Here is a 57671-nt window from a genome sequence, read left to right as displayed (position 1 = left end):
GCGACGCCGGTACCGGCAGCGAGCCGCCAGCCCGCGACGCGCCAGGCGATCAGGGACGCGGCGGCCGTGACGCCGGCCCAGCCCGCGGCGAGCAGGACCAGGTAGACGGCGCGTACGGAGACGACGACCGCGTTGCTGATGTGGCCGAAGAAGTAGAGGAACAGGGGGTGGCTGTCCCGGTTGTCGATGATCCAGGCGCTGGTCCTGGTGAGGGGGTCGGTGAGGTCGACGGTCAGGGCGTCCGGCCAGCTGCCGCTCGCCCAGCGGGCGTTGGCCAGCGGCACGAGGATCGCGGCGGCGAGCGCCAGCAGGGCGAGCTTGGCGGCGGCCCGGTTTCTCAGGATCGCGGGGAGGCCACGGGGAGTCGGTGCGGTGATCGTTGCCATCAGACCGTCTCCTTGGCAGTCCCGGCCACCACCTCGAGCAGCGCCTCCGAGTCCACCACCCCGACGCACCGGCCCTCGTCGACCACGCGCGCCGGGGCGCCCGCCCGTGCCACCGCCTCGATCGCCTCGGACACCGTCGCGTCCGGCGCGACCGCCGGGCCGCTGCCCTGCTCGCTCGCCGACGCGGTCCTCATCGCCGTACGGACCGTCATGACCTGTTCGCGCGGGACGTCGCGGACGAACTCGCGGACGTAGTCGTCGGCCGGGGAGCCGACGATCTCCTCCGGGGTGCCCAGCTGGACCACGGCGCCGTCACGCATGAGCGCGATGCGGTCGCCCAGCTTGAGCGCCTCGTTGAGGTCGTGGGTGATGAAGACCATCGTGCGGCCCTCCTCGCGGTGCAGGCGGACGACCTCCTCCTGCATGTCCCGCCGGATCAGCGGGTCGAGCGCGCTGAACGGCTCGTCGAAGAGCAGGACCTCGGGGTCCACCGCCAGCGCCCGCGCGAGGCCGACGCGCTGACGCTGACCGCCGGACAGCTGGCCGGGCCTGCGGTGCTCCATGCCCTCCAGGCCGACCTTGGCGACGACCTGGGCGGCCCGCTCGCGGCGCTCCGCCTTGCCGACGCCCTGGATCTCCAGTCCGTACGCCACGTTGTCCAGGACCGTGCGGTGCGGCAGCAGGCCGAAGTGCTGGAAGACCATCGCGGCGCGGTGGCGGCGCAGTTCGCGCAGCCGGGTCTTGTCCATGGCGCGGACGTCCTCGCCGTCGATGGCGATCGTGCCGGAGGTGGGCTCGATCAGCCGGGTCAGACAGCGGACCAGCGTGGACTTGCCGGAGCCGGACAGGCCCATGACGACGAAGACCTCGCCCTTGCGGACGTCGAAGGAGACGTCCCGCACCGCCGCCGTGCAGCCGGTGCGCGTGCGCAGCTCGGCGGGGGCGAGCGCGGCGAGCTCCGGGTCGGCGGGGACCCGGTGCGCCTTCGGACCGAAGACCTTCCACAGGCCCTCGACGGAGAAGACCGGCGCCGCGGTCGGCGGCTTGCGGGTCTCGGGCGTCGTGTTCTGGGGCATCGTGTTCTCGGTCGTCGTGTTCTTCGGCGTCGTCTCAGGAGTCGTACTCATCACGCCTCACCTCCCATCAGGTCCGCCGCCTTCTCCCCGACCATGAGCACCCCGATCATCGGGTTCACTGCGGTCATCGTCGGGAACACGGAGGCGTCGGCGATTCGGATTCCATCCAGTCCGCGGATCCGCAACTGCGGGTCCACCACGGCCAGTTCGTCGTCGGCGGCGCCCATACGGCAGGTGCCCGCCGGGTGGTACACGGTGTGCGCGACCTTGCGGGCGTACTCGCTGAGCTCCTCGTCGCCCGTGACGTCCGGGCCGGGGCACACCTCGCGCTTGAGCCAGCCGGCGAGCGGCTCGGTCTTGGCGATCTCGCGGGCGATCCTGATCCCGTCGACCAGGGTCCGCCCGTCGTAGTCGTCCTCGTCCGTGAAGTAGCGGAAGTCGAGGGCGGGCTTCACCGACGGGTCGGCGCTGGTCAGATACAGCCGGCCGCGGCTCCTGGGCTTGGGGATGTTCGGGGTCATGGACACCCCGAACTCCGGCCGCTCATAGCCCAGTCGCTCCGGGTTGTCCGTGAACGGGATCTGGTAGAAGTGGAACATCAGGTCGGGGCCCTGGTGTTCGGGATCGCGCCGCACGAACAGCCCGGCATCCGAATCCATCGCGGAGTTGTCGGGGATCGGGCCGTGGGTCTCCCAGACGATCACCGACTCGGGGTGGTCGAGCAGGTTCTCGCCGACGCCCGGCAGGTCGAGCGCCACGGGTATGCCGAGCGCCTCCAGGTCCGCCTTCGGTCCGATGCCGGAGTGCAGCAGCAGGCGGGGCGAGTCGACGGCGCCCGCGCAGAGGACGACCTCGCGCCGGGCCCGTATCAGCAGTTCCTCGCCGCCCTTGGTGCGCACGTGCACGCCCTCGGCGCGGGTGCCGTCGAGCTCCAGCTGGTACGCCCAGGTCTCCAGCAGGATGGTGAGGTTGTCGCGCTCGTCCATCACCGGGTGCAGATACGCCACGGACGCCGACGAACGCTTGTTGTCCTCGGGGTGGTAGGCGAGGTCGAAGAAGCCGACGCCCTCATTGAAGGGCTGCTTGTTGAAGCCTTCGACGCGCGGGACGCCGAGCGCGCCCTGGGCCGCGTCGACGAAGTCGCGGGCGATGGCGTTCCGGTCCTTCTCGTCGACCGGGACGATGTTGTTCTCCAGCCGGGCGTAATACGCCTCCATCGGCACCGCGCCCCAGCCCTTGGCGCCGGCCTCCTCCCACTCGTCCCAGTCGGACGGCAGCGGCTTGAAGGCGATGAGGGTGTTGTGCGAGGAGCAGCCGCCGAGCACGCGGGCGCGGCTGTGCCGGATGTGCGAGTTGCCGCGGGGCTGCTCGGTGGTGGGGTAGTCGTAGTCCAGCTCGCCGCCGAGCAGGCCCATCCACCGGCGCAGGGTGAGGACGTCGTCGCGGCCGACGTCGCTGGGGCCGCCCTCGATGACGGCGACGGTGACGTCGGGGTTCTCGGTGAGACGGGAGGCGATGACGGACCCTGCGGTGCCGCCGCCGATGACGACGTAGTCGTACTCGTGGGTCTTCTCGGGCATGGGGTGGTACTCCAAGGGGGGTTGATCAGGGCTGACTCGAGTGGGGGTCGGGGGGTGTCAGCCCGCGAACCAGCGCACCGGCTTGGGCGCGAGGTTCTGGTAGACGTGCTTGGTCTCGCGGTACTCGGCGAGTCCGGCGGGGCCGAGTTCGCGGCCCACTCCGCTCTTACCGAAGCCGCCCCACTCCGCCTGCGGCAGGTAGGGGTGGAAGTCGTTGATCCAGACGGTGCCGTGGCGCAGGCGGCCCGCGACGCGCCGGGCCCGGCCCGCGTCGGCGGTCCAGACGGCGCCGGCGAGTCCGTACTCGGTGTCGTTGGCGAGGGCGACGGCCTCGTCCTCCGTGCGGAAGGTCTCGACGGTGAGGACCGGCCCGAAGACCTCCTCCCGTACGACCTTCATCTCGCGGTGGCAGTGGTCGAGCACGGTCGGCTCGTAGAAGTAGCCGTTCACCGGCCGCTCCGGGGACGGCTCGGGCCGCTTGCCGCCGGAGCGCAGCACCGCGCCCTCCTTGAGCGCGGAGTCGACGTACGCCTCGACCTTGGCGCGCTGCTGCTCGGAGACGAGCGGTCCGCACTCGACGCCGTCGGCGGTGCCGCGGCCGAGGCGGATCTTCTGGGCCCGGCGGGCGAGTTCGGCCACGAAGCGGTCCCGGACGGATTCCTCGACGATGAGGCGGGCGCCCGCCGAGCAGACCTGGCCGCTGTGGATGAAGGCGGCGTTGAGGGCCTGGTCGACGGCGGTGTCGAAGGCCTCGTCGGTGGCGCAGGCGTCGGCGAAGACGACGTTGGGGTTCTTGCCGCCGAGTTCGAGGGCGACCTTCTTGACGGTGGGCGCGGCGGCCTGGGCCACCTTGGTGCCGCTGACCAGGCCGCCGGTGAAGGAGACGAGGTCGACGTCGGGGTGCTCGGCGAGACGGGCGCCGACGGAGTGGCCGGGCCCGGTGACGATGTTGGCGACCCCGGCGGGCAGCCCGGCCTCGACCAGCAGCTCGATGAGCGCGATGGTCGTCATCGGCGTGATCTCGCTGGGCTTGACGACGAAGGTGTTCCCGGCGGCGAGCGCGGGCGCGATCTTCCAACTGGCCTGGAGGAGGGGGTAGTTCCAGGGCGTGATCAGCGCGCAGACGCCGACCGGCTCGTGGACGACGACGCTGTGGATGTCGGACGAGCCCGCGTCGACGACCCGGCCCGGTGCCTCACCGGCGACGAGGTCGGCGAAGTAGCGGAAGGCGTCGGCGACGCAGTCGATGTCGACGCGGCCCTCCTCGACCGTCTTGCCGGCGTCGCGGCTCTCCAGCAGGCCGAGCTTCTCGCGGTCGCGCACGAGCAGGTCGGCGACGCGGCGCAGCAGGGCGGCACGCTCGGCGACGGGCGTACGCGGCCACTCCCCCTGGCCTCCGTCGAAGGCGCGGTGGGCGGCCGCTACCGCCAGATCGGTGTCCTTCTCGTCACCCTCCGCGACCACGGCGAACGGCGTCGCGTCCGCGGGGTCGAGGATGTCGCGCGTCGCGCCGGAGCCGGCCGCACGCCACTCCCCTCCCACGTGGATGGTGCTGCGCGCCGTGAGTTCGGTGGTTTCCGCCATGATCGGTGTTGCCTTCCGTTCCTGTTCAGAGCCCCTGTGTCACACACGTGTCACCCATGGGACCGAGTGCGCCTGCCCCCCGCCTCCGGATGCATGCGCGAACCGTGACGGAAAGTGCGCTGTGTCACTGCACATGAGAACAAAGGGGACAAAACGATAGGCGGCGACCCGCAAAAGCGACAGGGGACCATGGACGGTGGCAAGACCTTTGACTAAAGTCAAAGAAATATGGAGCCAGTATCGACGGAGCACGTGACGGCCTTCCGCCGCTTCAACCGTTACTTCACGCGCCGCATCGGCGTACTGGACGACCACTACCTCGGCCAGGACCGCCCGCTCGGCGAGGCCCGGCTGCTCTTCGAGATCTCCGAGTTCCCGGCCGGCGCGTCCCTGCGGGAGCTCAGGAGCCGGCTCGGCCTGGACGCCGGGTATCTGAGCCGGATGGCGAAGGCGCTGGAGGCCCAGGGCATGGTCCGGCTGAGTGCGCACCCGCGGGACAACCGGCTGCGGATGATCGAGTTGACCCCGGCCGGGCGGGTGGAGGTGAAGGAGCAGAACCGTCGGGCGGGCGCGGTCGTCGCAGGGCTGCTGGAAGGCCTCAGCGAACCTCAGCGCACCGAACTGACCGAGGCGATGGCCACCGCACAGCGCCTCCTGCGCCTCGCGGGCATCACCGTCGACCTGGTCGACGGCGCCGCACCGGACGCCCGGGCCTGCCTCGACGCATACGCGGCCGACATCGACGAGCGGTTCCCCGAGGGGTACGACAAGACCTGGCTCGTCCGGCCGGAGGAGGTGTCCGGCGACGCCGGCGCGTTCTTCGTCGCGCACGAGGAGGGCCGCCCCGTGGGCTGCGGGGCGCTACGCCGCCTGGAACCCGGCGTCGGCGAGATCCGCCACGTCTGGGTGCACCCCGACGCCCGCCGCCTCGGCCTCGCCCGCCGTCTGCTCACCGCGCTCGAACAGGAGGCTTCCGCACGGCACTTGACCGTCGTACGCCTCGACACCCACGCCGTGCTCACCGAGGCGCAGGCGATGTACCGGGCGTGCGGCTACACCGAGATCCCCGCCTACAACGACGACGTCTACGGCGGCCACTGGTTCGAGAAACGCCTGGACGCCGGCGCCACGGTCAGCGGAACCGCCACCGCCACCGACTGACCACTCGGCGACCACGCCCCGCACCGCGAAGGAGCCCGCGGGGTGACGGGACCTCAGGTGCACGAACTGCCCGCCGGGCAGAAGGAGTCGAGCGCCATGTCGAGCGGCGCGCGGACCAGGTCCGGGTCCAGGTCCTCCGGGCCGCTGGAGCGGATCGCGAAGAGCGTGCCGTCGGCGGCGCGGAAGCGGTGGTCGATGACCTGGCGGGGGCCGTTGTCCGCGTCGTCGTAGCGGTACGAGAGCTCGGACCAGGTGGCGCCGGTGCCGTCCGAGGTCCGGTCGAGGACCTGGTAGCCGGGCTGGTGCGCGAAGCCGTAGCCGGGGTCGTTCTCGGCGAGGTCGAGGGACTCGGCCGGGGTGTCCTCCGCGAGGGCGAAGATCTGCAGGCTGCGGCCGTCGGCCGGGGAGTCATAGTGGACCACCGGGGCCTTCTCCCCCTGCTTCTGGGTGCGGAGCCAGCCGTCGGGGACGTGGAGCGTGTAGCCGACGGGGTCCTGGGCGCGGCGGTATCCCGTGGACGGGGAGGGCGTCGCGGAGGGGGAAGGTGTCACGGAGGGAGAGGTGAGGGTGGATGCCGACGGGGTGGTGACGGCGACGCTCGGTACCTGGGCCGCCCCGGTGGCGGTCGAGTCGTCGCGGATGAGGTACCAGACGCCGGTGCCGACGCCCGCGCCGAAGACGGCCGCGGCGACGAGGACCAGCAGGAGGCGGCGGGCGCGAGGTGGGGCCGGTGAGGGCGGGGTGGGGGTGAGAACGGGAACGGGGGCCGATGTGTACGGGGGCGTCGAGAAGGTCTGTGTCTGGGCCGAGGCCCACGACGGCGGGGTGACCGGCTCCTGCGCGGGCTCCTCCGCGGTCCAGGCGGCCTGCCCTCTCTCCTCGCTCGGCCCGTGTTTGCCGTCCCATCCGCTCATGGCAAGTCCCCCGAATCACCTGATGGTTACCACTTCCGACGCTAGCGGCGAAAACGGCCGCAGGCCCCGTCCCGGAAGGAACCGGAACGGGGCCTGCGCAGGTTTGTGACAGAACCGTGGAGAACGCCTTATGACGGCGGCTCAGATGAGGCCGAGGGAACGGACCGCCTCGCGCTCCTCCTCGAGCTCCTTGACGGAGGCGTCGATACGGGCGCGGGAGAACTCGTTGATCTCCAGGCCCTGGACGATCTTGTACTTGCCGTCCTTGGTGGTGACGGGGAAGGAGGAGATGAGGCCCTCCGGCACGCCGTACGAACCGTCGGACGGGATACCCATGGAGACCCAGTCACCGTCGGCGGTGCCGTTGACCCAGCTGTACACGTGGTCGATGGCGGCGTTGGCGGCGGAGGCCGCGGAGGAGGCGCCGCGGGCCTCGATGATCGCCGCGCCGCGCTTGGCCACGGTCGGGATGAAGTCCTCGGCGAGCCACTTCTCGTCGTTGACGACCTCGGCGGCGTTCTTGCCAGCGATGGTGGCGTGGAAGATGTCCGGGTACTGGGTGGCGGAGTGGTTGCCCCAGATGGTGAGCCGCTTGATGTCGGAGACGGTCGAGCCCGTCTTCTTCGCGAGCTGGGTCAGCGCGCGGTTGTGGTCCAGGCGGGTCATCGCGGTGAACCGCTCGGCCGGTACGTCGGGCGCGGCGGCCTGCGCGATGAGGGCGTTGGTGTTGGCCGGGTTGCCGACGACGAGGACCTTGATGTCGTCCGCGGCGTGGGCGTTGATGGCCTGGCCCTGCGGCTTGAAGATGCCGCCGTTGGCCTCGAGGAGGTCACCGCGCTCCATGCCCTTGGTGCGGGGGCGGGCGCCGACGAGGAGGGCGACGTTGGCGCCGTCGAAGGCGACGTTCGGGTCGTCGGTGATGTCGATGCCCTGGAGGAGCGGGAACGCGCAGTCGTCGAGCTCCATGGCGGTGCCCTCGGCGGCCTTGAGGGCCGGGGTGATCTCGAGCAGACGCAGCTTGACCGGAACATCCGCGCCGAGCAGCTGGCCGGAGGCGATGCGGAAGAGCAGGGCGTAGCCGATCTGGCCGGCCGCGCCGGTGACGGTGACGTTCACGGGAGTGCGGGTCATGGCGTTCTCCGTATGACAGCTGGCGGTGGGGCGTCCCTGCCCCGGGGTGCGGGACGAAGAGATGATCGATCTCTTGGCGTCAAGAGATCCACCCGTCAGGCTATCGCGCATCCGGGATCTCGCACGGCCGGGTCCGTGTGGCCCGTCCCACAGAAAGACGATCACTGGCGCAAAAGGGGCGGCCGCCCGGTCCGGGAGAGGGGGACTTGGGCGGCCGCCGGGTGGGGGTACCGATTGCCGGACTCCCGTGGGGGTACGGTGCGCGTGCCCACTTTGCCGACGCCCATTCCTGCCCCGCCGAATTCTTTTTCCGCCCCCGCCGCCCCTACCCGTCCCATCCTGAAGGGGCTCCGCCCCCTGGACCCCCGTCGGCCCTGAAGGGGCCTCGTCCTCAAACGCCGGACGGGCTCAAAGGGACGGTCCGGAGTCGTCCCGAAGGGGCGCGGGGAACTGCGCGACCAGCCCCCGGCGGCCGTTGGTCGCGCACTCGGCGTAAGCCCCCGCGGCGCGTGCGAAGCATCGGCGGGGTCCGGGGCGGAGCCCCAGGGTCTTTTCGCGCTCAGCCTCTTGAGAGACCGAGTCGGCTGGGCGGGCGGGCAAACCCCACCCCCCGCCCCTACGGAGTACACCCCTCCTGCCCCGCCGCGAGCGTCGCGCAAGCCGTCGCCTCGCCCGCGTCCTTCACGGCCACCATCGGCGTGTACGCGATCGTGTCCCCGGCAACAGTGATCGTCCCGGTCTGCTTCGTCTTGCCGACCGTCACCACCACCTCGTCCCCCTGCGCGGCCTGCGTGATCCGCCCCCACGCCGCACCACACTTCGCGCTGTAGCGCACCTCGACCACGGCCGTGCCGACGGTCGCGGTCTTGGCGGTGGTCACCAGGTCCCCGCTGCAGCCCATGCTCTCCGCGTCCTTGCCGGTGCAGGAGTCACCGCTGCACTTCACCCCGGCCGGCAGATCGGCGTCGGTCGTCGCGGAGGGCGAGGGCGACTTGGCCGCGTCCTCACCCTTCTTCCCGCTGCCGCCGTCGGTGAGGTAGAACACCGCCGCGATCACGACCAGCACACCGACGAGACCCGCGAGGAACATCGTCAGCCGCCGCTTGCCATTGCCGCCGGAGGAGGACCCGCGTCGCGGACGGGGCCCCTGCGGAGGCTCGCCGTACGGATTGGGCGCCCCGGGCGACCACCCCGACGCCGCGCCGGACGCTCCGGACGCTCCCGACCCCTCGGATGCCCCGGACGTCGCGGACGCACCGGACGCTGCCGAGGGCGCCGCCCCCGCCGTACGACCACCAGACGGCGCCGGACCCCGATACCCCGCGACGCCCCACGAGTTGCCCCCGGAACTCCCCGAGGAACCGCCCTCCCGGACGTCACCCCCCGCGGAACCCCGCACCGCGGAGTCCCGCACCACGGAGTCCTGTACCGAGGAATCCCGAACCGCCGAGTCCCGCACCTCCGGCGCCGTAGGCTGCACCGGCACCGCAGGCGGCACCGTCGGGGCCACGCCCGCCGGCCCGGCAACGCCCGGCGTGGGCGCCGCCGTCGCGCTGCCGCTCCTGCGTGCGGTCCGGCCCGCCTTCCCGCTCCCCTTGGCGCTCGCAGGCGGCGCCCCGAACTCGCTCAGCGCGGCTCGCGCCTGGGAGATCCGGATGGCCTCCATGGTCATGTCGTGGCGCATCTCCGAACGGCTCCACGCCCGTTCGGCGAGCTCCCACATCGTGGTCAGGTGGATCGGATTGGTCCCGGTGACCTCCGCGAGCGCCACGATCGCGCCCTTGGGCGCGAGCAGCCGCCCGTTCAGATACCGCTCCCAGGACGTCTTGCTGTATCCCGTACGGTCGGCCAGCGCCGCGATGCTCAGACCGCTGCGGTCCACGAGCCGCCGCAACTGGCTCGCGAACTCCCTGACCTGCGGATCGAGTTCATCCGGCAAGGCCCTCCAACGAGGCATTGCTTCCCCCCTCTTCCCCCCGGTTCGTGCTGGTGTTTCTCGCGTTCCCCCGCGCGTGGTGCCCTCTGCCGAGTCCCCGTTCTGGCTACCCACAGGGATGCGCCCAGTAAGGATCTCAGTTCCCGGGGTGGGGGCGCACGGGAGCGTCGGGACCGTGGGCATGCACCGTTGCACGCCCATCGGGTCGCGTCCAGTGTTCCACCGGCTCCCCTCGCCGGCCGACACAACCCTGGCAGTAAGCCCTTACAGCACACACGGGACGCCCCGGACCGTCCCGATCGACCACGCTAGCCCGCCTGTTGGACGACTTCCTCGCAAATCCGCGAACTTGTCAACACATCGACACACAGAAAGCACATAAGCGATCTCCTGCGTCACAGGCGATCTATTCGGGCAAGTCCGGCACGCTCGTCTCACCGGTCTCACCCGGCTCACCCCAGCGCGACAGTCCCGATCACTCCCGTCAGCACCAGCACCACGACCAGCACGACCGCGACCACCAGCAAACGGCGCGACGGCGCCTCCGGCGCCTCCGGCGGCGCGTCCCACCAGGGAAGGGTGGGATCGTCCTCGTACGCCTCGTGCTCCTCGGGTACCTCGTGAGATCCCTGGCTCTCGCCGGTACCGTCCGAGTTCACCGCCGCCTGCGCCGACGCCGCCGGCTTCGGCCACGCCTGCACGGCCAGTTCCCACCGCACCCCGAAGCGCTCCGCCTCCTCCTTCCCGACCCCGGCGACCCGGCACAGCGCGACGACCGCCTGCCGGGGCGGGGGCTGGGTGGCGTTGAGGTAACGCTGCCAGGAGGACTTGCTGTACGCCGTGCGCGCGCCCAGCGCGACCAGGCTCAGGCCCGTGCGGTCCTTGAGCTGCCGCAACTGCTCCACGAAGTGCCGCACCTCCGGCGGCAGATCGTCGGGCAGCGGCTGCCAGGCACCCATCGCTCACCTCCGAACCAGATCCGATCAGGTGACGACACGGGACCGCTCATCGGTTCCCGACGGAGGTTCGGGGCGGAGATCCCCGACCGGCGCGGCGGACCGACGTAGCGGAACGGTCACCTCCGTGCCACAGCGCGCTGACAGGCGTTGAACAGCTCCTTCACCGTGCACGAGGGTTGACGCAGACGGCGGTCCGTCCTTCCTCGGGGGAGAGGGCGGGCCGCCGTCTGCGATCAGGGCGTCAGCTGTCCACGGTGAAGTGCAGCGCGTCCTTCAGGAACGGGATCTTCAGCAGCGGATCCGGCTGCGCCATCAGCGCCAGCAGCACGATCACGAGGCCCAGCACGCCGTACGTCACTATGTCCGTGAAGCGCGACCGTACGGCGAGCATGCCGACGCTGGGCAGGAGCCACCGCAGCGCCGCGCCGGCCAGCAGGGCGCCGCCGATCACCAGCGTGCCGGCGCGGAAGACGTCGAGCGCGGTGATCAGCAGGCCGATGCCGACCAGGCCGAGGACGAGGAGGACGGGCCACTGCCGGGCGGGCGCGGGCGCGTCACCGGCTGCGGCCCGGCCGCCGCCCTCGGGGCGGGCGGTGTCCCGTGTGAACAGCGGGAAGCGGCGGGTGGTGCGCCGGGGCACGCCCTCCGCGTCCGGCGCGCTCACCGGGTCCCGGACCTCGATCTCCTCCGCCTCGGCAGTGTTCTCCGCCCTGCCGGCGGCCTTCTCAGCCGACACTGCGCTCCGCCGCCTCGACCACGTTGACCAGCAGCTGCGCCCGGGTCATCGGGCCCACGCCACCGGGGTTCGGGGAGATCCAGCCGGCCACCTCGGCGACGCCGGGGTGGACATCGCCCACGATCTTGCCCTCGGCGTTGCGCGAGACACCGACGTCGAGGACGGCCGCGCCCGGCTTCACGTCCTCGGGGCGGATCAGATGGGCGGAGCCCGCGGCCGCGATGATGATGTCCGCGCGCCGCAGGTGCGCCGCCAGGTCACGCGTCCCGGTGTGGCACTGGGTCACGGTCGCGTTCTCGCTGCGCCGGGTCAGCAGCAGCGGCATCGGGCGGCCGATGGTGACACCGCGGCCGACGACCACGACCTCGGCGCCCTTGATCTCGACGCCGTACTGGCGCAGGAGGGTGAGGACGCCGTTCGGGGTGCAGGGCAGCGGGGCGGGCTCGTTCAGCACGAGGCGTCCCAGGTTCATGGGGTGCAGCCCGTCGGCGTCCTTGTCCGGGTCCATGAGCTCCAGGATCCGGTTCTCGTCGATGCCCTTGGGCAGCGGGAGCTGGACGATGTAACCGGTGCAGGCGGGGTCCTCGTTCAGTTCGCGGACGACCGCCTCGATCTCCTCCTGGGTCGCCGTGGCCGGCAGTTCGCGCTGGATGGAGGCGATGCCGACCTGGGCGCAGTCGCGGTGCTTGCCGGCGACGTACTTCTGGCTGCCGGGGTCGTCCCCGACGAGGATCGTGCCGAGGCCGGGCGTGACGCCCTTCTCCTTCAGCGCCGCCACGCGGGCGGTCAGATCGGACTTGATCGCGGCTGCGGTGGCCTTGCCATCGAGAATCTGGGCGGTCATGGCTCCCATCCTCCCGGATGACGCCCTCCGGGTTCCAATCCGGGTCTCCTGCGGTCTCGACCGCGCATCCTGTGGCCTTGGCCGCCGTATCTCCCCCCGTATCCCCTCATGATCAGCGATGTTGCACTTGCACAACACATAGGGAATGCGGCTGGACAAGTAAGAGCAGACTAAAGAACGATGTGACCGCAGTGCCGCGGGCAGTACCGGGGGGACAAACCGCATCGAAGACCTTCCTCCGAACCGTGCCGCGCGTCCCCGCACTCGGACAACGGAGGAAAGACCGCCATGAGTTTCGGCGACCCGAACAACCCTTACGGCCCGCCGCCCCAGGGCCAGCCCGGCTACCCGCCCCAGCAGCCGCCGGCCCAGCCCGGCTACGGCTACCCGCAGGGCGCCGCTCCCCAGCAGCCGCCCGCGTACGGCTATCCGCAGGGTCAGCCTGCCTACCCCGGCTACCCGGGCGGGAACATGATGCCGATGGAGATGCCCGGCCTGATGAAGACCGCGCGCGTCTTCCTCTTCATCCTCGCCGGCTTCGACATCCTGTTCGGCATCATCACCGGTGTCGCCATCGGCGCCCTGCAGGACGTCTCCAACGGCGTCGGCTCGGGTGACGACACCGACGCCCTGGCCGGTCTCGGATTCCTGGTCGCGGCCCTCCTGGTCGGCTTGGGCGCGCTGTCCATCTTCCTGGGCGTGAAGTTCAAGAACGGCGGCAGCGGCATCCGCATCACGACGATCGTGTACGCGTCGCTGATGATCCTCGGCAGCATCTACAACATCGTGGCCGGAGGATCGGGCTCCGCCACCTTCGGCGGGCTGATCTCCCTCGCCATCGCCGGCATCATCCTCGCCTCGATGGTCAACAGCCAGGCCTCCGCCTGGTTCAACCGCCCGCGCTACTGAGGAAGCCCCGCAGAGGGGGCTCACTTCACGCCAATAACAGCCGAGGGCCGTGTCTCACCCGTACGAGGGGGACACGGCCCCGCTGCGTCGCCCTACCCTGACGTGGGTAGCCGTCAGGCACGGGGAGACGCACCTTGTACAGCATCATCGTGGTACCTCCGCCGACCACGGAGGACGAGACCCGGCCCACCCAGATCCGGCTGGCGCCCGGCGAGCGGCTCGGCTTCGGGCGTTCCGTTTCCGACAACGACCTCGCGATCGCGCACGACGGGGTGTCCCGCAGAGCGGGTGAGATCACCGCGCAGGGCGCCTTCTGGATACTGAGCAACCTCAGCCGGGAACAGACGTACGTCGTGGAGAACCCGGAAGGCGCGGGCGAGCACATCAAGGTCGGGCCGGGGCGGCTGGACGCGCCGATCCCCTTCGAGTTCTCGCGGATCGTGCTGCCGGCGGCCGGTGACCTGCTGCCGATCGAGGTGTGGGCACCGCGCCACGACTACCTCACCGCCGACGGGGGTCTGGACGGTGCCACCACCGCGCCCGCCTTCTCCGTGGACCGTACGAAGCGCTACTTCGCGGTCCTGGCCGCCCTGTGCGAGCCCCGCCTGCGCGGTGAGCCGCACGCCCCGCTGCCCACGGTCGACCAGGTCGTGGACCGCCTGCGCCCCACCTGGCCCGCCGCCTCGCGCACGTCCGTCCAGTGGAACATCGACTACCTCGCCGTGAAGCTGCGCCTGAAACCCGGTCCGGAGACGGCCGACACGGGGCCCCGGCTCAACGGCAAGAAGGAGTCCCTGGTCTCGCTGGCCCTGCGCTTCGACCTGGTCCGGGAGGACGACCTCGTCGTGCTGAGCGAGCCGTCTGCTTCCGCCCCGGCGTCCGGCCGGGTGGCCCGGTGACCGAGCCGTACGCCGTGCCCGTGCCGAAGGGCTACCGGGTGGGCGTGTGGGAGGTGCGGGAGCCGATCGCCACGGGAGCCTTCGGGAGTGTGTACGAGGGGAGGCGCACGGACGGCTCGGACCTGCCCCGTACGGCCGCCCTGAAGTTCCTGCCCACCGGCACCGGCACCCCCCGCCAACTCACCCACCTGCGCGAACTCGTCGACCGCGAGGTCGAGTTGCACCGCCGACTGAAGCAGCCGCGGCTGATCCGGATGTACGACACCCTCACCGTCGACGACCCGGCCCGCCCCGCCCTCGACGGCGCCACCGTCCTCGTACTGGAGAAGGCGGAGGGCTCCCTGTCCGCCCTGCTCGCCGCCGAGCCCCGGCCCGCCGCCGGCCCCGCCCTGCTCGCGCAGATCTGTGCGGGGCTGGCGCAGCTGCACCACGCCGGCTGGGTGCACGGGGATCTGAAACCGGCCAATGTGCTGCTGATGCGGGACGGTTCGGCCCGGCTCGCCGACTTCAACATGGCGGCGGAGCTGGAGGGCACGCACGCGTACACGCCCGCCTTCTCGACGCCCGACTACACGCCGCCGGAGCTGCTCTGGTCGGAGATCGGTGAGCGGGGCCGCCGTATCCGCCCGTCGGCGGACGTGTGGGCCTTCGGTGTGCTGGCACATCTCCTCCTGACCGGCTCCTTCCCGCTGCCCGGCGCCACCCCGACGGCCCGCCGCGACGCGGCCGCCGCCTACGCCCGCGGCACCGACGACCTGCGGCTGTCGCCCGAACTCCCGGACGCCTGGCGGGAGATCGTGCGGGACTGTCTGACCCGTACGCACGCCGACCGGATCGGCACCCAGGAGCTGCTGCGCCGCGTGGAGGCCGCGGCCGGCACCGCCCGCTCGCCGCGCCTGCCGCGGGCCCTCCGCCCCCGCCGCCGCTCCCGCCGTACGACGACGCTGGCCGCCGCGACCGCCGTGGTGGCGGTGGCCGCGCTCGGCTACGGCGTCAGCGCCTGGGTGGACAACGGCGCGGACGGAGGCGCGGGCGCGCCCCGGTCCGGCGGGACCACGAAGGTCACGGCCGCCACGTACGGCGCCGCCGAACTCCGTACCGACAAGGGCATCCCGGTGGCCTACCGCCGGCTGATCGTCGACGCCGCCCACGACTGCGTACAGCCGGAGGTCACCCCGGCGTTGATCGCGGCCCTGCTGAAGGCGGAGAGCAACTTCGACCCCGACCTCTCCGACCCGTCCGTGGGCGAGGAGGGCGAGTACGGCATCGCGCGCTGGACGCCGAGCCTGCTGCGCTGGTGGATCCGCGCGGACGGCGTCCCGGCGGAGGAGACCCCCAAGCCTCCCCTCACGCCGGCCGAGTCCATCCCGGCCGTGGGCCGCTACCTCTGCTACATGGAACCGCGCCTCCATCAGACCGGCCTGTCCGGCGACCGTCGGGTGCTGCTGGCGGCCGCGTACCGGACGTCGACCAAGGTGGTGAACGACGCGGGCGGGGTTCCCCCGAAGTACCGCGACTACGCCGCCCGCGTCGCCCACTACCTCAAGGAGTACACGCCGCCCGGCAAGAAGTGACCCTGAGAGGTCTGAGGTTCCGCGCGTGTGCCGTCGGCGCCACCGTGGTCGTGTCCACCAACGGGGGTGGCAAGACCGGAAGGACACCGACCATGAAGCGCATGCTCGCCTCGCTGGGCGCGGCGGCGGTACTCGCCACGGGGGCGATCGCCCTGACGCCGGCGGCGGCCTCCGCGGCACCGAACGGCTGCTGGGGCAGCGGGCCGAACAACTCCCGCTACTGCCACAACTACCAGGGCGGCAACGTGATGTTCAACGGCAACGTCGCGGGCTGGCTGAACGCGGGCGACAACTGGTTCGTCTGCCAGAAGAAGTTCCCGGGCCAGGAGAACCCGCCGGTCGGCGACGCCCGCAACGACTGGTGGCTCTGGACCCAGGCCGACACGAACGTCAGCAACGGCGGTTGGGGCTGGTTCCCGGCCAACAAGGTGTCCGGGGGCGTGAACTACGGGGCGATCCCGGGTCTGCGCACCTGCTGACCCGCGCCGGGAACCCGGGCGCGGCCTCCGGCTCCCTCGGGGGAGGGTCGGAGGCCGCACCCACGTTCCCCCCGGGACGGTAGCCTCTTGCGCAACTGGCGTGACACGAGCGCACGTTGTGAGAAGGCAGCACACCGGGGGACCCATGTCAGACCAACAGCCGACGCCGCCGGACGTTCCGGCGTCCGGGGACGCCGCACTGCGGCAGGCAGGGGCGAGCGCGCTGCGGTCCACGGACCCGACGCGGATCGGCCCCTACGTACCCCTCGGCCTGCTCGGCAGCGGTGGTATGGGCCACGTCTACCTCGCGCGCCCCGCCGACAGCACCCCCGGCCTCGCCGCCGTCAAGGTGATCCGCCCGGAGTACGCCGAGGACCCCCGGTTCCGGCGGCGTTTCGAGCGGGAGGCCGCCGTGCACGCACAGGTGCACACGCCGCGCACGCCGGACCTGCTCGGCACCGGGTTCGACGACTCGCTGCTGTGGATGGCGACGCAGTACCTGCCCGGTCTCAACCTCGCCGACGCCGTCCGCGAGTGCGGCACGCTCGGGGCGGCCGGGGTGTGGCGGCTGGTGGCGGAGCTCGGGCAGGCCCTGTCGGCGCTGGCCGCCGCCGGTGTCGTGCACCGGGATCTCAAGCCGTCCAACGTGATCCTGTCCCTGCAGGGCGCGTACGTCATCGACTTCGGCATCGCGCAGCTCGCCGACAGCAGCGCGATCACCTCGACGGGCAGCCGCGTCGGCACGCCCGCCTTCATGGCGCCCGAGTATCTGCGCGAGGGCACCTGCGACACCGCGTCCGACGTCTTCTCGCTCGCCGGGAGCCTGATCTACGCGGCCACCGGGCACGCCCCCTTCGGGGACGGCACGGGCGTCGACGTGATGCACCGGGTCGCGTTCGAGGAGCCCAAGCCGGAGGTCATGGCCGGGCTCTCCGCCGTGGACCCCGCGTTGGCCGCCCTGCTGTCCGCCTGCCTCGCCAAGGACCCCGCCGGGCGCCCCACCCCGCGGCAGCTCCTCGACGCCGCCACGGCCTCCGGTCACAGCCGCGCGGCCTCCTGGCACGAGCCGCTGGACGCCCGGCTGCTCGCCCGACGGCAGGCGTGCGACGTACTGGAACAGGTCTCCGTCCAGGAGACGGTCCAGCTGCGTGCTCCGGCGGAGCCCGCGGCGTCCCCCGCCCCCGGCCCCGGCCCCGGCCCCGGCCCCGCCTTCGGGTCTCCTACGCCGCCGATGCCTCCGGCGCGGTACGACACCCCCGCACAGACCCCGGTTCCCGAGGGCGGCGGCAGCCGGAGGAAGCGGAAGACGTACTTGGCCGTGGCCGCGGGCCTCGCCGTGTGCGCCGTGGCCGCGGGCGCCTTCTTCCTCACCCGCCCGTCCTTCGACGAGACGGCCTCGGCGGCACCGACGGCAGCCGGCGGCGCCACGGCCGGCGACGCACGGGCCTCTGCCGTCCCCAGTTCTTCCGCGTCGCCCTCCAGCGCCAAGGAGAAGGAGAAGAAGGGGAAGGACAAGTCCACGCCGGGAACGGAGAAGGCCGAGGCGTCGGAGAGCCCGGACGCCTCCGCAGTCGGTGCGGGCGGAACGCAGGCCGCACCCGGCGACGAAACGTCCGACTCGTCCGACGGCAACGAACCCGGTGGCGGCGGTGGCGGCAGCGCCCCAGTCGCCACACCCACCAAGACGGCCACCACCCCCGCCACTCCGCCGTGGATCTCGCAGTGCACGTACTACTCCGGCAGCGAGCTCACCGACTACGGCGACAAGGGCCAACGCGTCGTCCAGGTGCAGTGCATGCTCACCCGGCGCGGCTACAGCGTCGGCGGCGCGGGCGTGGACGGCGAGTTCGGCCGGGACACCGAGACCGCGGTCAAGCAGTTCCAGAGCGCCAAGGGGCTTGAGGTGGACGGTCAGGTGGGTCCCAACACCTGGGCGGCGCTGCGCAGTTCGACGTAGCGCCGCCAGGGTGTCGCTGCCGTCAGTGGAAGAAGTGCCGCGTGCCCGTGAAGTACATGGTCACGCCCGCCTTCTTCGCGGCCTCGACCACCAGCTCGTCGCGGACCGAGCCGCCGGGCTGGACCACGGCCTTGACGCCGGCCTCGGTGAGGATCTCCAGGCCGTCCGGGAAGGGGAAGAAGGCGTCCGAGGCGGCGTACGAGCCCTGGGCGCGCTCGGCACCGGCGCGCTCCACCGCGAGCTTCGCGGAGTCGACGCGGTTGACCTGACCCATGCCTACGCCGACCGAGGCACCGTCCTTGGCGAGGAGGATGGCGTTGGACTTGACGGCCCGGCAGGCCTTCCAGGCGAAGGCGAGCTCGGCGAGCTCCGCGGCGCCGAGTGCCTCACCCGTGGCGAGGGTCCAGTTGGCGGGGTCGTCGCCGTCGGCCTGGAGGCGGTCGGTGACCTGGAGGAGGACGCCGCCGTCGACGGGCTTGACCTCGACGGGGTTGCCCGGGCCCTCGGGGCAGCGCAGCACGCGGATGTTCTTCTTCTTGGTGAGGGCCTCCAGCGCGCCGTCCTCGTAGTCGGGCGCGACGATGACCTCGGTGAAGATCTCGGCGACCTGCTCGGCCATCTCCTTGCTGACCGGCCGGTTGACGGCGATCACGCCGCCGAACGCCGACAGCGGGTCACAGGCGTGCGCCTTGCGGTGCGCCTCGGCGACGTCCGTGCCGATCGCGATGCCGCAGGGGTTGGCGTGCTTGATGATCGCGACACAGGGCTCGGCGTGGTCGTACGCGGCACGGCGGGCGGCGTCCGTGTCCGTGTAGTTGTTGTACGACATCTCCTTGCCGTGCAGCTGCTCGGCCTTGGCGAGGCCGCCGCCGCTGCCGTCGGTGTAGAGGGCGGCGGGCTGGTGCGGGTTCTCGCCGTACCGGAGGGTGTTCTCGCGCTCCCAGGTGGCGCCGAGGAAGTCGGGGAACTGCGACTCGTCGACGGGGGCGTAGGAGGAGGCGAACCAGCTCGCGACGGCCACGTCGTACGCCGCCGTGTGCTGGAAGGCCTCGGCCGCGAGCCGCTTGCGGGTGGCGAGGTCGAAGCCGCCGCTCTGCACGGCCGCCAGCACGTCGGCGTAACGGGCGGGGCTGGTGACGACCGCGACGGACGGGTGGTTCTTGGCGGCGGCGCGCACCATCGACGGACCGCCGATGTCGATCTGCTCGACGCACTCGTCGGGGGAGGCGCCGGACGCGACGGTCTCCCGGAACGGGTAGAGGTTGACGACGACGAGGTCGAACGGCTCGACACCCAGTTCCTGCAGCTGCCGCTGGTGGTCCTCCAGGCGCAGGTCGGCGAGGATGCCCGCGTGCACGCGCGGGTGCAGCGTCTTGACGCGGCCGTCCAGGCACTCGGGGAAGCCGGTGAGCTCCTCGACCTTGGTGACGGGGACGCCGGCGGCGGCGATACGGCCCGCGGTGGAGCCGGTGGAGACAAGCTCCACGCCCGCCTCGTGCAGCCCGCGCGCGAGGTCTTCGAGGCCGGTCTTGTCGTAGACGCTGACGAGCGCGCGACGGATGGCCCGCTTGTTGCTCTCGGCGGTGGCGGTCACTGGATAACTACCTTTCGTCCCTCAATGCGATAGCCGTTGCGGGCGAGCCGCCCCACGACCTCGACGAGCAGCCTTCGCTCGACTTCCTTGATGCGCTCGTGCAGAGCGCTCTCGTCGTCCTCGTCCCGGACCTCGACCACGCCCTGAGCGATGATCGGTCCGGTGTCGACGCCGTCGTCGACGAAGTGGACGGTGCAGCCCGTGACCTTGGCGCCGTACGCGAGAGCGTCACGGACGCCATGGGCGCCGGGAAAACTGGGGAGCAGGGCGGGGTGCGTATTGACGAGCCGCCCGCCGAACCGTGCCAGGAACTCCTTGCCCACGATCTTCATGAACCCGGCGGAGACGACGAGGTCGGGTTCGTACGAGGCCACGGCCTCGGCGAGGGCGGCGTCCCACTCCTCCCGGCTGCCGTAGTCCTTGACCTTCCGCACGAAGGTCGGCAGCCCGGCGCGCTCGGCCCGCGCCAGCCCCTCGATGTTCTCCCGGTCGGCGCCGACGGCGACGATCTCGGCGCCGTACGCCTCGGTGCCGACGGCGGCGATCTCGTCGAGGAGCGCCTGCAGATTCGTGCCGGATCCGGAGACCAGCACGACGAGGCGCCTGGGACGCTCGGCCACGGGCTTGGCGGCCACGGTGGGGCCCTTTCTCGGGGGTGCGTTCTTCGTGCGGCCGGCGGGTACGGACGTCGACGGTCTGCACCTTGCCCGCAGACGGCCTGTACGTTCATACGAATGCATCGCGCCCCGGGATACGGGGAAGTCTACGAAGCAGCCGACCGTCAGCAACGATACCGGCACACCGGGCGGCCCCCATGGGACGGGGGCACGGCCGGAAGGTAGCGTCTGCGGGGAGCGGGCTCGGGAACGCGGTCGGTGTGCGGTGCGTTCACGAAGTGACAGCTCCACGCGGGACAGCCAGGGCCGACTGTCGTAGCCGGCCGGTCCCACAGCCGTGTCAGCCGTATCCAGCCGTATCCACAAGGGGAAGACGCTCACTTGATGCCGGACCGCAGTCTGCGACTCCACATGCTCCCCCCGCAGCCCGTGCAGGGGAGGGAGCACAGCGGCATGCTGCTGCGCGAGCGCCCCGCCTCACCGCCCGACGCACCCTCGGGCGGTCAGAACGGCGACGAGCGGGGCGGCCAGGCTCGGGACAACGACGGGCGTGGCGGCCAGGCGCAGGACGGCGGCCTGGGGCGTGGCGGTCGGCCGCGGGAGGACAACCCCTTCGCACCGCCGCCGGAGGGCACGCCGGACCGCCCGTGGCAGCCGCGTCGCCCCGCCGGCGAGGACGGCTCGCAGGGATCGGGCGAGGGCGGCGGCCACTCGCCCTGGGGCAACCAGTGGAGCGACCGCCAGCCGGGCCGCTCCCCCGGCGGCTTCGGCGACCGCCCCCGCGGCGGCCAGGACGGCCCCGGCGGAGGCGGCCCCGGCACGGGCATGCGCTGGGACCCCACCGACCCAGCCCAGCGCCGCGCGCGCTACGCCCTGCTGTCCGGCATGTGGGCCTTCTTCTTCGCCCTCTTCAGCTGGCCGTACGTGGCCCTGCTGCTGGGCGCGCTGTCCCTCTACTGGGGCATCAGCAGCCTCCGCACCAAGCCCCGCACCCCCGACCCGAACACCCCGACCCCCCAGCACACGGGCCGCCCCCAGACGACCGCAGCGGTGAGCGGGCTCGTCACGGCGTCCCTCGCGCTCGCGGTGGTGGCGGCGGGGTTCACGGCACAGGTGGTGTACAGCGACTACTACACCTGCACGAGTGATGCGCTGACCAACGAGGCCAAGCAGTCGTGCAATGAGCTTTTGCCCGAGGAGTTGCGGGGGGTTTTGGGGAACGCGGGCTGAGTCGCGGGGTTTGAGGACGAGGCGGCTCGGTTCTCGCTGCCGGTCCGCGTTACTCAGCCATCCGGCGTTCGAGGCCGAGTGCAGCCATCCCTGCCCCCGCCCACCCGCACGGGGCTTCGCCACACACCACCGGCAGCCACTCCCCAACGTCGACCGGCATCTTCAGCCCGTTCCAGGGCGCGAGGCACCTCTCCACGCCGGCCCGTATCTCTCAGCCCGTCCGGCGTTTGAGGACGAGGCCCCTTCAGGGCCGAAGCGGGGGTCTGGGGGCCGCAGACTCCCACGGACCGGGGTCGAAGGGGCAGAGCCCCTGGAGGATGGGACGGGTAGGGGCGGCGGGGGCGAGGAATCCATCGGCGGCTCCGCCACGGTTCCCCCGCAAGTCACTGCTGCTGGGATGCCGTGTCCTCAGAGGCGTCGCCGGGTGAATCCGGCTTCTCAAGGGCGCCGACCGCATCCGAGTCCTCGAGGGCGTCCGCTGAATCCGCGTCCCCACTGGCGCCCGACGACTCCGAGTCCTCAAGCGCATCCGACGGCTCCGACGCCTCCTTCATCGCCGCCCAACGCTCCGCACGGGAGGCGTCATCGTGCCAGGACGAGGACGAGGACGAGGACGAGGGCAAGGGCAGCGGCGAGGACGAGGGCGGCGGCTCGCTGGCCGGGAAGTCGTACGGCTCGAAGGTGGTGTCGTGGTCGTACTCCACGTACGGGATCTCCTCGTCGCGAGCCTCGTTCCACGTCTCCGAGTCGTCCTCCGCAGACCGAGCATCCCGACCGTCGCCGTGACGCGGAACAGCCTGGTCCTGCCCCAACACGACGTAGGGCGCGTCCTGGTCGTAAAGCATGCGCCCCGACCCCGATTCCGCAGTCGCCCCCTCATCCGCCTCCGACTCCCCCGCCCGCGACCACCACCGGCCCACCAACGGCAACCGCTCCCGCAACCGGCGCCCACCGACACCGCCCGAGCCGCCCACACCCGAACCCCCACCCGCCGCCCCGGCACCCCCCACACCCGAGCCGCCCTCCCCGGACACCTCCACCCGAGGCCTACCGATCCCGATCCGCGCCCCCTGCGCCTCACTCACGCCCCTCTCCCCCGCAGCCCGCCCCGCCGCCCGCCACCGCCACGCCCGCACCACCACAGCAACAGGAACCGCCGTCACCAGGACCCACCCCAGCGTCGCCGCCCCCACCTGCCACCACACCGGCCCGAACTGCGCCAGCACCCCAACCCCCAGCGGCCCACCCGACAGCGCAGCCACCACAGCGAACGCGACTCCGCAGAACACGGCAGCCTGCGCCGCAACCACCGCAGTGCGCCCACTCGACCAGACCACAACAGGCGCTTGCGCTCGCCCGGCCCGAGCCCCGCCCACCGCAGACGCCCGCCCGCCCTTGGTCCACCCTTCTTCGGGCCCCCGCCCGCCCTTGGTCCGCACTCCCTGAGTCACTCCCCCACCCCTGGACGGGCCTCCCTCAGCCACTCCCCCACCCCCGGGCCAACCCCCCTCGGACACTCGCCCACCCCGGGCCCGAAACCCCGTCGCACCCTGCGCCGAACTCTGCCCCTCATCCCCCAACCCCCGCCCGAGCCACCACCCCATCCCCACCGCCCACCGCCACCCTCGCCACAAACCACCCCACCACCACGCCCGCCACAACCGGCACCGCCCCAACCCCCCACTGCACCGGCCCCCAGACCCCCGCCCCCGGCACCGCCTCCAGCAACGGAAACGGCGGCAGCAACGGCGCGGGCGCCGAGGACACCGGCCCCACCACATGCCCCGCCCCGAGCACGAACCCCGGCCCCAGGGCATACGACGCCGCCCACACCGCCGCGTTCGGCACGAGCGCCGCGCACAGCAGCAGCACCGCGAACCGCCCCGACCAGCCCTCCGTCAGCTGCAGAAAGGACGCCCGCGCCGCCGCGCCGTGCCACACCAGCGACCCGCCCACCAGCACCGCCCCGCCCCCGACGAGCACGGCGACCCCGGCCCCCGCGGCCCGCCCGGCGACACCGAGCCGGGCCCGCGCCGTCACCCCGGGCACCAGCCGCCGCACCCTTCTCGGCAACGCGACCAGCACCCTCTCCACCACCTCGGGCGGCCGACCGCACCCCGCCCACACCCCGACCCCCGCCGCCACCATCACAACCACCGGCACCCACACCCCGGCCCACCACCACGCCGGCCGCAGATCCCCCCGCGCCGCGTACACCACGGCCGCCGCCCCGACCCCGAGGTACCCGAGCACGACGCCGGCCCACGCCGTACGCCCCGGCACGAGTGGCGCCCCCTCGCCCCCGTCCGCCGCCGCGTCCCGCGCCGCCCGGTGCACCAGCAGCACCGGTAGCACGAACAACAGCAACGGCGTGACACCGACCGGCGCGGGGACGCCGGAGAGGGTGTCGACGCGGACCAGTTCGGCGCCGTGCGCCAGCAGCCACAGCACAGCGGCGATCTGCAGCGCACTCCCCGGCCCGCTGTCCGGATACGGCGAACTGACCCACAGCACCATCACCAGCACCGCGAACACACCCAGCCCCAGCCCCGCCGCCACCGCACCGGCCATGAGACTGGCGGCCAGCCCGGGCGTTCGGCCGTGCATGCGCGTGTGCGGGGACGACGAGGACGTTCGACGAGCGGTCGTTTCGATCACGCCCGCCATGCTCCCAACGACACGCGCTTTCCCGTCGTAACGGGCGAACCTCCGATGTGTCGCTCAATATATGTTTATGTACTTTTTCGCACGAAAGGGCGCCCGGTGACGCAGACCTCTGCAACCCCGCTCCCCCCGCCCGAGGAGCGCCGACGCCTGCGTGAGGCCGCTTCATTGACGCAGGCTCAGGTCGCGGCACAGGTGGGCGCCAGCCGCGAGACGGTACGCGCTTGGGAGAACGGACGTACGACACCGCGCGGCCACAGGAAGGAGGCGTACGCCCAACTGCTCAGCTCGCTGGCAGCGCAGACGGCGGCTCAGGAGGCCGTGGGCGAAGCCGAGGTGACATGGCGTCAGCAGTCGACGCGCCCCCTCACCCCCGCCCAGGCCTTCGACGCGCTCTACGCCTTCTGCGCCCCCGCCCTCGTACGGCAGACGTACCTGCTCACCGGGCGCCGGGAACTCGCCCGCGAGTCGGTCGAGCGGGCCTTCCAATTCGCCTGGCAGCGCTGGCCGGAGGTGGCCCGCGACCGGGACCCGGCGGGCTGGGTGCGGGCGACGGCGTACGACTTCGCCCTCTCCCCCTGGCACCGGTTCCGCCCCCGCTACCGGCACCCCGAACCCCCGCCCGCCGACGCGTCCGACCGCGCCCTGCTGGACGTACTCCTCAAACTCCCGCCGCCGCAGCGCCGCGCGCTTCTCCTCTACGACGGTGTGGGCCTCGACCTGCCCGAGACGGCGGCGGAGTCGGAGGCGAGCACTCCGGCGACCGCGCGGCGCCTCCTGCACGCCCGCGCCGCTGTAGCCGACCGTCTCCCTGCCCTGTCCGACCCCACGGAACTCCACCGCCGCCTGGCCGAACTGGCCTCCGCGGAGCGCTTGCGCGCCGCCAAGCCGCCGACGGTCCGCGACAGCAGCGAACGCCGGGCCCGCTTCTGGACCCGAGCGGCGATCGCGTTCACGGTGACCCTCATCGGCACGACGGCGCTCACGCTGCGAACGGCTCCGACCCGGTACGAGCCGCCGGTGCCTCCGGGGCAGACGGTGCTCGGCGTACCGCCCAAGGTGGCGCCGGGGCCGTTGTCGGAGAGGGAGGTTGAGCTGCGGAGGAAGCTGCGGGAAGAGACCGCGAGCGGTCCGGTGAGGCTGGTTCCGGAGACCAGGTGAGGGATGCGGCGACCCGCCGTTGCGACTACGGCCGTTCGCCGGCTGCGGATACGTCGTGGCCGGTCGCGCCTACGCGGCGGTAGCCGCATATCGACACAGCCCCGCGCCCCTGGGGAGTAGCGAGCGAAACGCCGGTGGGCCCGCCCCCACGCGGGGAGCGGGCCCACCGGCGTTCAGCCAGCTGCCGTAACTACGCTCAGCCGCCCAGGATCTCGCGAGCCAGCTTGGCCGTCTCCGTCGGCGTCTTGCCGACCTTGACGCCCGCCGCCTCCAGGGCCTCCTTCTTCGCCTGGGCCGTGCCCGACGAACCGGAGACGATGGCGCCGGCGTGACCCATGGTCTTGCCCTCGGGCGCGGTGAAGCCCGCGACGTAGCCGACGACCGGCTTGGTCACGTTCTTCGCGATGAAGTCCGCGGCCCGCTCCTCGGCGTCGCCACCGATCTCACCGATCATGACGATCAGGTCGGTCTCGGGGTCGGCCTCGAACGCGGCGAGCGCGTCGATGTGCGTGGTGCCGATGATCGGGTCGCCACCGATGCCGACGGCGGTCGAGAAGCCGATGTCACGCAGCTCGTACATCATCTGGTACGTCAGCGTGCCGGACTTCGACACCAGGCCGATGCGGCCCGGCTTGGTGATGTCGCCCGGGATGATGCCGACGTTCGACTGGCCCGGGGTGATGATGCCGGGGCAGTTCGGGCCGATGATGCGGGTCTTGTTGCCCTTCTTGCCGGCGTACGCCCAGAACGACGCCGAGTCGTGCACGGCGATGCCCTCGGTGATCACGACGGCCAGCGGGATCTCGGCGTCGATGGCCTCGACGACCGCGTCCTTGGTGAACTTCTCCGGCACGAAGATGACGGAGACGTTGGCGCCGGTCTTCTCGATGGCCTCCTTGACGGTCCCGAAGACGGGTACCTCGGTGCCGTCGAAGTCCACGGTCTGACCCGCCTTGCGCGGGTTGACGCCGCCCACGACGTTCGTGCCGTCACCGAGCATGAGCTTGGTGTGCTTCATGCCGGTGGCGCCGGTCATGCCCTGGACGATGACCTTGCTGTCCTTGTTGAGCCAGATAGCCATGGTGTGTTGGTGTCCTCGTCCTGAGTGCTTACTTGGCGGCGTGGGCCAGCTCGGCGGCCTTGTCGGCCGCGCCGTCCATGGTGTCGACGCGCTGGACCAGCGGGTGGTTGGCGTCGGTGAGGATCTGCCGGCCGAGCTCGGCGTTGTTGCCGTCGAGGCGGACGACCAGCGGCTTGGTGACGTTCTCGCCGCGGTCCTCGAGGAGCTTCAGGGCCTGGACGATGCCGTTGGCGACCTCGTCACAGGCGGTGATGCCACCGAAGACGTTGACGAAGACGGACTTGACGTCCGGGTCGCCGAGGATGATCTCGAGACCGTTGGCCATGACCTGGGCGGAGGCGCCACCGCCGATGTCCAGGAAGTTGGCCGGCTTGACGTTGCCGTGCTTCTCACCGGCGTAGGCGACGACGTCCAGGGTGCTCATGACGAGACCCGCGCCGTTGCCGATGATGCCGACCTCGCCGTCGAGCTTGACGTAGTTGAGGTTCTTCTCCTTGGCGGCGGCCTCGAGCGGGTTGGCCGCGGCCTTGTCGTGGAGCTCCTCGTACTCGGGGTGACGGAACTCGGCGTTGTCGTCGAGCGACACCTTGCCGTCGAGGGCGATGACCTCACCGGAGGCGACCTTCGCGAGCGGGTTGACCTCGACGAGGAGGGCGTCCGACTTGATGAAGGTGTCCCACAGCTTGATCAGGACGTTGGCGACCTTGTCGGCGACCTCGGCCGGGAACTTCGCCGCGGCCACGATCTCCTGGGCCTTGGCCTCGTCCACGCCGTCGATGGCGTCGATCGCGATCTTGGCGACGGCCTCCGGGCGGGTGGCCGCCACCTCCTCGATCTCCATGCCGCCCTCGACGGAGGCGATGGAGAGGAAGGTGCGGTTGGCACGGTCGAGGAGGAAGGAGACGTAGTACTCCTCCAGGATCTCCGGGGCCGTCTCGGCGATCATCACCTTGTGGACCGTGTGGCCCTTGATGTCCATGCCGAGGATGTCCGTCGCGCGGGCGACGGCCTCGTCGGGGGTGGCGGCGAGCTTCACGCCACCGGCCTTGCCACGGCCGCCGACCTTCACCTGGGCCTTGACGACGGACTTGCCACCGAGACGCTCGGTGGCTGCGCGGGCCGCCTCAGGCGTGTCGATGACTTCACCGGCCAGCACCGGTACATCGTGCTTGGCGAAGAGGTCCCTCGCCTGGTACTCGAACAGGTCCACGCGCTTCCGTCCCTATCAGTGATCTCGCGGTTCGTTGGATGCGTGGGCGTGCCGCGAAGGGCAACGTGACGGTCCGCATGTGTCACAAGGGAGGCGCACACGGTGTCCGAGCGCGCGGCATGTCCGTCTCGCAGGTTATCGCTGCTTGCGGGGGGCCTCTAAATCGCGGGTCACACCTGAGCGGTGATACCTGTCACATGATGCCGCGATCAGCAAAGATCTCTGGCACGGCGTGCCGAGTGTGAGGAATCGGGAACACGACGCGGAAGGACCTCACCGGGCTGGGGTTGACCCGGTGAGGTCCCTTGAACAGCCCGAAGGGGCACGAATGGGCCGCCCCTGTGGGCTCCGGCCGGGTGCTCCCCACCCCAATGGGGAGCACCCGGCCGTTCCGCGGGGTTCCGGTCGGAACAGCCGACGGCTTTCGGCCGTCCGGGGCCGTCTGCCCCGCGGAGTCGGTCGGTCGCCACCCGGGCGACTTGGGTGACCCGGGTGACTTGGGGGTCAGACGCCGTACGGGTTGCCGTAGTGCAGGTCGTGTGCGGCCTGAGCGTCGTGCACATAGCCCGGGGTGGCCGAGTGGGCCACGCCCTGCACGCCCGCGACGGCGTTGCCGGCCAGCGGGCCGGCCGAGTGCTGGACCGTGCCGTTCAGGTCCGCGGCGAAGGGCGCGACCTGGCCCGCGACGCCGTGGGCGAAGGGGTCGGCCTCGCCGACGACGCCGCCCGCGAAGGGCCGCACGTCGTCCGCGATGCCGTACGCCAGGGTCGTGGCGCTGCCGCCGACGCCCTGCACGACCGGCTGGACGGTGTCCATGACCGCGTCGACGACGGGCTGCACGGCGCCGCTGACGCCGTACGCGAACGGCTGCACATGCCCGGTGACGCCCTCGGCGAAGGGGACGGCCTGCCCGGCGACCCCGTGCACGAAGGGGTCGACCTCGCCGACGACCCCGCCCGCGAAGGGCCGCACGTCGCCGGTCACGCCGTACGCCAGCGCACCCGCGTCCGCGACGGCCTGCCCGGCGACCGGCACGACGCCGTGCACGGCGGTGTCGGCGACGGGCGGCAGGACGGTGCCGGTGCCGTCTCCGGCGACCTGGCCGACCAGACCGGTGGCGTACGGCGGTACGTCCGCGGCGACGCCCTGCGCGACCGGCTGCACGTCGGCGACGGCACCGGAGGCGATGGGCCGGACGTCGGCGACGGTGCCGTAAGCGAGGTCCTGGACATCGCCGACCGCGCCGTGGGCCACCGGCTGCACACCCTGCACGACCCCGCCGACGACCGGCTGGACCCCCTGGACGGCACCGGCGGCGACCGGCTGGACGCCCGCGACGGCCCCGGTGGCCACGGGCTGGACGTCGGCCACGACGCCGTACGCCAGCGCGGTCGCGGCGTCGACCGTGTGACCGGCGGTCCGGGCGACCCCGGCCACGGTGCCCTGGGCGACCGGAACCGCGCCGTCCACCGCCTGGCCGACGACCGGCTGCACGCCGGCCACCGCGCCTGCGGCCACCGGCTGGACGCCGGCCACCGCGTTCCCGGCGACCGGGGTCACCCCGGCCACGGCGCGGGTGGCGGCGGGAGCGACACCGGCGACGGCGTGCTGGGCGACCGGGACGACGCCCGCGACGGCGTGTCCGGCGACGGGCACCACGCCGTTCACGGCCTCGGTGACGATCGGCGGGACGACCGCGTCGGCGGTCTGCTCGACGACCGGGGTGACGGTGCCGGGGACGGTGCTGACCGTGCCGACGACCTTCTGCTGCACGCCGCCGACGGTGCCGGTGACGTGGCTGGGGACAGCGGAGACCGAGGCCTCGGCGGCCGCCTTGGCCGCGGTGGCCTTGCCGGTGGCGGTGGACTGCGCGTCCGCTGCCGTGGCGGTGGCCTTGCCCTGGACGTGGGTGACGGCGGCCCGGGCGACGTCCTGCACGCCCGCTCCGGTGCGCCCCGCGCCCGCGACGGCGTACTGCGCCTTCGTCCGGACGACGCCCTCGGCGCCCTGCGCCTGCGAACGCGCCGCTGCCTGGGTGCCCTGCAGCTTCGTCTGGGCGGCGGCGAGCGCCTGTTCCAGCTCGGGGGCGAAGGCGGCGAGGGGGCCGAAGAGGTAGTCGATGGCGTCGGGGAGGTGCGGGGCGTCCTCGGGCGCGTTCCCGACGTCGGCGGCGGACCCGGAGACCTGGGCCTCGGCCTGCCCGGCGGCCTTCAGCGCCGCCTTGTCCGCGCGGGCGGACTTGGCGCCCTGGATGACCTGGGCCGCGCCCTTGGCCTTGGTGGCCTTGGCGGCGGACGGGACCGTGACCTCGGCGTCGACATATCGGCGGGCCTGGTCGGCGGTGCTCACGGGAGCCGTCCTGGCCGTGCCGACAGCCGTGCCGGCCGTGTCGGTGACCGTGCCGGTGGCGCCGTCGGTGACGCCGGAGACGGTGCCCGTCACGTCGGAGACGACGCCGTCGACGGTGTCGGTGACCACGCCGAGCAGGCCCGTGGCGTCAGCGCTGTCGGCCGTGACGTTCGCGTCGGTTGCGTCGGTGGTCGTGTCCGGTACGGAGAGGGTGGAAGCGGGCAGCTCGTCCGCGCTGGCGACGGTCGAGCCGAGCGCCCAGGCGCCGGTGACACCGGCGGCTATGACGATCGAACGGCGGATGTTCTTGTTCATGCGTGCGTCGGATCCCTAGATCTCGGGGCTCCGAAGGCTCCCGGAGGAACGGAGTTGGGAAAGACTCCGGGGCTTCGGACGGTTTGGGGACATTCCGGTGCCTGTTTCGGTCGCGGTCCGGGGAGTTGGGGACCAGCGGGACCGGGTACGGCTCCGGCGGCTTCCGTCCGGGGGATGTCGGGGACATCCGGGAACTGGGGGGTCCGGACGGGCGGGCAGACCTGTTTCCGCCCCCGCGCGGCAGGTCTACGGCGGGGAGGGTCGGCCTACTGGCCTACGCGGGGGAAACCGGAATGTCCCCGTGCCTGTCCTGGATCTCGTCCGCGACGGTGCGCGCGGCGGCGCCGGGCACCAGCCGCAGGGGCGCCCGACGGCTCAGCGACACGGCGTGTACGTCCCCGTGCCGCGACGTGTTGTTGTCACCCGCCGAACGGCTGCCCACCACGCCGCCCGGGTGATCGGCCGGCGCCGGGTGCACGGGGGCGTAGCCGGAACGCACGACGCGGTGTCCGTCGTCGGCTGCCGAGGCGTCGGCCGCTGCGGCACCGGCGACGAACCGCGGACCGTAGGTGCCGGGAGCGGCGGAGCCGGTACGGCCCTCGTCGTCGCGTATGTCATCAGCGGCGGGCGCCTCCGCTCCCGGCCGCGGCGCCGTGGTGACGGGCGCGGGCAGGGTCTGGCCCGGTACGCCGGGGAGAGTCGGAGCTCCGGGGAGGCCCGGTGCACCGGGCAGGCCGGGTATCTCGAACCCCGGCAGGCTCGGCCAGGTCGGCGACTCCGGCGCCGTCGGCAGCACCGGTAGCGACGGCAACGAGGGCAGGGAGGGCAAGGACGACAGCGGCGGCGCCTCGGCCAATCCCGCGGTCACCGACTCGACGACGTCCCTGACCGGCTCGAGGACGCGCTCACCGACGCCCTGGCCGACACGGTCGGTCACGGGACGGAGGACTTGGTCGCCGCTGCCGTCGGTGTTGTCGGTGCCGTCGGTGTCGTGGGTGCCGTCAGTGTCGTGGGTGCCGTCAGTGTTGTCGGTGCCATCGGTGGCGGCGTCTTCGGTGCCGTCGGTGGAGCCGTCTTCGGTGGCGTCGGTGGCGGCGGCGTCAGTGCCGTCGGTGGGGTGCGTGGCCGGGGCGCCGGAGGCCGGGGTGCTGGAGGCCGGGGGCTGTGCAGTTGCCGGGTCGGCCGGGGCTTGCGGGCCGGGCTTGCCGGGGGCCGGCGCACCGGCCTCGGCCGCGTCGGTCACCAACCGCTCGACCGACGAAGTGCCCGTGCCCACCGACACCCCGTCCGCCGCATACGCCCGCTCCCCGCAGAGGAAGCCGAGCGCGAACAGGCCACCCACCAGCAACCCCACCTGCAGCGCACGCCGTCCGGCCGCCGTGCGCAGGACGCGCAGAGCGGCTAGCGGCAAGGCGGCTGGCCAGGTCAAGGCGAGGTGGGTCCTCCCGTGCGGCGGAACGAGGTACACGTGACGAGCAAGGAGTCGGCGCGACGCGGTACGGACGAGCGGGGCGCGGCGCACCGCTGCAGAGGCGTCGATCCTCGCACGCCTGTCCGGCGGTCGCGCAAGCCCCCCGCTACCGATGGGTAGTCATGTCCGTTTTGCTGGCCCAAGTCGGTCGTCACCAGGTCGACAAATCACCGGCATATCCACGCCATTGCTCCCCTCGATTTCTCTCCTCTGTCTCCCCGGCTTCTCTTCTCATTTGTCTCCCCGGCTTCTCTCATCATTTGTCTCCCCGGGCGGCATCCGGCACCGGAATCGGCCGCTTCTCGATGGCCGCCGCCATCACCTCCGGGAACAGGTCGGGCGTACAGGCGAAGGCCGGTGCGCCCAGCGCCGCGAGCGCGGCTGCGTGTTCCCGGTCGTACGCCGGCGCCCCCTCGTCCGACAGCGCCAGCAGCGCCACGAACTGCACGCCGGACGCCTTCATCGCGGCGACCCGCTTGAGCATCTCGTTCCGTATGCCCCCCTCGTACAGGTCGCTGATCAGCACGACCACCGTCTCCGCGGGCCGGGTGATCTGCGACTGGCAGTATGCGAGCGCCCGGTTGATGTCCGTGCCGCCCCCGAGCTGGGTGCCGAAGAGGACGTCGACCGGGTCGTCCAGCTGGTCGGTGAGGTCGACGACGGATGTGTCGAAGACCACGAGCCGCGTGTTGATGGACCGCATGGACGCCAGCACGGCCCCGAACACCGACGCGTACACCACCGACGCCGCCATCGACCCCGACTGGTCGATGCAGAGGACGACCTCTTTCTTCACGGACTGCGACGCCCGCCCGTACCCGATGAGCCGCTCCGGCACGATCGTCCGGTACTCCGGCAGGTAGTGCTTGAGGTTGGCCGCGATCGTGCGGTTCCAGTCGATGTCGTGGTGGCGTGGCCGGGTGATGCGGGCGCTGCGGTCCAGGGCGCCGGTGAGAGTGGCCCGGGTACGGTTGGCGAGCCGCTTCTCCAGGTCCTCGACGACCTTGCGCACGACGGCCCGTGCCGTCTCCTTCGTGGTTTCCGGCATCGCCCTGTTGAGCGAGAGCAGCGTGCCGACGAGGTGCACGTCCGCCTCCACCGCTTCCAGCATCTCCGGCTCCAGCAGCAGCGTGGACAGACCGAGCCGGTCGATGGCGTCCCGCTGCATGACCTGGACGACGGACGACGGGAAGTACGTCCGGATGTCCCCGAGCCACCGCGCCACGGACGGCGCCGAGGCCCCCAGCCCCGCCGAACGGTCCTTCCCCGACTGCGCCTTGTCCCCCTTGCCGTAGAGAGCGGTCAGCGCCCCGTCCATCGCCGCGTCCCGCCCGGAGAGCGCGCACCCGGTGCCGTCGGCGTCGTTCCCGCCCAGCACCATCCGCCACCGCCGCAGCCGCTCCCGCGCCGGATCCATCGCCTCGGTCGTCATCGGCACGCTCCCTTGCGAGGCCGCTCCCACAACGGGATCACCGGCACGGTCGCCGTTGGCCCGCGTTGCGCCGGGAACACCTGCGGTTGTCCGACGGCGCCCACCGCCCCGGCCCTCGCCTTCGGCTCCCTCATTCCGTCAGTGGTCATCACGTCGCCCCCACAAGGTCGTTGTCGGCAAGGTCGTTCCCTGCGTCCGCTTCCACTCCCCCGAGCCCCAGCAGCAACCGCACGACTGGCAACACGGCGTCCGCCCGCTCGACATCGAGCTCGGCGGCGAAGCCGGGTATGCCGGGCCCGCCGGTCCCCGCGCTCCTCTGCTCCCCCGGCCCGCGCCGGACCAGCTCGCCCAAGGTCCGCCGCACCCCCGGCTCATACGCCGAGAACGTGCGCCTCAGCAGCGGCAGCACATCCGTGAACGCCTCCGCCGACACTCCCGTCAGCCACGCATCGACCAGCCCGAGCAGCCGCTCGTCGTGCACGAGCAGCATCCCGCCACCGGAGCCACCACCGACGAAGCCCTCGATCCACGCGGCCGCGTCCCCCGGCGGCGTCCCCGGCGACAGGGCGAGCCCCATCAACCGCGCCGCCTCGGCCTGCGCCAACTCCCCGTCGTCCAGCAGCAGCCGTACGGCACGCCCCCGGATGACCCCGGGCACGGTGTCCCGCGCGGACAGCACTCGAAGTACCCCGTGCCAGCGGTTGCGGAGGTCACTGTGGACGTGTGCGGCTGAGTCGCCCGGGCCACCCTGCCCCGAACCCGCCGCATCGCCCAGCAACCCCACCGCCCCATGCACCGCGTCCACATGCCGCCGCATCTCCTCGGCCGCGTCCGCGTCCAGGGCGGCGCAGGCGGGGGGCAGGCCGACGAAGATGCGCTCGGCGAGGCCCGCGGCAACCTCCGCGAGCGCCCCGGTGTCCGTGCCGCGTACGTCGCCGTACCGCAGGGAGCGGACCAGTGCGGGCAGGGCCTGGGCGAGGTGGCCGACGTCGGCGTCGAGGGCGGCCCGGTCGGCGAGGATCCGCATAACCGCGGGCAGTGCGTCCGGCAGTTCGGCGAGCAGGCAGCGCTCGGCGAGTGCGGTGACGTCGGCGAGGCCCTGCGCGGCGACGGCGTCCGCCTCCGCCTTGGCGGTCGCCGCGGCGAACACGGTGGTCCCCCACACCCCGGCCTCCGCGACCCGCACGGACAGCTCGGGCTCCCACCGCAGCCGCCACGTCTCCCGGAACGTCCCCGTACTGCCCCGCGACGCGATCGGCTCTCCCCACTGCACGCCGAGCAGCCGCAGCCGGTGCAGCAGCCTGCTGCGCTCGGCGTCGTTCTCCTTGCGCAGGTCGAGCTCCAACTCCCGCTCCAGCGCCTCCGGCTTGAGCCGCAGCCGGCGCTGGATCCGGTCGAGGTCCCGCTGCAACGGCACCGCCGGCGCCGACCGCGGCACCTCCCCCAGCACGTCCCCCACGACGAGCCGGTCGTGCACCAGCGCCAACGGCACGTCCGAGCCTTCGCACATCACCGCCCGCACCGCGTCGGTCGTCTCGCTCAGCCCCGGCAACGGACGCCCCCGCATCGCCGCGAGCGTCTCCGCCAGCCGTACCGCCTCGATGACGTGCGCCGAGGACACGATCCGGTCCTCGTCCCGCAGCAGCCCCGCCACCTTGGTCATCCACCGCTCGACCGGACGGTCCGGCGCGCCGAAGAGGTGCCCGTACCAGCCCGGCGAGTCGATCCCCGCCCCGTATCCGCTGGCCCGAGCCAACCGGCGATACGTCCACGGCACCCAGGTCATGTCCGCCTTGACCTTGAGCAGCCCCTTCAGCAGTGCCTTGTCGGCGGCCACGGTGCTCTTCTGCCGCAGCGCGGGCACATGCCACGCCCCGCACACGACGGCCACCTCGTCACCGAACTCCCTCTGTGCAGCCCGCACTTGGAGCCGCATATACGCCTCCCGCACGAGATCCCGCTCATGCCCGCCGCTGCCGTACGCCTCCCGCAACGCCCCCATGGCCTCCTCGAGCCCGAGAAACGGCGCGAACGCGTCCCCGTTCCCCACGCCCCGGTGCTCGACGACGTCCTCCCACCACCGCTCGGGATCGTCGTAGCCGGCGGTTTCGGCGAGCACGGCGAGAGGGTCGAGCCGGACATCGGCACGTTGATCACTCTCGTCCGGCCTTCCCTTGTCGGCCGAGCCGGGCGCGGGCACAGGGCCTCCCGCCCCATCGGCGTCAGCCGGCTCGCCGTCCTGGACGCCGCCCTCGGCTCCCGGCTGAGCGTCGGCATCCGGCTCGCGCCTCTCACCCGACTCCGCATCGAGCACGACCTCATCCTGCTTTCCCCACGCCAGTGTGTGCATGGCCGGCAGATCGATGAAGCGGGCCGGGACGCCGTGCTCCAGAGCCCAGCGGATCGCGACCCACTCCGGGGAGAACTCGGCCAGCGGCCAGAAGGCCGAGCGTCCGGGCTCGTCCACGGCGTGGGCGAGGAGGGCTACCGGCGGCCGCATGGACTCGTCGGCGGCGAGCGGGATCAGGGCATCGGCCTCGGGCGGTCCTTCGATGAGCACGATGCGCGGCCGGGCCGCGTCCAGCGCCGCCCGCACGGCCCGCGCCGATCCGGGCCCGTGGTGCCGCACGCCGAGCAGCAGCGGCCCCGGTGGCTTCGGCATCGGGGCGCGTACGGCCTCGCTGTCCGAGCAGCCCGCCGGCAGATCGCCCGCCCGATGGACGCCCGCCTCCAGGCCCTCGCTCCTGGTCCTGTCCATGCCTGTCACGCCGTCCCCCTCGGTCACAACTCTTCGACGACGACGGCAACGACACCGTCGCGCTCGCCCCACGGCCTACGCACCCCGGTCACCCCTCACAGCCCGCTCCCCTCTTCTCCGCAGCCACGGGACGGAGCCTCCGGCCACGCCCTCCTCGCCGCACTCGCGACCAGGAGGGCGTCGCCTCCCCTCACCGTCCGGGCCTCATCCGTCCCTCACGGGCCACCGCCGAGCCCCGGCCGTCGGCCTCTCCATCCACCGTCATGGCTCCTCGGTCACGGAGCCGCCGGACTTCGATCCGCCGCTCGGGCGGCCCCACCCCAGGTCGTCGTCGTTCATGCGCTCACCTCCCGGCACGCCCGGTAGAAGTCCGTCCAGCCGTCCCGCTCGCGCACGACCGCCTCCAGGTACTCCTGCCAGACGACCCGGTCGGCCGCCGGATCGCGGACGACGGCGCCGAGGATGCCCGCGGCGACGTCACCGGGCCGCAGCACCCCGTCGCCGAAGTGGGCGGCCAGAGCAAGGCCGCTGGTGACGACGGAGATCGCCTCGGCCGTCGACAGCGTGCCGCTCGGCGACTTCACCTTGGTGCGGCCGTCGGACGTCACCCCGTCGCGCAGCTCACGGAAGACGGTCACCACGCGGCGGATCTCGTCGATGCCGTCGGGCGCGGCCGGCAGGTCGAGGGAGCGGCCGATCTGGTCGACCCGGCGGGAGACGATGTCCACCTCGGCCTCGACGCTCTCCGGCAGCGGCAGCACGACCGTGTTGAAGCGGCGGCGCAGGGCGCTGGAGAGGTCGTTGACGCCGCGGTCGCGGTCGTTGGCCGTGGCGATGAGGTTGAAGCCGCGGACGGCCTGCACCTCCTGCCCCAACTCCGGTATCGGCAGTGTCTTCTCCGACAGGATCGTGATCAGCGTGTCCTGCACGTCGGCCGGAATACGGGTCAGCTCCTCGACGCGGGCGGTCATCCCCTCCGCCATGGCCCGCATGACCGGGCTGGGCACGAGGGCGTCCCGGCTCGGCCCGTGCGCGAGCAGCTGCGCGTAGTTCCAGCCGTACCGGATCGCCTCCTCCGGCGTGCCCGCCGTGCCCTGCACCAGCAGCGTCGAGTCGCCGCTGACCGCCGCGGCCAGGTGCTCGGAGACCCAGGTCTTCGCGGTGCCGGGCACCCCGAGCAGGAGCAGGGCTCGGTCGGTGGCGAGCGTGGTGACGGCGACCTCGACGATGCGGCGCGGGCCCACGTACTTCGGTGTGATCACCGTGCCGTCCGGCAGCGTGCCGCCGAGCAGATACGTGGCCACGGCCCACGGCGACAGCTTCCAGCGGGCCGGGCGCGGGCGGTCGTCCTGCGCGGCCAGCTCGGCGAGTTCATGGGCGAAGGCGTCCTCGGCATGCGGTCGCAACGCCACGGACGGTTCCGCCTCCCCCGCTTCGACGGATGTCGGTTCTACGGACACAGGCATGGCAAAGTCCCCCTCAGCTCGGCCGGTTCAGCCGTTTCGGATCTGGCATCCACGTTGCACCACGCCACTGACAATGCGTTCCGACCTGCGCAAACGCGCTCGCAGGGCCGCTCGCGGGCCCCGCGCCCCGGCCGATTGTCAGTGGTGGGATCTACCTTCGATGGCATGACTCAGCAGGGGGTGCGCTGGACCGCGGACCAGGTGCTGGCGCTGGCGCCTGACGCCGCGTCACGCAAAGCGGGAAGCAAACTCGGCGCGGCAGGGCCGTGGTCCGAGGCGGGGAGTTCCGACGAGGGGACGGTGTGGGGGCTGTGCAAGGGCAGTGGCAGCAAGCCGTATCAGACGGTCATCGACATCGCGGACGCGTCCGGCCCCGCGTACAAGTGCAGTTGTCCGAGCCGGAAGTTCCCGTGCAAGCACGCGCTCGGGCTGCTGCTGCTCTGGGCGGGCGGGGACGGTGCCGTGCCGCCCGGGCCGCCGCCGGACTGGGCGGAGCAGTGGATAAAGGGGAGAAAGCAGCGCGCGGAGGAGAAGCGGACTGCGGGGGCGTCCGGTTCCTCGTCGGGGACCGGTGACCCGGAGGCGGCGCGGCGCAGGGCGGAGCGCCGGGCCGTGCGGGTCACCGCGGGGGCGACGGAGCTGGAGCAGCGCTTGACGGACCTGCTGCGCGGCGGCCTGGCCGGCGCGGAACAGGCGGGGTACGGCTTGTGGGAGGAGACGGCGGCCCGCATGGTCGACGCCCAGGCCCCCGGACTGGCCGCCCGGGTACGGGAACTGGGGGCGATCCCGGCGTCGGGCCCCGGCTGGCCGGTGCGCCTGCTGGAGGAGTGCGCCCTTCTCCACCTCCTCGACCAGGGGTGGCTGGGCCGCGAGCGACTGCCCGACGGCCTGGCGGACACGGTCCGCTCCCGCATCGGCCTGCCCGCCTCGGCGGACGGCCCGCCCGTGCGGGACCGCTGGCTGGTCCTCGCCCAGTACGACACGGCGGACGTGAAACTGACGACGCGCCGGATATGGCTGTACGGCGCCGACTCAGGCCGTACCGCACTGCTCCTCTCTTATGGGGCGGCCGGCCGGGCACCCGAGCTCGCCCTGCCCGTCGGTCTGACCCTGGAGGCGGAGGTGTCGGCGTATCCGGGGGCCGGGCAGCTGCGGGCGGCCCTGGGCGAGCAGTTCGCACCGCCCGCTCCGGCGGCGATACGGCCGCCGGGCGTGACGACGGACGAGGCGACGGCCCGTTACGGCGAGGCGCTCCGCGATGATCCATGGCTGGACTCCGTCCCGGTGACCCTGGACCGGGTCGTGGCGGCCCCGGACGGCGACTCGTGGCAGCTGGTGGACGCCGACGCAGACACGGCCCTGCCGCTCACCCCCGCCGCCAGAGCCCGCCCGGGCCTGTGGCGCCTGGTCGCGCTGTCGGGCGGCGCTCCGATCAAGGTCTTCGGGGAGTGCGGCCACCGCGGCTTCACCCCGTTGACGGCCTGGCCGGAGGGCGCGGGCGAGGCGGTGCAGCTGTGCTGACCGGCACGCTCGTCGCGGCGACCGTGCGACACCTGCCGCCCGCCGCCCAGCACCCTGGCGGCACGCCCACCCGTCACGCCGGCCACCCGACCAGGACAGCCCTTCACCCACTCCACGGCACCCGGCACGAAGGCAGAGCAGGCACGAACGGCACAGTCCGCATAGACGGCACACAAGACAGAGAGGAAGGACCCTCATGAACAGCCCCTCCGTTCCTGTGGATTCGCCGCCGCCGAGCGCCTGGGAGGAACTGGTCACGGCCGCCCTGCTCGGCACGGACCGGCGCACGCCCCCGGGCTGCGAGCCGGGCCGGGATGCGCCGACAGCGCTGCTGGACGCGGCGGCCGTGGAGACCGTACGGCGGCGGGCGGGGCTGCGGCCGGCGCGAGCGGCGCAGCGGCCGCAGCCGGCTCCCGAGGATCCGCGTCCCGCGCTGCCCCCGGCAGCAGCCCGCAGGCTGGCGATGCTGCTGGCCGACCGTCCCGGCGCGGCCGGTGGCGGCCGCAGAGGCACGGCACCGGACCTCATGGAGCTGCTCCCCCAGTGGCTCGCGACGGCGAACGACCGGGGTTTCGCGCCGCCCCCTCAGGCGCTTCCCGCGCTGCTGGACGCGGCGCGGGGGCGTACGGATCTACGGCCGGCGGCGCTGACGTTCGCCGGTCCACGGGCGGTGTGGCTCGCCCGGCTGAACCCTGACTGGCGCTTCGCCCTGCGCGCGGCACCCGGCGGGGGCGCGGCCCTGCCGCGCCTCGAGGACGCGGTGGAGGTCCAACAGCTGTGGCAGGAGGGGCTGTTCGCCGAGCGGGTCGCCCTGCTCTGCGCGATACGGGCGCGTGAACCCGCCGCCGCGCGCGAGCTGCTGGCCACTACATGGGCGACGGAGCGGGCCGAGGACCGGCTGATGTTCCTCGACTCGCTGCGGACCGGGCTGGGCCCGGCGGACGAGCCGTTCCTGGAGCAGGCGCTGGCCGACCGGAGCCGTAATGTCCGGGCGACGGCGGCGGAGTTGCTCTCGGCGCTGCCGGGTTCGGCGCTCGCCGCGCGGATGGCGGCGCGCGCCGGGGCGTGCGTGGCGCTGGACCACACGCAGCAGACGCCGACGATCAGTGTCGAGGCACCCCACCAGTGCGATGCGGGCATGGAGCGCGATGGGGTAGTGGCCAAGGCTCCGGCAGGGCGGGGTGAACGGTCCTGGTGGTTCGGTCAGTTGGTGGAGGCGACACCGCTGGGTGCGTGGCCGGGGCGGATCGGGGGGCGTACGCCTCGGGAGATCGTGGAGCTTCCGGTGGCGGACGACTGGCAGAGCGAGCTGCACGCGGCCTGGTGCCGGGCGGCGGTACGGCAGCGGAACGCCGAGTGGGCGCGGGCGCTTCTCGGGTCGCCCTCGGCACCCGAGGCCGGCGGGCCGGGCGCGGTGTCCCTGGCCGAGCGGGCGAAGCTGCTCGGCACGCTGGGCTCCGCCGAACGGGCCGAGTGGGTCGCCGGGTTCATCGCGACGCACGGTCTGTCCGAGGCGTTTCAGCTGCTCGGGGTGTGCGCGGTGCCGTGGGCGGCACCGCTCGGGCGCGCGGTGGTCGACGCGCTCAACATCGCGCGGGACGCGGGGAGTTATCCATGGAGTTTCAGTGGCGTGATGGGCCTGGCCGAGCGCTGCCTCGACCCGGCCGAGGCGAGCCGCCTCGACGGCCTGCTGGCGGTTCCGGACGAACCGGAGGACGCATCACCGGGGGCAGGCGGGTACTGGGCGGAGGCTTTCCAGCGACTGGTTACGACGTTGCGGTTGCGGGCGGCCATGATCGAGGAGCTGGATCCGGCGCTCACTCCGGCCCACCCGCACCCCACGACGGCCTACGCTCCCGCCGGCTGACGCACGTTCGCCCGCACCCAGTCCACGATCGCCTGCGTCGTCGCCCCAGGCGTGAAGATCTCCGCGACGCCCTTCTCCTTCAGCGGCGGAATATCTGCTTCCGGGATGATTCCGCCACCGAAGACAAGAATGTCCTCCGCGTCCCGCTCCTTGAGGAGGTCGATCACCGCGGCGAAAAGGGTGTTGTGGGCGCCGGAGAGGATCGAGAGGCCGATCGCGTCGGCGTCCTCCTGGATCGCGGTGTCGACGATCTGCTCGGGTGTCTGGTGGAGCCCGGTGTAGATGACCTCCATGCCGGCGTCGCGCAGCGCCCGCGCGATCACCTTGGCTCCCCGATCGTGGCCGTCGAGCCCCGGCTTGGCCACCACGACGCGGATCGGACCGGCTGCCACACCCATCACTGCCTCCATGAAGCGACTACATCCATCCGTACCGACAAGTACTGCCCATATACGAGTTATGCCGCACACGGCGCACATGTCATACATGGTGCGCGTATCACGCGTTTCCGCCGCTCACCGCGCCGGACGCGCCTCCACGGCACGGACGCCTGGGCCACACCGCCCGGGGAAGTGAACGAACGTTATCTCCAGCATCCCGCAAGCGGCAGTTTCGCGGTGCAGACCGAGGGGGAAATCACACGGTGGGACACGTTCGCCGCGCACCGTTCCACATCACTGCGGCACACGGGCCGCAGCAGTTTGCGGTACACGCGTCGCAGCGGGACCACGCGCAACGGGAGCCGCAACGAGGTCGCCGCACCACCGCGCCGCAGGGCCGCGCGACGTGGCGGTGCGGCGCATCGACGGTGGTACGAAGGGCACGTAGGGCAGGTAAGGCACGACAGCGGGGAGCCTCGTCGCCACACCGGCAGGGAGCCTCGTCACGTCACCGGCGCGCCAAGGCCGATCAGGCCGACTCGCGTCACGTGCCTCGCCTGCCCCATGCACCCTCCGCTCGCCCCGCCGGCCACCTCGGCCGCGACTTCCCACGAGGGCACACGGGGGCCGGAGCCGTCCTCCTGCGTGCCGCAAGGAGGTCGGCCATGAAGGTCACCGGGGCAGTACTCCCCTTTCTCCCGCTCTGCCGGCGCCTGCTCCCAAGCAGGCTCGCCGGTCTCTCCCTGGCCCTGCTCAAGGCGACCGCCCTGGAGATCGCGATCCTCGCCGGACACCTGCTCCTCTACCCCTCCGGCATCACGCAGGAACGCCGGTCCACCCCCACACTCCCCGCGCAGGGCTCCCCTGACGTCCGGGGCACGACCCAGCTGCCGACGGAGACCAACCCCCCGGTAGTCCTGCTGCACGGTTTCATAGACAACCGCTCGGTCTTCGTCCTGCTGCGCCGCAGCCTCGCCCAGCACGGCAGGCACCAGATCGAGTCGCTCAACTACTCCCCGCTGACCTGCGACATCCGCATCGCCGCGGAACTGCTCGGCCGGCACATAGAGGAGATCTGCGAGCGCACCGGCAACCGGCAGGTCGACATCGTCGGCCACAGCCTCGGCGGGCTCATAGCGCGTTACTACGTGCAGTGTCTCGGCGGCGACCTCAGGGTCCGCATGCTCGTCACGCTCGGCACGCCGCACTCCGGCACCAGTGTCGTCCCGCTGGCGAACGCGCACCCGATCGTCCGTCAGATGCGCCCCGGATCACCGGTCCTCGAGGAACTGGCCCGCCCCGCGCCCGGCTGCCGTACGCACTTCGTGAGCTTCTGGAGCGACCTCGACCACCTGATGGACCCGCTGGAGACGGCCTGCATCGACCACCCGGACCTGATGGCGCAGAACGTCCGCGTGAGCGGCATCGGCCACCTCGCCCTGCCGGTGCACCCCGCCGTGGCGACCGGAATACGGCAGGCCCTCGACACGGCAGGGACAGAAACAGAAGCCGCCACCCAGGCCGGCGGCCTCACCGTGGCATGACCGGCACCCCTCGACAGCCCCACCGACGGCGCCCCGGCGACACCTTCCGCATCAGCCTCACCACGTGAATCACACCCGCCACACAGCCTCGGGACAGCCGAGCGACATCGAACAACCTTCGAACACAAGGCCAAACTCGCGCCCACAGTCCGCCAAAACACGGCCGAATGCCCGTTTCCTGCGCGCGCGAAACCTGCCGAAGATTGTCGTGCCCGCATACCGCCGGGTACAGTCGCCGCACTGCTCTGGCAGCCCCTGTTGTCGAGGCGAGAGAGAAGTTGGTGAACGATCGTCACCCGTCGGGGACCATGACCTCCCCGGCTCCGGCTTCCGATGCCGCCTCGGCGCACTACGCGTCGTACGGCGCCCAGGAAGCCCACTACGGTGACTCCACGACGTACGGCACGTACGGCACCACTGGTTTCGACGCCGCCGGCCACACCACCACGACCTTCGACGCGGACCCCCTGTTCGGCTGTCTCCCCGGCGAGAGCACGGGCGCGTACGACGCCACGCAGTGGTCCACGGGCAGCCAGCAGACGCTGAACTACGACGCCTACGCGGCCCAGCACCACGCCGCCTACGACACCGGCGCGTACGACACCACCGGCTGGGCAGTCGATCACCAGCAGCTTCCCTTCGTCCCGCACCAGGCCACCGGCCACGACACCTCCGGGCAGTGGGACGCGAGCGCCTGGCTCCAGCCCGACCAGTCCGGCGCCCCGGCCGACCAGACCCAGCAGTGGGAATGGGGCACGCAGACCTTCGAGACGGGCACGTACGACGCCACCCAGTGGAACGCCGACGGCGGCACCACGCAGACGGCCGACGAGTACGAGCAGTCAGCAGAATCCTTCGAGCAGCAGGCGACCGCGCACTTCGAGCAGATCGAGCACGGCGTCCCCGTCGGCTACGACGACTCCGCGACCGGCTACGACCACCCCGCGCAGGACGACACCGACCTGACCGCCACCGGCGGACTCCCCGACGCGGCCCCGCTCCTCGACGACCAGGAAGAGGCCACCCCGGCCCCCTCCCCGCGCGCCGCCTCCCGCAGCGGGTCCCGCTCCCGCCGCCGTACGCCTCCCAAGCGCTCGGCGCTGCTGACGGTCGCCGTGCCCTCGGCGTGTGTGATGGGCGTCGCGGGGATCGCCGCCGCCTCCGTCGGCACCCTGACCGGCGACAAGGACACGTCGACGACGGCCTCGGACGGCGAGGCGGTGAAGCCGTCCACCGCGAACAACAAGCTGGACGCCCAGCTCGAGACCCTCGCCGCCGGCGCCGACGACTTCGCCGACCGGGCCAGCCGTACACAGGAGCGCATCGACCTCAAGGCCCAGCGGGCGGCGGAGAAGCGGAAGGCCGCCGAGGAGGCGGCCCGCAAGGAGCGGCTGCGCCCGAAGTTCGCGATTCCGGTCGCGCAGCACGGCCTCAGCGCCTACTTCGGCCAGTCCGGCATCAACTGGATGTCGATCCACACCGGCATCGACTTCCCCGTCTCGTACGGCACGACCGTCATGGCCGCGACCGACGGCACCGTCCGCACGCAGTGGAACAGCGCCTACGGCAACATGATGATCGTGACCGCGAAGGACGGCACGGAGACGTGGTACTGCCACCTCTCCAGCTACCGCGTCGCCTCCGGTACGACGGTGAAGGCCGGCGACCCCATCGCGTACTCCGGCAACTCCGGCAACTCCACCGGCCCGCATCTGCACTTCGAGGTCCGGCCGTCCGGCAGTTCGCCGATAGACCCGCTCTCCTGGCTGCGCAGCCACGGCCTGGAACCGTCGTAAGGCAGCGCACACCACTCACCCTGTGAACCCCCGCCATTGCGGCGGGGGTTCAGTGCTCCAGGGAAGCTAGAGCTTCTCCACCGGCGCATACCGCAACAGCAACCGCTTCGGCTTGGTGTCCCCGAAGTCGATCGTCGCCTCGGCGTTCGCGCCCGTGCCCTTCACCGCCATCACGGTGCCGAGTCCGAACTGGTCGTGCGTGACCCGGTCCCCGACCGCGAGCTGGACGACCGGCTTCTCCGAGGTGCGGCGCGTGGCGAAGCCGGACGCGCCCGACGCCGAGGAGCGCGAGCGGGACGACGACAGGGAGGCCGCCACGCCCGCCGCGGGACCGGAGGACATGGGCGCGGTCGCCCCCGTCCGCTTCCAGTCCACGTGCGCCGCCGGGATCTCCTCCAGGAAGCGGGAGGGCGGGTTGTACGACGGCTGCCCCCACGCGCTGCGCATGGACGAGCGCGTCAGATACAGCCGCTCACGCGCGCGCGTGATGCCGACGTACGCCAGCCGCCGCTCCTCCTCCAGCTCCTTGTTCTGGCCGAGGGCGCGCATGTGCGGGAAGACGCCGTCCTCCATGCCGGTGAGGAAGACGACCGGGAACTCCAGACCCTTGGCGGTGTGCAGGGTCATCAGGGTGATGACGCCGGAGCCGTCCTCGTCCTCGTCCGGGATCTGGTCGGAGTCGGCGACGAGCGCGACCCGCTCCAGGAAGTCCGCGAGCCCGCCGGAGGCCTCGCCCTCGCCCGACTCCTGCTCGAACTCCAGGGCCACGGCCGCGAGTTCCTGAAGGTTCTCGATGCGGGTCTCGTCCTGAGGATCCGTGGAAGCCTGCAACTCGGCGAGATAGCCGGTCCGTTCGAGCACCGCCTCCAGGACGGTGGCCGGCCCGGCACCCGACTCGACGATCGTACGGAGCTCCTCCATCAGCGTGTTGAACCGCTTGACGGCATTGGTCGACCGCGCGGCCATGCCGTACGCCTCGTCCACGCGCCGCAGCGCCTGCGGGAAGCTGATCTTCTCCCGCTGCGCAAGGGCGTCGATCATCGCCTCGGCGCGCTCGCCGATGCCCCGCTTGGGCACGTTCAGGATCCGCCGCAGCGGCACGGAGTCCTCGGGGTTGGCCAGCACCCGCAGGTAGGCCAGCACGTCCCGGACTTCCTTGCGCTCGTAGAACCGGACCCCCCCGACGACCTTGTAGGGCAGGCCGACGCGGATGAAGACCTCTTCGAAGACACGGGACTGGGCGTTCGTCCGGTAGAAGACGGCGACGTCCCCGGCCTTCGCCTCGCCCGCGTCCGTGAGGCGGTCTATCTCGTCGGCGACGAACTGCGCCTCGTCGTGCTCGGTGTCCGCGACATAGCCCGTGATCCGCGCCCCCGCACCCGCATTGGTCCACAGGTTCTTGGGCCGACGCGACTCGTTGCGCTCGATCACCGCGTTGGCGGCGGAGAGGATCGTCTGCGTCGAGCGGTAGTTCTGCTCCAGCAGGATCGTCGTCGCGTCCGGGTAGTCCTCCTCGAACTGGAGGATGTTGCGGATGGTGGCGCCGCGGAAGGCGTAGATCGACTGGTCGGCGTCACCCACGACGCACAGCTCGGCGGGCGGGATGTCGTACTCGCTCGGCGGCACGTCCACCGGGTGCTCGCTGGTACCGACGAGCTCGCGCACGAGCGCGTACTGGGCGTGGTTGGTGTCCTGGTACTCATCTACCAGGACGTGCCGGAAGCGGCGGCGGTAATGCTCGGCGACGTCCGGGAAGGCGCGCAGCAGATTGACCGTCGTCATGATCAGGTCGTCGAAGTCGAGGGCGTTCGCCTCGCGCAGCCGCGGCTGATACAAGGCATAGGCCTGGGCGAGGGTCTTCTCGAAGCCGTCGCTCGCCTGCGCCGCGAAGTCCTCCTCGTCGATCAGCTCGTTCTTCAGGTTGCTGATCTTGGCACTGAAGGACTTGGGCGGGAACCGCTTCGGATCAAGATCCAGATCCCGGCACACGAGCGCCATCAGCCGCTTGCTGTCGGCGGCGTCGTAGATCGAGAACGACGACGTGAACCCGAGCTTCTTGCTCTCCCGCCGCAGGATGCGCACGCACGCGCTGTGGAAGGTCATCACCCACATCGCGTTCGCCCGCGGGCCGACGAGCTGCTCGACGCGCTCCTTCATCTCGCCCGCGGCCTTGTTGGTGAAGGTGATCGCGAGGATCTGCCCCGGATGCACATTCCGCTCCGCCAGCAGATGGGCGATGCGATGGGTGAGCACACGCGTCTTGCCGGACCCCGCGCCGGCCACGATGAGCAGCGGACTGCCGGAGTGGACGACGGCGGCGCGCTGGTTGTCGTTCAGCCCTTCCAGGAGCGCGGCCGCGTCGATGGCCGGGCGCGGGGCGCCGTCGCGGTAGTAGGCGTCCCGGTCCGGAGGCACGTCGAACTTCCCGCCGAACAGATCGTCCGGAACCGGTTCCGGAGAGTGATCGTCCTCGGGCGGTGGCGGGGATTCCTCCTCGTGGGCCCGTGGGGCCTGGAGGTCCGCCAGGAAGCTGTCGTCAAAGAGGCTGCTCATCGCTCTCCGAGTCTAGGGCGCCCCACTGACAGCCCGCCGCCGCCCTGAGAACATCGCCTGTTTCCGAGCCCGATGATCTTCCGAAACCCGCCCACCCGACGGAATCTCACCCTGCAGAACCACCCTGCCACGGCCCGTGATCAAGACTTAAATATGGCACAAGCCGCCCAGACAGGCGTATACGCCGCCACATACCCCAGAGACCTCAAATCACCACAAACACACCGTCACCCATCGTGATCGGCGACGCTCTGACTCAAGGTCACGAAAATGTATCGGGCATATCGAACATCAACCTTCACAGGGGCCACACGAGTTGGCTACCGTGCCGGGCAGGCCGTACGACCCCCACCGGCGAACGTCGCCGGGCCGCACGGCCTCCGCCGAGTCCGGTACGCCGCACTGCGACCGGAGCCGGGGACCCACCGAACCCGGGGTGAATCGGCCGGACTTCCCTCCCGGGACCGGCCGTAGGGCAACCCTTCCGGAACCACCCGCCCGAACCCGACAGCTAACTCGGTAGGCGGAGCACGGAAGGAGTCGCCTCCCTTGGCGTCGCACCGCAAGTCGCGTCCCGCAGGGACACGCGTAGCAGGCATACGGACCCCCGCCCTCGCCACGGCGGCCCTCACCTCCGTGGCCCTGCTGTCCCAGACGGCCAACGCGAGCCCCTCCACGGACGACAAGCCGAGCCTCGAAGAGGTCGAGAAGAAGGTCGACGACCTCTACCGCCAGGCGGAGTCGGCGACCGAGAAGTACAACGCGGCCAAGGAGAAGACCGCGAAGCAGCGCAAGCGCGTCGACACCCTCCTGGACGACGTCGCCAAGCGCACCCAGGAGCTCAACGACGCACGCGAGGAGCTCGGCCGCAACGCCGCCGCCCAGTACCGCACGGGAGCCGCCGCCCCCGACACCGCGACCTTCCTCCTGGCGGACACTCCGCAGGACTACTTCGACCAGACCCAGCTGATGGACCGTATGACCGGTCGTCAGAAGGAAGCGGTCGACGATTACTTCACGCAGCAGTCCACGACGATGAAGAAGCGTCAGGAGGCCACCCAGAGCCTCGAGACGCTCACCGAGTCGCAGAACGACCTGCAGAAGGCCAAGTCCACGGTCCAGCAGAAGCTGTCCGACGCGCGGGAACTCCTCTCGAAGCTGACGGCGGAGGAAAAGGCACGCCTCGCCGCGATCGAGAAGCGCAAGCAGGAGGAAGCCGCACGCAAGGCAGCGGAGCTGGCCCGGCAGCAAGCGGAGGCGGAGCGCCGGCGCCAGGAGGCCGCCCAGCAGCAGGAGAGCACCGAGCAGCCGTCCGACTCGAGCACGTCGGACTCATCCGCGACGGACTCCTCGTACGCCACCAAGGCCGAGAAGGCCCTGGCCTTCTCCCGCGCCCAGATAGGCAAGCCGTACGTCTGGGGCGCCACCGGCCCCGACTCCTACGACTGCTCCGGCCTCACCCAGGCCGCCTGGAAGGCCGCCGGCGTGGACATCCCCCGCGTCACCTACGACCAGGTCAACGCCGGCACCACGGTCCCCCTCTCCAACGCGCAGCCCGGCGACCTGATCTTCTTCTACGACGACGTCACCCACGTGGGCCTCTACATCGGCAACGGCATGATGATCCACGCCCCGAAGCCCGGCGCGTACGTCCGTGAGGAGTCGATCTACTACGACGGAGAGTCGTCGATCCACAGCGTGGTCCGCCCGGCCTGACGTTCACCCACGCGCGCGTGGCCCACTGCTTCCGCACGCGCGCGTGGCCATCGCAGAGGCGGCACGGACCTACACCGGACGTGGTTCCGGGGCCGGCCCCGGAACCAGGCCAGGAACCGCCCTCGAGACCGAGGTCAGGTCCACAGAACAGCGATGAAGACGTTCGCCGCGGTCAGCAGCCCCACGAGCCCGAAGAGGCCCTTCTCCACCTTCTCCTCGTCCCGCTTCACGTACACGAGCCCGAGGATCACGATCAGCAGCGCCAGCTTCACGCCGATCTTGATGTTGTTGACGGACTGATCGTCCGCCTGGTTGAGCCCGACGAGGATCACCCCGGTGACCAGCATGGTCACGGCTCCGTGCAGCATGGCGGGGACGAACCGGGCGGTGCCCTGACCCATCGCCTTCATCTGCGTGAGGAAACCACCGAGCAGCGCGGCGATACCGATGATGTGCAGGCCGACGAAGAGATGGATGAGTACGTCCATGAAGCCGGAGCCTAATCCGCTGCATATATGCGCCCCATAGCACCCCCCATTCCCGGCGACCCCCGAAACCGCCACATCGGTCATCACCCCGCGTTGACCCGACGCCCCCGTTCCGGGATCACGCTCACTTACGGTCATCCCCCGGTCCGCTCCCGGCACTTCCGCACAACGCGTCACCGACCCGACACGGTGAGGTTTAGCGTCCTCCACCAGGTGACCGGCTCCCCACCGCCGCCCGGGCCAGGGGCGGCAGTCGGACACCACCGCCGAGAAAAGTCCGGCGGCGTCCCGCTCCCCCTGTGTGGGCCGCCGCCGGACGCGTAACCCACCCCGGGGCGGTCGTACGTCCGCTCCCCCAGGCGCTCATACGCCGCCGTTCTCCCGGGGCGGTGATACGTCCGCCGCTCTGGCAGACGCAGCGGGACCAGGCGGTCGCAGGAAAGGACGTGCAGTCCACGTGGCAGCGCATCGAAAGCCCCGTCAGCGCTCGGTCGGCGGCAGTACGGCCCGCACGGCATGGACGATCGCCCTGGCGGGCGCGGCGAGCGCAACCGGCTTCGACGGGACCGGACATGCCGAACCACAGCTGACACCGGCGCAGGTCAAGGCGAAGGTGGACAAGCTGTACCAGGAGGCGGAAGTCGCCACCGAGAAGTACAACGGCGCGAAGGAGAAGGCGGACGCGGCCGAGCGGCGGATCCGGACCCTGCAGGATGAGGCCGCGCGCAGGACGGAGAAGCTCAACTCGGCGCGGGACGCGCTGGGTTCGATGGCGGCGGCACAGTACCGCGACGGCGGTCTCGACCCGGCCCTTCAGCTCGCGCTCTCGGACGACCCCGACCGCTACCTCGACGGAGCGGAGTTCGCCGAACGCGCCGGCAACCGGCAGGCGGCGTCCGTCGCCGGCATCCGCGAGCAGCTGCGGGAGATCGAGCAGCTGCGCGGCGCCGCACGCATCGAACTGACCTCGCTGAAGTCCCGCCAGGCCGAACTGCACCGCCACAAGGACACGATCACCGGCAAGCTGGACACGGCCCGGGGGCTGCTCGCCCGGCTGACCGCCGAGGAGCGCGCCCAGCTCCAGGGGAGCGCGAGCCGCGCCGCACGCTCCTCGACGAGCGCCCGCGACGCCCTGGCAGTCCCCGGCTCCGCCGCCGCACAGGCCCCCAACTCACGGGCTGCGGCCGCCATTTCGTATGCCTACTCCAAACTCGGCAGCCCCTACGTCTGGGGCGCGACCGGTCCGGACGCCTTCGACTGCTCCGGCCTCACCCAGGCCGCCTACCGCGCGGCCGGCCTCTCCCTGCCCCGTACGACGTATGCCCAGATCGACGCCGGACGCCGTGTCTCCCGCTCCGAACTCCTCCCGGGCGATCTGGTGTTCTTCTACTCCGGCATCAGCCATGTGGGCCTCTACATCGGCAACGGCCAGATGATCCACGCCCCGAACCCGTCGGCACCGGTCCGGGTGGCCCCGCTCGACGAGATGCCGTTCGCGGGCGCCACCCGGGTGGTGTGAGCGAGCAGACCGGGACCGGGTTCAGACCAGGCGCCGGGCCGTCGCCCACCGCGTCAGTTCGTGCCGGTTGGACAGCTGGAGCTTCCGCAGGACCGCCGAGACATGGGACTCGACCGTCTTGACGGAGATGAAGAGCTGCTTGGCGATCTCCTTGTAGGCGTAGCCACGGGCGATCAGCCGCAGCACCTCCCGCTCGCGCTGGGTGAGGCGGTCGAGGTCCTCGTCGACGGGCGGGGCGTCGGTGGAGGCGAAGGCGTCCAGTACGAACCCGGCGAGGCGGGGCGAGAACACCGCGTCGCCCTCCTGGACCCGGAAGATGGAGTCGACCAGATCCGTGCCGGTGATCGTCTTCGTCACGTACCCGCGCGCACCGCCCCGGATCACGCCGATCACGTCCTCCGCCGCGTCCGAGACGGAGAGCGCGAGGAAGCGCACGGGCTGCTCCGTGTCCGCCATCAACGCGGCGCAGCGGCGCAGCACTTCGACGCCGCCGCCACCCGGGAGGTGCACGTCGAGGAGGACGACCTCGGGCCGGGTCGCGGTGATGACCGTGACCGCCTGATCGACGTCCGCGGCCTCGCCGACGACCTCGACGCCGGTCTGCTCGGTCCGGCCGATCTCGGCCTGGACTCCCGTACGGAACATGCGGTGGTCGTCGACGAGGACCACGCGCACGTGCCGCTCGCCCGCGCCCCCGCCGGTCGACTCCACAGGCTCGTTCGCCTCGGTCGGGTCGCTCATGACGTCTTCTCCGCCCTCTCCATCTCCAGCTCGACCTCCGTACCACCGCCGGGCACCGCCCTCAGCCGGGCCGTGCCGCCGTTGCGCTCCATGCGGCCGATGATCGATTCTCTGACACCCATGCGGTCGGCGGGTATCGAATCGAGGTCGAAGCCCGGACCGCGGTCCCGGACGGACACGAAGACGGTCTTCCCCTCCACCTCGGCGTAGACCTGCACGGCGCCGCCCTCGCCACCGTACTTCGCGGCGTTCACCATCGCCTCGCGCGCGGCCTGCATCTGTGCGCCGATCTTCTCGTCGAGCGGGCAGTCGCCGACGACCACGACCTCTATCGGAACGCCGTGCTTGTCCTCGATCTCGGCGGCGTTGCGCCGGACCGCGTCGGCGAGGTTGGCGGGTTCGTCGGCCTCGTCCTTGCCGGTGCCCTCGGGTTTGTAGAGCCAGGTGCGCAGGTCGCGCTCCTGGGCCCGGGCGAGGCGGCGGACCTCGCCGGCGTTCTCCGCGTTGCGCTGGATCAGGGTCAGGGTGTGCAGCACCGAGTCATGGACGTGCGCGGCGACCTCGGCGCGCTCCTGGGCGCGGATGCGCATCAGGCGCTCCTCGGAGAGGTCCTGGGTCATCCGGACCAGGTACGGCCCCGCGAGGAGCGTTATGCCGACGAGGACCGCCAGGGCCGCCTGCAGGACGGAGCCGAGGTGCGCGGCGGAGCCCTGCAGCACGAAGATGCCGGAGACACCGGCCGTGACGAGGACGACGCCGCCCGCGGCACGCAGCAGGGTGAGGGTGCGTCGCCGCTTCCCGGCCTCCATCCAGCGGGCCCGCCGGGCGTTGTCCGCCTGGCGCCAGACCAGGGCGACGCCCGCGCCGACGAGGACGGCGGGCAGGAGATAGGCCTTGGCACCATTGCCCAGGTCGACGCTGCCGACGAAGACCATCGCCACGACGACCATGAGGAGCAGCGCGACGATCTGCCCCTTGTCCGGCTTGCGGGCGACGAGTCTGCGGCGGCCGTCGGCCGCGGTCTCGGTGGCGAAGGGCGATGGCCGCTGTGCGTCGACGCCGCCGACGCCGAGCGGCACGAAGAACCAGAACGCGGCATACAGCAGGGCGCCGAGGCCGTCCGCCATGAACAGGCCGACGAAGACGAGCCGCACCCAGATGACGGGCAGGCCGAGATGTCCGGCGAGCCCCCGCGCCACGCCTCCGAGCCAGCGTCCGTCGCTGCTGCGGTAGAGCTTGCGCGGCGGCCGCGGTTCGACGAGGGGCGCTGCTGCGGCTTCCGGCATGCCATCGATGGTCACACGCCCGGACGACCGGAGCATCAGGGTCGACCCCCTAGACTCCCCTGATCTTCGGGGCCCGCCTCGTCGAACGCATCCCGGGCCCTCGCCTCAGGGCCGATATCAGGGTCCGACCAGGGTCGTTCCGACTCCCGCCAGGCCGACCCGCCCGTCACCATGGACACATGACAGATCACCAGCACGCCGCGGACTCCGTGCCCGAGCCGGACGCCGTGCCCACGGGCACCCCGTCCGACGCGGCGTCCGCGCGCGCCGCGGGTGAGGAACCGCGCGCACGCGCGGGCGCGGAAGCAGGAGCGCCCGCCGAAGCGGGCGTACTCGACCCGCCGCACAGGTTCCGGCGGGACCGGCGGCACAAGATGCTGGCCGGCGTGTGCGCCGGGCTCGGGCGGCAGTGCGACATGGACCCGGTGATCTTCCGGATCACCCTCGCCGTGCTCTCCGCGACCGGCGGCATCGGCCTCATCTTCTACGGCTTCGCCTGGCTCTTCGTCCCATACGACGACGAGGACGAGAACGAGGTGCGCAAACTGCTGACCGGCCGCGTGGACGGCCAGGCGCTGACAGCGGTGCTGTTCGCGCTGGTCGGCTGCGGCGTGTTCCTGACGCTGCTGACCAACGGCGGCGTGCTGACCTTCGCCGTGGTCCTCTCCCTGCTCCTCGCGGGCGCCGGCTACTGGTCACGGCACCGCAGCGCCACCGACCCCGACCCGCTCGCCGCCCAGGCCGTCGCCGACGCCCCACCGGAGGCCCAGGCACCGCCGGTCCCCGCCGCCTACCCCTCCTGGTGGCGCGACCCCATCGTCAAGGACGGCACCCACGAGGGCGGCACGGGCTACCTCTGGGGCCCGCTCGACTCCCCCGCCCGCGACATCGCGGCGGCCGTCAACATCAGTCTCGGCACCACCTGGGGCAGCCGCGAGGACATACACACCCGACGCCCTCAGCGGTCGAAGCCCCGTGGCCCCCGCTGGATCGGCGGCTGGGTGTTCCTGCTGGCCCTCCTGGCGGGCACCCTCGGCACGGGCGCGACCTGGGAGGACCACGCCCTGGGCACCAGCCTGCAGACGGGCCTGTCCTGCGCGCTGCTCGTCCTCGGACTGGGCATAGCGGTCAGCGCGTTCCTGGGCCGCACCGGAGCGGGCTCCATATTCCTCGCGGTCATCACCGCGGGCCTCCTGGCCGCCTCGGCAGCACTGCCCAAGGACATCAGCACCCACTGGATCGAACGGAACTGGCGCCCGGCGACCGCAGCGGACGTACAGCAGCAGTACGACGTGGGCACCGGCGTCGGCACCCTCGACCTGACCCGGGTGAAGTTCACCGAGGGCCGGACCGTGACCACCAGGGCCGATGTGGGCGTGGGACAGCTGAAGGTGATCGTCCCCAAGGGCGTGACCGTGAAAGCGAGCATCGACGTGGGCGTGGGAGACATCCAATTGCCGGGCGACGACAAGGGGGACGTGGACGTGGCACCGGGCAAGCACAAGGAGCTGACCCTGGCACCGCCCACGGGCACCAAGGAGGCGGGCACTCTCGACCTCGACCTCAATGTCGGCGTGGGACAGGCGGAGGTGAGCCGTGCTACGTCATGAGTTCCAGCCCGGCCGACTGGTCGCCGGCACCTTCCTGGCCCTCGCGGGCGTCATCTACGCCGGTGACGCGGGCGACGCCTGGGAGACACCGTGGTTCGTGGTGATCCCGCTGGTCATGGGCGGCCTGTTCCTGGCAGCCACGGTGGCGGCCGTGACCCGAGGCATACGCAGACGCCGCCGACCACCCCACAGCACCACCACAACACCCCCGGACCCACAGCCGGACGCACCCCACTGACGACGGGCGGCCCCGCATCCACCCACCAGTAGCCGCCGATAACCCGCCGACCTGGGCTACCGATAGCCTCCCGCCCGCTGTCGTCGCCGCGCACGGAGTGCGGCGTCCACCGAGAAAATGGGGGCGCCCGCGAGGACGAGAGGCAGCCAGGCCATCAAATAGGCCAGGTCATTGCCGTAGTAATACGGATCGGAGGCCCAGCTCACCGTCAACCACAGACTCAGCGAGATGAGCGCACCGCCGAGCGCCGCCAGCCGGGAGAGCAGCCCGATGAGCGTGCCGATCCCGACGGCCAGCTCACCGAAGGCGATGGCATAGCCGAACCCAACGGGATTCTTCAGAGCCAGGTCCACCAGGGCCGGAATGGCCGAGGAATCACGAACGGCACGCATCATGTCGCCGATCGATCCCGAGCCGGAGCCCTTCATGAAGGCGCCGTCGGTGAGTTTGTCCAGGCCGGCGTAGATGAACGTGACGCCGAGGAAGACCCGGAGCGGGAGCAGTGCGTAACGGGTTGCGGTGTCCCGCCAGTCCCGGCCGCCGTCGAGGTAGGGGAGGTGCGTGTCCGTGTGCATACCGTGAGTCATCGCCCGTAGCCGCCTCTCGCCCGCCGTGCCGTGACCCCTCAATGGACCATACGTACGCAATGGCTGCGCCGCTCAATCCTGTACCGCCCCCCGTATTCTCCGACTCCGCCCGCCTATGGGAACCCCCGCGTCGCGAGGGTGGGTCGCGCAGCCCGGCGCTGGCGGGGTGCCGCTGCGCCCACCCGTGCCGCCCCAGCGGCACGACTGCCCGCAGCGGGGTCGGCATGACGGCCCGCAGCTACGCAGGCTGTGGCGGACCGCGGCTGGGTGGGCGTGGCGGCCCGCAGCTACGCATGCTGCTGCGGCCATTAGGCGGTGGCGCGTACCCCCGTGGGCCCGCAGTCGCCCACGGCGGCAAGGGGACGTGCCGGGGGGGTGTCCGCCCGCAGTGGCCGGCGTCAACACGCAGCACCTCCTGGCCTAAGTCCAGCCGCCGGTCCGAGGACGGACACCCCCCCCCGGCACGGCCCCGACCCACCCACCGCCCCGTAGGCGCTACGCGCACCCCCACTCAGGAACACAGGCCGCCGCAGGCATCAACGCGCACCCCCACCGACCCCGCACAGGCCGCCCGCAGGCACCCCCGGCCCAACCGCCGGAGGCACGCCGCAACCGTCATTCGGTCACATCAATCGCGTACCGATTCGTCTCCACCCCCGCCGCAGTAACCACCTGCACCTCCACCCTCCCCGGCTCCACATCCGCCGGCACAGGCACCGTCAACACCGCATCCGTCGGATTGCTGAACCCCCCGGCCACCGGCACCAACGGCACATGCACATGCACCGCCCCGATCCGCACCACCATCCGCGACAACCGGTCCGCCCCCTGCGCCCCGGGCGGCACAAACCCGGCCCCCCGGATCTCGATGTCGTCCCCGGTACGGATCGGCCCGTCCAGATCCCCGGCCTCCCGGGCCCGCACCACCGACAGGATCACCGGCCGACCCCCTTCCGCGTACTTCCCGGCCAGATACGTCGCCGCCGAGATCAGCACGACGACCGCCAACCCCCACGGCAGATCGGGCAACTGATCCGGCCGCCGCGCCAACCGCACCGCCGCGAACAGCAAGGCGACCCCGCCGATCACGACGTACTGGATGTCCGCGAACGTCCCCCGCCCCGCATCGTCCGTCAGCAGATCCGCCGCTCGAGGCCGGTCCGCCCGCAGCTTCTGCAGCCGCTGCCCGAGCACCCGCACCCCGACCACCCGCCGCACGAGCATCGCGATCGCCGACACCACGGCGAGCACCGTCACCACCCCGGCGCCCCGCCCGAGCTCAAGACCCGCGATCAGCGCATCCCGCTCCGCGTGCCCGGACGCCGCCGCCAGCCGCCCCACCAGCACGAGCACGGCGTAGGCAAGGAACAGCACCCAAGCCCCGGCCACCGCACGCGACGTCGACAGCCGGTTGTCCTCACCGATGACCGGCGCGAGCGCCCCACCCCGCGCCCGGTGGAACCACGAGGCCGCGGTGAGCGCCCCGGCCGTCACCAGCGCCGCCAGCAGCCCGGCCGTACGCGCCGCCGTCCATCCCACCCCGATCGCCGTGAGCGCCTGCACCAGCAGCAACACCACGACCAGGCCCCAGACAACGCACGCCGTACGCCACCACAGCCGCGCCAGCCATGCCGCGCCCTCGGCCCGCCCGCGCTCGGCGACCAATTCCGCCGACTGCGTCAACTCCTCGGAGACCCACTGCCGGGAGGCGGAGGCGGAGTGGGCCACCGCGGCCGGCAGCCCCTGCCCGGCCGCGAACTCGTCCCGCTTCAGCAGGAATTCGGCGACGGCCCGCCGATGCCCCGCACGCGCCCCGTGCGGACAGTCCCCACAGGCGCAGCCGCCCCCGTGCGCGCCCCCTGCCGCGCCGCTCTGCCCAGCCTCCTGCACCGCCACGCCCGATGCCCGCCTTCCCTGTGACCTCACGCCTTACAGCCCTCACGGCCTTATAACCTCACGACCCCACGATCGGCAGCCCGTCTCAGATACCGGCCACCACAACCGCCACCCCGATGCCCGGCCCACCACCGCCGGACCACCACCGAGCCCGCGACCGCCCCACCACCGCACGACTCACAACTCCCCCACGCCGCCAGCGAATTGTGCCCTACCTCACCCACCCCACGCCCGACAGCCCCCTCACCCCGGGTGACCAACGACCCGCGTGTTGACCCGGCTGCGAGAATTTCTCTATGGCCGAGATCATCCAGCGCGACGGGACCTGGGCCTTCGACGGCACAACGGTCCGGATCACGCCGGGACTCCACCGCTCCGTGCCGCTGTTCCGGCAGACGTACGGAGAGATCGCCGTACCCCTGGAAGCCGTGGCGAGCATCGTCTTCGAACCCGAAC

General features: G+C 71.9%; 44 protein-coding genes, 1 pseudogene and 1 riboswitch (2 of these 46 cut by a window edge). Of the genes and pseudogenes, 17 read left to right on the top strand and 28 right to left on the bottom strand.

Going from position 1 to position 57671, the window contains the following annotated elements; translation table 11 throughout:
- The 4 genes in view from ACQEV2_RS26055 to ACQEV2_RS26040 are tightly spaced (at most 57 nt apart) and all read right to left on the bottom strand, a layout consistent with a single transcriptional unit that may run on beyond the window.
- On the bottom strand, positions 1 to 386 hold the 5' portion of the coding sequence (locus tag ACQEV2_RS26055) for an ABC transporter permease (RefSeq protein ID WP_433046112.1). The gene continues 1561 nt to the left of window position 1, outside the view; the window shows 386 of its 1947 coding nt (coding positions 1–386); it begins with the start codon at positions 384 to 386; its stop codon lies beyond the left edge, outside the window.
- A complete protein-coding gene (locus tag ACQEV2_RS26050; protein ID WP_433054767.1) occupies positions 386 to 1462 on the bottom strand; it encodes a quaternary amine ABC transporter ATP-binding protein in 1077 nt (358 codons plus the stop codon). Before ACQEV2_RS26050 ends, ACQEV2_RS26055 begins: the two co-directional genes overlap by 1 nt.
- A 50-nt stretch (positions 1463 to 1512) precedes the next feature.
- On the bottom strand, positions 1513 to 3042 hold the full coding sequence (locus ACQEV2_RS26045; protein WP_433046109.1) for a GMC family oxidoreductase: 1530 nt from the start codon (positions 3040 to 3042) through the stop codon (positions 1513 to 1515).
- Between the two features lie 57 nt (positions 3043 to 3099).
- Positions 3100 to 4626, bottom strand: coding sequence for an aldehyde dehydrogenase family protein (locus ACQEV2_RS26040; RefSeq protein WP_433046106.1), 1527 nt, complete (start codon positions 4624 to 4626; stop codon positions 3100 to 3102).
- Between the two features lie 228 nt (positions 4627 to 4854).
- Here ACQEV2_RS26040 and ACQEV2_RS26035 point away from each other — a divergent pair, with 228 nt between their 5' ends.
- Positions 4855 to 5787 (top strand): bifunctional helix-turn-helix transcriptional regulator/GNAT family N-acetyltransferase, encoded by a 933-nt coding sequence (locus ACQEV2_RS26035; protein WP_433046103.1) that lies wholly within the window; start codon positions 4855 to 4857, stop codon positions 5785 to 5787.
- Positions 5788 to 5840: 53 nt separating this feature from the next.
- Here ACQEV2_RS26035 and ACQEV2_RS26030 read toward each other — a convergent pair whose 3' ends face one another.
- The 6 genes from ACQEV2_RS26030 to ACQEV2_RS26005 all read right to left on the bottom strand — a co-directional run bounded on the left by ACQEV2_RS26030 (position 5841) and on the right by ACQEV2_RS26005 (position 12307).
- Entirely contained in the window at positions 5841 to 6701 is an 861-nt protein-coding gene (locus ACQEV2_RS26030; protein ID WP_433046100.1) for a hypothetical protein, read from the bottom strand.
- A gap of 141 nt (positions 6702 to 6842) precedes the next feature.
- Positions 6843 to 7832 carry a malate dehydrogenase gene (locus tag ACQEV2_RS26025; RefSeq protein WP_433046097.1) on the bottom strand — a complete coding sequence of 330 codons (990 nt, stop codon included), beginning with the start codon at positions 7830 to 7832 and terminating at the stop codon, positions 6843 to 6845.
- A gap of 616 nt (positions 7833 to 8448) precedes the next feature.
- Entirely contained in the window at positions 8449 to 9771 is a 1323-nt protein-coding gene (locus ACQEV2_RS26020) for a DUF2690 domain-containing protein (RefSeq protein ID WP_433046094.1), read from the bottom strand.
- 449 nt (positions 9772 to 10220) lie between these two features.
- Complete coding sequence (locus ACQEV2_RS26015) at positions 10221 to 10727, bottom strand: helix-turn-helix domain-containing protein (protein ID WP_433046091.1); 507 nt, start codon at positions 10725 to 10727, stop codon at positions 10221 to 10223.
- A 241-nt stretch (positions 10728 to 10968) separates the two neighbouring features.
- Positions 10969 to 11463 (bottom strand): DUF3017 domain-containing protein, encoded by a 495-nt coding sequence (locus ACQEV2_RS26010; protein ID WP_433046088.1) that lies wholly within the window; start codon positions 11461 to 11463, stop codon positions 10969 to 10971.
- Positions 11453 to 12307 (bottom strand): bifunctional methylenetetrahydrofolate dehydrogenase/methenyltetrahydrofolate cyclohydrolase, encoded by an 855-nt coding sequence (locus ACQEV2_RS26005; protein WP_433046085.1) that lies wholly within the window; start codon positions 12305 to 12307, stop codon positions 11453 to 11455. Before ACQEV2_RS26005 ends, ACQEV2_RS26010 begins: the two co-directional genes overlap by 11 nt.
- 288 nt (positions 12308 to 12595) lie before the next feature.
- On the opposite strand from ACQEV2_RS26005, the gene ACQEV2_RS26000 reads away from it, so the two are divergent.
- The 5 genes from ACQEV2_RS26000 (at position 12596) to ACQEV2_RS25980 (ending at position 18125) form a co-directional block, all read left to right on the top strand.
- On the top strand, positions 12596 to 13216 hold the full coding sequence (locus ACQEV2_RS26000) for a hypothetical protein (protein WP_433046082.1): 621 nt from the start codon (positions 12596 to 12598) through the stop codon (positions 13214 to 13216).
- 134 nt (positions 13217 to 13350) lie between these two features.
- Positions 13351 to 14115 (top strand): FHA domain-containing protein, encoded by a 765-nt coding sequence (locus ACQEV2_RS25995; protein WP_433046079.1) that lies wholly within the window; start codon positions 13351 to 13353, stop codon positions 14113 to 14115.
- Complete coding sequence (locus ACQEV2_RS25990) at positions 14112 to 15689, top strand: protein kinase domain-containing protein (RefSeq protein ID WP_433046076.1); 1578 nt, start codon at positions 14112 to 14114, stop codon at positions 15687 to 15689. The genes ACQEV2_RS25995 and ACQEV2_RS25990 overlap by 4 nt, the downstream gene beginning before the upstream one ends.
- Positions 15690 to 15781: 92 nt before the next feature.
- On the top strand, positions 15782 to 16168 hold the full coding sequence (locus ACQEV2_RS25985) for a hypothetical protein (protein WP_433046073.1): 387 nt from the start codon (positions 15782 to 15784) through the stop codon (positions 16166 to 16168).
- A 145-nt stretch (positions 16169 to 16313) separates the two neighbouring features.
- Positions 16314 to 18125 (top strand): protein kinase domain-containing protein, encoded by a 1812-nt coding sequence (locus tag ACQEV2_RS25980; protein WP_433046070.1) that lies wholly within the window; start codon positions 16314 to 16316, stop codon positions 18123 to 18125.
- Positions 18126 to 18147: 22 nt separating this feature from the next.
- On the opposite strand, the gene purH is transcribed toward ACQEV2_RS25980, so the two are convergent.
- Entirely contained in the window at positions 18148 to 19719 is a 1572-nt protein-coding gene (gene purH / locus ACQEV2_RS25975; protein ID WP_433046067.1) for a bifunctional phosphoribosylaminoimidazolecarboxamide formyltransferase/IMP cyclohydrolase, read from the bottom strand.
- Positions 19716 to 20354 carry a phosphoribosylglycinamide formyltransferase gene (gene purN / locus ACQEV2_RS25970; RefSeq protein ID WP_433046063.1) on the bottom strand — a complete coding sequence of 213 codons (639 nt, stop codon included), beginning with the start codon at positions 20352 to 20354 and terminating at the stop codon, positions 19716 to 19718. The genes purH and purN overlap by 4 nt, the downstream gene beginning before the upstream one ends.
- Positions 20355 to 20720: 366 nt before the next feature.
- On the opposite strand from purN, the gene ACQEV2_RS25965 reads away from it, so the two are divergent.
- Positions 20721 to 21566: a hypothetical protein gene (locus ACQEV2_RS25965; protein ID WP_433046060.1), complete on the top strand. Its 846-nt coding sequence runs from the start codon at positions 20721 to 20723 to the stop codon at positions 21564 to 21566.
- Between the two features lie 383 nt (positions 21567 to 21949).
- Here ACQEV2_RS25965 and ACQEV2_RS25960 read toward each other — a convergent pair whose 3' ends face one another.
- Positions 21950 to 23170: a cell division protein PerM gene (locus ACQEV2_RS25960; RefSeq protein WP_433046057.1), complete on the bottom strand. Its 1221-nt coding sequence runs from the start codon at positions 23168 to 23170 to the stop codon at positions 21950 to 21952.
- Positions 23166 to 24233 (bottom strand): annotated as a pseudogene (locus ACQEV2_RS25955) (cell division protein PerM); the annotation flags it as partial. The pseudogene ACQEV2_RS25955 and the gene ACQEV2_RS25960, both read right to left, overlap by 5 nt.
- Positions 24234 to 24329: 96 nt before the next feature.
- Here ACQEV2_RS25955 and ACQEV2_RS25950 point away from each other — a divergent pair.
- A complete protein-coding gene (locus tag ACQEV2_RS25950; RefSeq protein ID WP_433046054.1) occupies positions 24330 to 25391 on the top strand; it encodes a helix-turn-helix domain-containing protein in 1062 nt (353 codons plus the stop codon).
- 196 nt (positions 25392 to 25587) lie between these two features.
- Here the strand turns inward: ACQEV2_RS25950 and sucD are convergent, their stop codons facing one another.
- The 7 genes from sucD to ACQEV2_RS25915 form a co-directional block, all read right to left on the bottom strand.
- Positions 25588 to 26472 carry a succinate--CoA ligase subunit alpha gene (gene sucD / locus ACQEV2_RS25945; protein WP_062151071.1) on the bottom strand — a complete coding sequence of 295 codons (885 nt, stop codon included), beginning with the start codon at positions 26470 to 26472 and terminating at the stop codon, positions 25588 to 25590.
- 28 nt (positions 26473 to 26500) lie between these two features.
- A complete protein-coding gene (gene sucC / locus ACQEV2_RS25940) occupies positions 26501 to 27682 on the bottom strand; it encodes an ADP-forming succinate--CoA ligase subunit beta (RefSeq protein WP_433046050.1) in 1182 nt (393 codons plus the stop codon).
- Between the two features lie 504 nt (positions 27683 to 28186).
- The gene (locus ACQEV2_RS25935) at positions 28187 to 30346 is read right to left on the bottom strand and encodes a hypothetical protein (protein ID WP_433046047.1); all 2160 of its coding nucleotides are present in this window, start codon (positions 30344 to 30346) and stop codon (positions 28187 to 28189) included.
- Positions 30347 to 30620: 274 nt separating this feature from the next.
- Positions 30621 to 31775 (bottom strand): hypothetical protein, encoded by a 1155-nt coding sequence (locus tag ACQEV2_RS25930; RefSeq protein ID WP_433046044.1) that lies wholly within the window; start codon positions 31773 to 31775, stop codon positions 30621 to 30623.
- A 298-nt stretch (positions 31776 to 32073) separates the two neighbouring features.
- Positions 32074 to 33249 (bottom strand): VWA domain-containing protein, encoded by a 1176-nt coding sequence (locus ACQEV2_RS25925; protein WP_433046041.1) that lies wholly within the window; start codon positions 33247 to 33249, stop codon positions 32074 to 32076.
- 148 nt (positions 33250 to 33397) lie between these two features.
- Positions 33398 to 35911, bottom strand: coding sequence for a DUF5682 family protein (locus tag ACQEV2_RS25920; RefSeq protein WP_433054764.1), 2514 nt, complete (start codon positions 35909 to 35911; stop codon positions 33398 to 33400).
- A gap of 431 nt (positions 35912 to 36342) precedes the next feature.
- Complete coding sequence (locus ACQEV2_RS25915; protein WP_433046038.1) at positions 36343 to 37473, bottom strand: AAA family ATPase; 1131 nt, start codon at positions 37471 to 37473, stop codon at positions 36343 to 36345.
- Positions 37474 to 37638: 165 nt separating this feature from the next.
- Between ACQEV2_RS25915 and ACQEV2_RS25910 the strand changes: the two genes are divergently transcribed.
- The gene (locus ACQEV2_RS25910; protein ID WP_433046035.1) at positions 37639 to 38994 is read left to right on the top strand and encodes an SWIM zinc finger family protein; all 1356 of its coding nucleotides are present in this window, start codon (positions 37639 to 37641) and stop codon (positions 38992 to 38994) included.
- Positions 38995 to 39190: 196 nt separating this feature from the next.
- Positions 39191 to 40861 carry a DUF5691 domain-containing protein gene (locus ACQEV2_RS25905; protein ID WP_433046032.1) on the top strand — a complete coding sequence of 557 codons (1671 nt, stop codon included), beginning with the start codon at positions 39191 to 39193 and terminating at the stop codon, positions 40859 to 40861.
- Here ACQEV2_RS25905 and ACQEV2_RS25900 read toward each other — a convergent pair.
- The gene (locus tag ACQEV2_RS25900; protein ID WP_433046029.1) at positions 40843 to 41259 is read right to left on the bottom strand and encodes a cobalamin B12-binding domain-containing protein; all 417 of its coding nucleotides are present in this window, start codon (positions 41257 to 41259) and stop codon (positions 40843 to 40845) included. The genes ACQEV2_RS25905 and ACQEV2_RS25900 overlap by 19 nt on opposite strands.
- Positions 41260 to 41906: 647 nt before the next feature.
- On the opposite strand from ACQEV2_RS25900, the gene ACQEV2_RS25895 reads away from it, so the two are divergent.
- Positions 41907 to 42785: an esterase/lipase family protein gene (locus tag ACQEV2_RS25895; RefSeq protein ID WP_433046026.1), complete on the top strand. Its 879-nt coding sequence runs from the start codon at positions 41907 to 41909 to the stop codon at positions 42783 to 42785.
- 308 nt (positions 42786 to 43093) lie between these two features.
- Positions 43094 to 44581: a M23 family metallopeptidase gene (locus ACQEV2_RS25890; protein WP_433054761.1), complete on the top strand. Its 1488-nt coding sequence runs from the start codon at positions 43094 to 43096 to the stop codon at positions 44579 to 44581.
- Positions 44582 to 44647: 66 nt separating this feature from the next.
- Here ACQEV2_RS25890 and pcrA read toward each other — a convergent pair whose 3' ends face one another.
- Positions 44648 to 47134 carry a DNA helicase PcrA gene (pcrA, locus tag ACQEV2_RS25885; protein ID WP_433046023.1) on the bottom strand — a complete coding sequence of 829 codons (2487 nt, stop codon included), beginning with the start codon at positions 47132 to 47134 and terminating at the stop codon, positions 44648 to 44650.
- 385 nt (positions 47135 to 47519) lie between these two features.
- A riboswitch (cyclic di-AMP (ydaO/yuaA leader) is annotated at positions 47520 to 47675 on the top strand.
- Between the two features lie 8 nt (positions 47676 to 47683).
- Here pcrA and ACQEV2_RS25880 point away from each other — a divergent pair.
- Positions 47684 to 48850, top strand: coding sequence for an NlpC/P60 family protein (locus tag ACQEV2_RS25880; protein WP_433046020.1), 1167 nt, complete (start codon positions 47684 to 47686; stop codon positions 48848 to 48850).
- Positions 48851 to 48984: 134 nt separating this feature from the next.
- Here the strand turns inward: ACQEV2_RS25880 and ACQEV2_RS25875 are convergent, their stop codons facing one another.
- A complete protein-coding gene (locus tag ACQEV2_RS25875) occupies positions 48985 to 49338 on the bottom strand; it encodes a hypothetical protein (protein WP_433046017.1) in 354 nt (117 codons plus the stop codon).
- A 457-nt stretch (positions 49339 to 49795) separates the two neighbouring features.
- Between ACQEV2_RS25875 and ACQEV2_RS25870 the strand changes: the two genes are divergently transcribed.
- Complete coding sequence (locus ACQEV2_RS25870) at positions 49796 to 50857, top strand: NlpC/P60 family protein (RefSeq protein ID WP_433046014.1); 1062 nt, start codon at positions 49796 to 49798, stop codon at positions 50855 to 50857.
- Positions 50858 to 50878: 21 nt separating this feature from the next.
- On the opposite strand, the gene ACQEV2_RS25865 is transcribed toward ACQEV2_RS25870, so the two are convergent.
- Together ACQEV2_RS25865 and ACQEV2_RS25860 are read right to left on the bottom strand one after the other, a co-directional pair.
- Entirely contained in the window at positions 50879 to 51598 is a 720-nt protein-coding gene (locus ACQEV2_RS25865; RefSeq protein ID WP_433046011.1) for a LuxR C-terminal-related transcriptional regulator, read from the bottom strand.
- A complete protein-coding gene (locus ACQEV2_RS25860; protein WP_433046008.1) occupies positions 51595 to 52884 on the bottom strand; it encodes an ATP-binding protein in 1290 nt (429 codons plus the stop codon). The genes ACQEV2_RS25865 and ACQEV2_RS25860 overlap by 4 nt, the downstream gene beginning before the upstream one ends.
- 179 nt (positions 52885 to 53063) lie before the next feature.
- On the opposite strand from ACQEV2_RS25860, the gene ACQEV2_RS25855 reads away from it, so the two are divergent.
- Both ACQEV2_RS25855 and ACQEV2_RS25850 read left to right on the top strand, forming a co-directional pair.
- On the top strand, positions 53064 to 54494 hold the full coding sequence (locus tag ACQEV2_RS25855) for a PspC domain-containing protein (protein WP_433046005.1): 1431 nt from the start codon (positions 53064 to 53066) through the stop codon (positions 54492 to 54494).
- Positions 54481 to 54732: a hypothetical protein gene (locus tag ACQEV2_RS25850; protein ID WP_433046002.1), complete on the top strand. Its 252-nt coding sequence runs from the start codon at positions 54481 to 54483 to the stop codon at positions 54730 to 54732. Before ACQEV2_RS25855 ends, ACQEV2_RS25850 begins: the two co-directional genes overlap by 14 nt.
- Positions 54733 to 54788: 56 nt before the next feature.
- Here the strand turns inward: ACQEV2_RS25850 and ACQEV2_RS25845 are convergent, their stop codons facing one another.
- Entirely contained in the window at positions 54789 to 55319 is a 531-nt protein-coding gene (locus tag ACQEV2_RS25845) for a DoxX family protein (RefSeq protein ID WP_433045999.1), read from the bottom strand.
- A gap of 615 nt (positions 55320 to 55934) precedes the next feature.
- Positions 55935 to 57215, bottom strand: coding sequence for a hypothetical protein (locus ACQEV2_RS25840; protein WP_433045996.1), 1281 nt, complete (start codon positions 57213 to 57215; stop codon positions 55935 to 55937).
- A gap of 296 nt (positions 57216 to 57511) precedes the next feature.
- Here ACQEV2_RS25840 and ACQEV2_RS25835 point away from each other — a divergent pair, with 296 nt between their 5' ends.
- A protein-coding gene (locus tag ACQEV2_RS25835) for a DUF4429 domain-containing protein (protein ID WP_433045993.1) crosses the window boundary here: on the top strand, positions 57512 to 57671 show its 5' portion. It continues 725 nt past the right edge of the window; the window shows 160 of its 885 coding nt (coding positions 1–160); the start codon lies at positions 57512 to 57514; its stop codon lies off the right edge, out of view.

The sequence above is a fragment of the Streptomyces sp. CA-251387 genome (assembly GCF_050936625.1).
GTDB lineage: Bacteria > Actinomycetota > Actinomycetes > Streptomycetales > Streptomycetaceae > Streptomyces.
This window is presented reverse-complemented; position numbering and strand designations above follow the sequence as displayed.

Excerpts from the sequence above, each read along its gene's own strand:
- ACQEV2_RS26050 (WP_433054767.1), bottom strand. The coding sequence starts at position 1,462 with ATGCCCCAGAACACGACGCCCGAGACCCGCAAGCCGCCGACCGCGGCG.
- ACQEV2_RS26045 (WP_433046109.1), bottom strand. The coding sequence starts at position 3,042 with ATGCCCGAGAAGACCCACGAGTACGACTACGTCGTCATCGGCGGCGGC.
- ACQEV2_RS26040 (WP_433046106.1), bottom strand. The coding sequence starts at position 4,626 with ATGGCGGAAACCACCGAACTCACGGCGCGCAGCACCATCCACGTGGGA.
- ACQEV2_RS26035 (WP_433046103.1), top strand. The coding sequence starts at position 4,855 with ATGGAGCCAGTATCGACGGAGCACGTGACGGCCTTCCGCCGCTTCAAC.
- ACQEV2_RS26030 (WP_433046100.1), bottom strand. The coding sequence starts at position 6,701 with ATGAGCGGATGGGACGGCAAACACGGGCCGAGCGAGGAGAGAGGGCAG.
- ACQEV2_RS26025 (WP_433046097.1), bottom strand. The coding sequence starts at position 7,832 with ATGACCCGCACTCCCGTGAACGTCACCGTCACCGGCGCGGCCGGCCAG.
- ACQEV2_RS26015 (WP_433046091.1), bottom strand. The coding sequence starts at position 10,727 with ATGGGTGCCTGGCAGCCGCTGCCCGACGATCTGCCGCCGGAGGTGCGG.
- ACQEV2_RS26005 (WP_433046085.1), bottom strand. The coding sequence starts at position 12,307 with ATGACCGCCCAGATTCTCGATGGCAAGGCCACCGCAGCCGCGATCAAG.
- ACQEV2_RS26000 (WP_433046082.1), top strand. The coding sequence starts at position 12,596 with ATGAGTTTCGGCGACCCGAACAACCCTTACGGCCCGCCGCCCCAGGGC.
- ACQEV2_RS25985 (WP_433046073.1), top strand. The coding sequence starts at position 15,782 with ATGAAGCGCATGCTCGCCTCGCTGGGCGCGGCGGCGGTACTCGCCACG.
- ACQEV2_RS25980 (WP_433046070.1), top strand. The coding sequence starts at position 16,314 with ATGTCAGACCAACAGCCGACGCCGCCGGACGTTCCGGCGTCCGGGGAC.
- ACQEV2_RS25965 (WP_433046060.1), top strand. The coding sequence starts at position 20,721 with ATGCCGGACCGCAGTCTGCGACTCCACATGCTCCCCCCGCAGCCCGTG.
- ACQEV2_RS25960 (WP_433046057.1), bottom strand. The coding sequence starts at position 23,170 with ATGGGGTGGTGGCTCGGGCGGGGGTTGGGGGATGAGGGGCAGAGTTCG.
- sucD (WP_062151071.1), bottom strand. The coding sequence starts at position 26,472 with ATGGCTATCTGGCTCAACAAGGACAGCAAGGTCATCGTCCAGGGCATG.
- ACQEV2_RS25935 (WP_433046047.1), bottom strand. The coding sequence starts at position 30,346 with ATGAACAAGAACATCCGCCGTTCGATCGTCATAGCCGCCGGTGTCACC.
- ACQEV2_RS25925 (WP_433046041.1), bottom strand. The coding sequence starts at position 33,249 with ATGACGACCGAGGCGATGGATCCGGCGCGGGAGCGGCTGCGGCGGTGG.
- ACQEV2_RS25920 (WP_433054764.1), bottom strand. The coding sequence starts at position 35,911 with ATGCCGAAGCCACCGGGGCCGCTGCTGCTCGGCGTGCGGCACCACGGG.
- ACQEV2_RS25915 (WP_433046038.1), bottom strand. The coding sequence starts at position 37,473 with ATGCCTGTGTCCGTAGAACCGACATCCGTCGAAGCGGGGGAGGCGGAA.
- ACQEV2_RS25910 (WP_433046035.1), top strand. The coding sequence starts at position 37,639 with ATGACTCAGCAGGGGGTGCGCTGGACCGCGGACCAGGTGCTGGCGCTG.
- ACQEV2_RS25905 (WP_433046032.1), top strand. The coding sequence starts at position 39,191 with ATGAACAGCCCCTCCGTTCCTGTGGATTCGCCGCCGCCGAGCGCCTGG.
- ACQEV2_RS25900 (WP_433046029.1), bottom strand. The coding sequence starts at position 41,259 with ATGGGTGTGGCAGCCGGTCCGATCCGCGTCGTGGTGGCCAAGCCGGGG.
- ACQEV2_RS25895 (WP_433046026.1), top strand. The coding sequence starts at position 41,907 with ATGAAGGTCACCGGGGCAGTACTCCCCTTTCTCCCGCTCTGCCGGCGC.
- ACQEV2_RS25890 (WP_433054761.1), top strand. The coding sequence starts at position 43,094 with ATGACCTCCCCGGCTCCGGCTTCCGATGCCGCCTCGGCGCACTACGCG.
- pcrA (WP_433046023.1), bottom strand. The coding sequence starts at position 47,134 with ATGAGCAGCCTCTTTGACGACAGCTTCCTGGCGGACCTCCAGGCCCCA.
- ACQEV2_RS25875 (WP_433046017.1), bottom strand. The coding sequence starts at position 49,338 with ATGGACGTACTCATCCATCTCTTCGTCGGCCTGCACATCATCGGTATC.
- ACQEV2_RS25865 (WP_433046011.1), bottom strand. The coding sequence starts at position 51,598 with ATGAGCGACCCGACCGAGGCGAACGAGCCTGTGGAGTCGACCGGCGGG.
- ACQEV2_RS25860 (WP_433046008.1), bottom strand. The coding sequence starts at position 52,884 with ATGCCGGAAGCCGCAGCAGCGCCCCTCGTCGAACCGCGGCCGCCGCGC.
- ACQEV2_RS25855 (WP_433046005.1), top strand. The coding sequence starts at position 53,064 with ATGACAGATCACCAGCACGCCGCGGACTCCGTGCCCGAGCCGGACGCC.
- ACQEV2_RS25845 (WP_433045999.1), bottom strand. The coding sequence starts at position 55,319 with ATGACTCACGGTATGCACACGGACACGCACCTCCCCTACCTCGACGGC.